The 57,671-nt window shown below is 33.4% G+C and carries 47 protein-coding genes (2 of these 47 cut by a window edge); 28 read left to right on the top strand and 19 right to left on the bottom strand.

The window, feature by feature from the left end:
• Nucleotides 1-2,028, top strand: partial view of a phosphoribosylformylglycinamidine synthase gene (gene purL, locus FUA26_RS11200; protein ID WP_147135891.1) — the 3' portion only. It extends 1,635 nt beyond the left edge of the window; 2,028 of the gene's 3,663 nt are visible here — the last part of the coding sequence; the start codon falls outside the window, past its left edge; it ends in the stop codon at nucleotides 2,026-2,028.
• A 133-nt stretch (nucleotides 2,029-2,161) separates the two neighbouring features.
• On the opposite strand, the gene FUA26_RS11195 is transcribed toward purL, so the two are convergent.
• The 3 genes from FUA26_RS11195 to pflB all read right to left on the bottom strand — a co-directional run bounded on the left by FUA26_RS11195 (nucleotide 2,162) and on the right by pflB (nucleotide 6,727).
• A complete protein-coding gene (locus FUA26_RS11195) occupies nucleotides 2,162-3,664 on the bottom strand; it encodes a DUF3360 family protein (RefSeq protein ID WP_147135888.1) in 1,503 nt (500 codons plus the stop codon).
• Between the two features lie 12 nt (nucleotides 3,665-3,676).
• Entirely contained in the window at nucleotides 3,677-4,399 is a 723-nt protein-coding gene (pflA, locus tag FUA26_RS11190; RefSeq protein WP_246109127.1) for a pyruvate formate-lyase-activating protein, read from the bottom strand.
• A gap of 102 nt (nucleotides 4,400-4,501) precedes the next feature.
• Nucleotides 4,502-6,727 carry a formate C-acetyltransferase gene (pflB, locus tag FUA26_RS11185; protein WP_147135883.1) on the bottom strand — a complete coding sequence of 742 codons (2,226 nt, stop codon included), beginning with the start codon at nucleotides 6,725-6,727 and terminating at the stop codon, nucleotides 4,502-4,504.
• Nucleotides 6,728-6,992: 265 nt separating this feature from the next.
• Between pflB and FUA26_RS11180 the strand changes: the two genes are divergently transcribed.
• The 5 genes from FUA26_RS11180 (at nucleotide 6,993) to FUA26_RS11160 (ending at nucleotide 14,990) form a co-directional block, all read left to right on the top strand.
• Nucleotides 6,993-8,753, top strand: coding sequence for an AMP-dependent synthetase/ligase (locus FUA26_RS11180; protein WP_147135880.1), 1,761 nt, complete (start codon nucleotides 6,993-6,995; stop codon nucleotides 8,751-8,753).
• A gap of 157 nt (nucleotides 8,754-8,910) precedes the next feature.
• Nucleotides 8,911-9,351 carry a MarR family winged helix-turn-helix transcriptional regulator gene (locus FUA26_RS11175; RefSeq protein ID WP_147135877.1) on the top strand — a complete coding sequence of 147 codons (441 nt, stop codon included), beginning with the start codon at nucleotides 8,911-8,913 and terminating at the stop codon, nucleotides 9,349-9,351.
• 15 nt (nucleotides 9,352-9,366) lie between these two features.
• Nucleotides 9,367-11,775, top strand: a complete 2,409-nt coding sequence (locus FUA26_RS11170; protein WP_147135875.1) for a 3-hydroxyacyl-CoA dehydrogenase/enoyl-CoA hydratase family protein — start codon at nucleotides 9,367-9,369, stop codon at nucleotides 11,773-11,775.
• Nucleotides 11,776-11,855: 80 nt separating this feature from the next.
• The gene (locus tag FUA26_RS11165; protein WP_147135872.1) at nucleotides 11,856-13,046 is read left to right on the top strand and encodes an acetyl-CoA C-acyltransferase; all 1,191 of its coding nucleotides are present in this window, start codon (nucleotides 11,856-11,858) and stop codon (nucleotides 13,044-13,046) included.
• 138 nt (nucleotides 13,047-13,184) lie between these two features.
• The gene (locus FUA26_RS11160) at nucleotides 13,185-14,990 is read left to right on the top strand and encodes an acyl-CoA dehydrogenase family protein (protein WP_147135869.1); all 1,806 of its coding nucleotides are present in this window, start codon (nucleotides 13,185-13,187) and stop codon (nucleotides 14,988-14,990) included.
• A gap of 88 nt (nucleotides 14,991-15,078) precedes the next feature.
• Here FUA26_RS11160 and FUA26_RS11155 read toward each other — a convergent pair whose 3' ends face one another.
• A complete protein-coding gene (locus FUA26_RS11155; protein WP_147135866.1) occupies nucleotides 15,079-15,927 on the bottom strand; it encodes a GIN domain-containing protein in 849 nt (282 codons plus the stop codon).
• 124 nt (nucleotides 15,928-16,051) lie between these two features.
• Between FUA26_RS11155 and FUA26_RS11150 the strand changes: the two genes are divergently transcribed.
• The 3 genes from FUA26_RS11150 (at nucleotide 16,052) to FUA26_RS11140 (ending at nucleotide 19,659) form a co-directional block, all read left to right on the top strand.
• On the top strand, nucleotides 16,052-17,386 hold the full coding sequence (locus FUA26_RS11150; protein WP_147135865.1) for a M28 family peptidase: 1,335 nt from the start codon (nucleotides 16,052-16,054) through the stop codon (nucleotides 17,384-17,386).
• A gap of 61 nt (nucleotides 17,387-17,447) precedes the next feature.
• Nucleotides 17,448-19,088, top strand: a complete 1,641-nt coding sequence (locus tag FUA26_RS11145) for a M1 family metallopeptidase (RefSeq protein WP_147135862.1) — start codon at nucleotides 17,448-17,450, stop codon at nucleotides 19,086-19,088.
• A 4-nt stretch (nucleotides 19,089-19,092) separates the two neighbouring features.
• Nucleotides 19,093-19,659 (top strand): YdeI/OmpD-associated family protein, encoded by a 567-nt coding sequence (locus tag FUA26_RS11140; protein ID WP_147135859.1) that lies wholly within the window; start codon nucleotides 19,093-19,095, stop codon nucleotides 19,657-19,659.
• Nucleotides 19,660-19,664: 5 nt separating this feature from the next.
• Here the strand turns inward: FUA26_RS11140 and FUA26_RS11135 are convergent, their stop codons facing one another.
• The 9 genes from FUA26_RS11135 to FUA26_RS11095 form a co-directional block, all read right to left on the bottom strand.
• Nucleotides 19,665-20,546, bottom strand: coding sequence for a carbohydrate kinase family protein (locus tag FUA26_RS11135; protein ID WP_147135856.1), 882 nt, complete (start codon nucleotides 20,544-20,546; stop codon nucleotides 19,665-19,667).
• A gap of 9 nt (nucleotides 20,547-20,555) precedes the next feature.
• Entirely contained in the window at nucleotides 20,556-21,830 is a 1,275-nt protein-coding gene (locus FUA26_RS11130; protein WP_147135853.1) for a glycosyltransferase, read from the bottom strand.
• Nucleotides 21,831-21,842: 12 nt separating this feature from the next.
• Nucleotides 21,843-23,927, bottom strand: a complete 2,085-nt coding sequence (locus FUA26_RS11125; RefSeq protein ID WP_147135850.1) for an HAD-IIB family hydrolase — start codon at nucleotides 23,925-23,927, stop codon at nucleotides 21,843-21,845.
• A gap of 177 nt (nucleotides 23,928-24,104) precedes the next feature.
• On the bottom strand, nucleotides 24,105-25,565 hold the full coding sequence (locus FUA26_RS11120) for a MoxR family ATPase (protein ID WP_147135847.1): 1,461 nt from the start codon (nucleotides 25,563-25,565) through the stop codon (nucleotides 24,105-24,107).
• Between the two features lie 33 nt (nucleotides 25,566-25,598).
• A complete protein-coding gene (locus tag FUA26_RS11115; protein WP_147135844.1) occupies nucleotides 25,599-26,726 on the bottom strand; it encodes a vWA domain-containing protein in 1,128 nt (375 codons plus the stop codon).
• An 89-nt stretch (nucleotides 26,727-26,815) separates the two neighbouring features.
• Complete coding sequence (locus FUA26_RS11110) at nucleotides 26,816-27,493, bottom strand: Crp/Fnr family transcriptional regulator (RefSeq protein WP_147135841.1); 678 nt, start codon at nucleotides 27,491-27,493, stop codon at nucleotides 26,816-26,818.
• A 32-nt stretch (nucleotides 27,494-27,525) separates the two neighbouring features.
• On the bottom strand, nucleotides 27,526-28,329 hold the full coding sequence (locus FUA26_RS11105) for a universal stress protein (protein ID WP_147135838.1): 804 nt from the start codon (nucleotides 28,327-28,329) through the stop codon (nucleotides 27,526-27,528).
• A 93-nt stretch (nucleotides 28,330-28,422) separates the two neighbouring features.
• The gene (locus FUA26_RS11100) at nucleotides 28,423-29,472 is read right to left on the bottom strand and encodes a response regulator (RefSeq protein ID WP_147135834.1); all 1,050 of its coding nucleotides are present in this window, start codon (nucleotides 29,470-29,472) and stop codon (nucleotides 28,423-28,425) included.
• Nucleotides 29,472-30,716, bottom strand: a complete 1,245-nt coding sequence (locus FUA26_RS11095) for a PAS domain-containing sensor histidine kinase (protein WP_186826905.1) — start codon at nucleotides 30,714-30,716, stop codon at nucleotides 29,472-29,474. Before FUA26_RS11095 ends, FUA26_RS11100 begins: the two co-directional genes overlap by 1 nt.
• 119 nt (nucleotides 30,717-30,835) lie before the next feature.
• Between FUA26_RS11095 and FUA26_RS11090 the strand changes: the two genes are divergently transcribed.
• The 14 genes from FUA26_RS11090 (at nucleotide 30,836) to FUA26_RS11025 (ending at nucleotide 46,461) form a co-directional block, all read left to right on the top strand.
• A complete protein-coding gene (locus FUA26_RS11090; protein WP_147135831.1) occupies nucleotides 30,836-33,211 on the top strand; it encodes a heavy metal translocating P-type ATPase in 2,376 nt (791 codons plus the stop codon).
• Nucleotides 33,212-33,498: 287 nt separating this feature from the next.
• The gene (gene ccoS, locus FUA26_RS11085) at nucleotides 33,499-33,687 is read left to right on the top strand and encodes a cbb3-type cytochrome oxidase assembly protein CcoS (RefSeq protein ID WP_147135828.1); all 189 of its coding nucleotides are present in this window, start codon (nucleotides 33,499-33,501) and stop codon (nucleotides 33,685-33,687) included.
• Nucleotides 33,688-33,696: 9 nt separating this feature from the next.
• Nucleotides 33,697-35,895 (top strand): cytochrome-c oxidase, cbb3-type subunit I, encoded by a 2,199-nt coding sequence (ccoN, locus tag FUA26_RS11080; protein WP_147135825.1) that lies wholly within the window; start codon nucleotides 33,697-33,699, stop codon nucleotides 35,893-35,895.
• 6 nt (nucleotides 35,896-35,901) lie between these two features.
• The gene (locus tag FUA26_RS11075) at nucleotides 35,902-36,090 is read left to right on the top strand and encodes a CcoQ/FixQ family Cbb3-type cytochrome c oxidase assembly chaperone (protein ID WP_147135823.1); all 189 of its coding nucleotides are present in this window, start codon (nucleotides 35,902-35,904) and stop codon (nucleotides 36,088-36,090) included.
• Complete coding sequence (locus tag FUA26_RS11070) at nucleotides 36,087-36,980, top strand: cbb3-type cytochrome c oxidase N-terminal domain-containing protein (RefSeq protein WP_147135820.1); 894 nt, start codon at nucleotides 36,087-36,089, stop codon at nucleotides 36,978-36,980. The genes FUA26_RS11075 and FUA26_RS11070 overlap by 4 nt, the downstream gene beginning before the upstream one ends.
• 74 nt (nucleotides 36,981-37,054) lie before the next feature.
• The gene (gene ccoG / locus FUA26_RS11065; protein WP_147135817.1) at nucleotides 37,055-38,479 is read left to right on the top strand and encodes a cytochrome c oxidase accessory protein CcoG; all 1,425 of its coding nucleotides are present in this window, start codon (nucleotides 37,055-37,057) and stop codon (nucleotides 38,477-38,479) included.
• 194 nt (nucleotides 38,480-38,673) lie between these two features.
• A complete protein-coding gene (locus FUA26_RS11060; RefSeq protein ID WP_147135814.1) occupies nucleotides 38,674-39,120 on the top strand; it encodes a FixH family protein in 447 nt (148 codons plus the stop codon).
• A gap of 1 nt (nucleotide 39,121) precedes the next feature.
• Complete coding sequence (locus FUA26_RS11055; RefSeq protein ID WP_147135811.1) at nucleotides 39,122-39,823, top strand: sulfite exporter TauE/SafE family protein; 702 nt, start codon at nucleotides 39,122-39,124, stop codon at nucleotides 39,821-39,823.
• Between the two features lie 62 nt (nucleotides 39,824-39,885).
• The gene (locus tag FUA26_RS11050; RefSeq protein ID WP_222611760.1) at nucleotides 39,886-40,272 is read left to right on the top strand and encodes a hypothetical protein; all 387 of its coding nucleotides are present in this window, start codon (nucleotides 39,886-39,888) and stop codon (nucleotides 40,270-40,272) included.
• Between the two features lie 70 nt (nucleotides 40,273-40,342).
• Nucleotides 40,343-41,194: an HAEPLYID family protein gene (locus FUA26_RS11045; RefSeq protein WP_147135808.1), complete on the top strand. Its 852-nt coding sequence runs from the start codon at nucleotides 40,343-40,345 to the stop codon at nucleotides 41,192-41,194.
• 184 nt (nucleotides 41,195-41,378) lie between these two features.
• Nucleotides 41,379-42,059 (top strand): TetR/AcrR family transcriptional regulator, encoded by a 681-nt coding sequence (locus FUA26_RS11040; RefSeq protein ID WP_147135805.1) that lies wholly within the window; start codon nucleotides 41,379-41,381, stop codon nucleotides 42,057-42,059.
• Complete coding sequence (locus FUA26_RS11035) at nucleotides 42,056-43,711, top strand: peptidase domain-containing ABC transporter (protein WP_147135802.1); 1,656 nt, start codon at nucleotides 42,056-42,058, stop codon at nucleotides 43,709-43,711. The genes FUA26_RS11040 and FUA26_RS11035 overlap by 4 nt, the downstream gene beginning before the upstream one ends.
• A 4-nt stretch (nucleotides 43,712-43,715) precedes the next feature.
• Nucleotides 43,716-45,062, top strand: a complete 1,347-nt coding sequence (locus FUA26_RS11030) for an HlyD family secretion protein (RefSeq protein ID WP_147135800.1) — start codon at nucleotides 43,716-43,718, stop codon at nucleotides 45,060-45,062.
• Between the two features lie 4 nt (nucleotides 45,063-45,066).
• The gene (locus tag FUA26_RS11025) at nucleotides 45,067-46,461 is read left to right on the top strand and encodes a TolC family protein (RefSeq protein WP_147135797.1); all 1,395 of its coding nucleotides are present in this window, start codon (nucleotides 45,067-45,069) and stop codon (nucleotides 46,459-46,461) included.
• 79 nt (nucleotides 46,462-46,540) lie between these two features.
• On the opposite strand, the gene FUA26_RS11020 is transcribed toward FUA26_RS11025, so the two are convergent.
• Both FUA26_RS11020 and hemN read right to left on the bottom strand, forming a co-directional pair.
• The gene (locus tag FUA26_RS11020; RefSeq protein WP_147135794.1) at nucleotides 46,541-47,371 is read right to left on the bottom strand and encodes a universal stress protein; all 831 of its coding nucleotides are present in this window, start codon (nucleotides 47,369-47,371) and stop codon (nucleotides 46,541-46,543) included.
• A gap of 23 nt (nucleotides 47,372-47,394) precedes the next feature.
• On the bottom strand, nucleotides 47,395-48,759 hold the full coding sequence (gene hemN, locus FUA26_RS11015) for an oxygen-independent coproporphyrinogen III oxidase (protein ID WP_147135792.1): 1,365 nt from the start codon (nucleotides 48,757-48,759) through the stop codon (nucleotides 47,395-47,397).
• Between the two features lie 137 nt (nucleotides 48,760-48,896).
• Here hemN and FUA26_RS11010 point away from each other — a divergent pair, with 137 nt between their 5' ends.
• The 4 genes from FUA26_RS11010 (at nucleotide 48,897) to FUA26_RS10995 (ending at nucleotide 52,148) form a co-directional block, all read left to right on the top strand.
• Complete coding sequence (locus FUA26_RS11010; RefSeq protein WP_147135789.1) at nucleotides 48,897-49,526, top strand: YceI family protein; 630 nt, start codon at nucleotides 48,897-48,899, stop codon at nucleotides 49,524-49,526.
• A gap of 50 nt (nucleotides 49,527-49,576) precedes the next feature.
• A complete protein-coding gene (gene argE / locus FUA26_RS11005) occupies nucleotides 49,577-50,734 on the top strand; it encodes an acetylornithine deacetylase (RefSeq protein WP_147135786.1) in 1,158 nt (385 codons plus the stop codon).
• Nucleotides 50,735-50,816: 82 nt separating this feature from the next.
• Nucleotides 50,817-51,347, top strand: a complete 531-nt coding sequence (locus tag FUA26_RS11000) for an RNA polymerase sigma factor (RefSeq protein ID WP_147135784.1) — start codon at nucleotides 50,817-50,819, stop codon at nucleotides 51,345-51,347.
• 3 nt (nucleotides 51,348-51,350) lie between these two features.
• Nucleotides 51,351-52,148: an anti-sigma factor gene (locus FUA26_RS10995; protein WP_147135781.1), complete on the top strand. Its 798-nt coding sequence runs from the start codon at nucleotides 51,351-51,353 to the stop codon at nucleotides 52,146-52,148.
• Between the two features lie 275 nt (nucleotides 52,149-52,423).
• On the opposite strand, the gene FUA26_RS10990 is transcribed toward FUA26_RS10995, so the two are convergent.
• The 4 genes from FUA26_RS10990 to FUA26_RS15855 form a co-directional block, all read right to left on the bottom strand.
• Nucleotides 52,424-54,658 (bottom strand): TonB-dependent receptor, encoded by a 2,235-nt coding sequence (locus tag FUA26_RS10990; RefSeq protein ID WP_147135778.1) that lies wholly within the window; start codon nucleotides 54,656-54,658, stop codon nucleotides 52,424-52,426.
• Nucleotides 54,659-54,667: 9 nt separating this feature from the next.
• Nucleotides 54,668-55,960, bottom strand: coding sequence for a tetratricopeptide repeat protein (locus FUA26_RS10985; RefSeq protein WP_147135775.1), 1,293 nt, complete (start codon nucleotides 55,958-55,960; stop codon nucleotides 54,668-54,670).
• 76 nt (nucleotides 55,961-56,036) lie between these two features.
• Nucleotides 56,037-56,588: a DUF4331 family protein gene (locus FUA26_RS15860; RefSeq protein ID WP_147135773.1), complete on the bottom strand. Its 552-nt coding sequence runs from the start codon at nucleotides 56,586-56,588 to the stop codon at nucleotides 56,037-56,039.
• Nucleotides 56,589-56,611: 23 nt separating this feature from the next.
• On the bottom strand, nucleotides 56,612-57,262 hold the full coding sequence (locus FUA26_RS15855) for a DUF4331 family protein (protein ID WP_147135770.1): 651 nt from the start codon (nucleotides 57,260-57,262) through the stop codon (nucleotides 56,612-56,614).
• 148 nt (nucleotides 57,263-57,410) lie between these two features.
• Here FUA26_RS15855 and FUA26_RS10970 point away from each other — a divergent pair, with 148 nt between their 5' ends.
• Nucleotides 57,411-57,671 carry the 5' portion of an LETM1-related biofilm-associated protein gene (locus FUA26_RS10970; RefSeq protein WP_147135767.1) on the top strand. Its footprint extends 912 nt past the window's final position, so 261 of the gene's 1,173 nt are visible here — the first part of the coding sequence; the start codon lies at nucleotides 57,411-57,413; its stop codon lies beyond the right edge, outside the window.

Raw genomic sequence — 57,671 nt, 5'->3', positions numbered from 1 at the left:
TTAGCTATGGAAGATATGTTTGGTAGCTCTCCAAAAACAATAATGACAGATAATACGGTTACACGAAACTATACCAATGTAGCTTACAATAAAAATAAATTTTACGATTATTTAGACCAATTGTTACAATTGGAAGCCGTAGCTTGTAAAGATTGGTTAACAAACAAAGTAGACCGATGCGTTGGTGGAAAAGTAGCTAAACAACAATGTGTTGGCCCATTACAAATACCATTAAACAACGTAGGCGTCATGGCTTTAGATTTTAAAGGAAAAGAAGGTATTGCTACATCTATTGGGCACTCGCCTATTTCTGGATTAATAGATCCGGTTGCTGGCAGTAGAAATTCTATCACCGAAGCCTTAACCAACATTATTTGGGCTCCTTTAAAAGACGGTTTAAAAAATGTATCACTTTCTGCAAACTGGATGTGGCCTTGTAAAAACGAAGGTGAAGATGCGCGTTTGTATGAAGCTGTTCAAGCAGTGTCAGAATTTGCTATTGGTTTAGGTGTGAATGTTCCAACAGGGAAAGATTCCCTATCCATGAAGCAAAAATATGCTAATGAAGAAGTTATTTCTCCTGGAACAGTTATCATTTCTGCTGGTGCAAACTGTACAGATATTACCAAAATAGTTGAACCTGTGTTACAAAAAAATGCTGGTGCTATTTATTACATCAACTTATCGCAAGACAACTTTAAATTAGGTGGTAGCTCATTTGCGCAAGTAGTAAACAAAATTGGTAACGAAGCGCCAACGGTTAAAAGTGCCGATTATGTAAAAACTGTTTTTAACACTATTCAGCAATTAATTTTAGATGAAAAAATTGTTGCAGGCCATGATGTAGCCTCAGGAGGATTAATAACAACACTTCTTGAATTATGTTTTGCTGATAATAATTTAGGTGCCGAATTAGATTTATCTGCTTTAGCTGAAAATGATTCGTTTAAATTATTATTTGCTGAAAATGCAGGACTAGTTATTCAAGCTGCTGATGCGTCTATTGAAACAGTTTTAGCTGAAGCTAATATTGAGTTTTTCAATATAGGAAACGTAACGGATGCTGATGTTTTAAGCGTTATTAATGGTACTGATGTATTTACTATGACTATTTCGCGTTTGCGCGATATGTGGTATAAAACGTCATTTTTACTAGATAAAAAACAAACAGCAAACGGTTTAGCAAAAGACCGTTTTGATAATTACAAAAACCAACCATTACAGTTTGAATTTCCAATGCATTTTACAGGAAAACTTCCTGAAATAAACAACCTCAACCCTAGACCAAAAGCAGCCATACTTCGTGAAAAAGGAAGTAACTCTGAACGCGAAATGGCGAATGCTATGTATTTAGCTGGTTTTGATGTAAAAGATGTGCACATGACCGATTTAATTTCGGGGCGTGAAACTTTAGAAGATATTCAATTTTTAGGTGCTGTTGGTGGTTTCTCAAACTCTGATGTTTTGGGTTCTGCAAAAGGTTGGGCAGGTGCCATTAAATACAACAAAAAAGCAAATGAAGTAATAAAAAACTTCTTTGACAGAGAAGATACGCTTTCTGTTGGTATTTGTAATGGTTGTCAACTTTGGATGGAATTAGATTTAATAAACCCAGACCATGAGCAACATGGTAAAATGACACATAATAATTCTCATAAACACGAAAGTTCATTTACTTCAGTAAAAATACAAGAGAATAATTCTGTAATGCTATCTACTTTAGCAGGTAGTACTTTAGGTGTTTGGATTTCGCATGGAGAAGGCAAATTTAGTTTACCATACACTGAAGATAAATACCATATTGTTGCCAAATATGGTTACGAAGGATACCCTCATAACCCAAATGGCTCCGATTTTAACACCGCTATGATGACTGATAAAACAGGCCGTCATTTAGTAACTATGCCGCATATTGAGCGTTCAACATTTCAATGGAACTGGGCCAATTACCCAAATGGACGTAAAGACGAGGTTTCACCTTGGTTAGAAGCTTTTGTAAATGCTAGACTTTGGATTGAAAAACAATAATAATTTCATTTCAAAATAAAGAATAAAAACAAAAACCCCGGAGCTTTAAACTTATAGCTTCGGGGTTTTCAATAAAAAAAGAAAAAATGGAAGTTTTAGAAGTTTGAATTAAGCAAACTTCAGTTATTTATTTTTATAATAGAGCCTGTATACCATAGGTACCTTTTAACATACCTACCGTTAAAATTGCTGAAATACAAACAATTAAAATACTTAAAGGTATTACTAACTTATCTACAATTGATAAACTTTTAGCTCTATCCTTATCGCCTATTAAACCGTTATTATCTAAAAACATAGCTAATGCCCAAGCTAAAACAGGGTTTGTTACCATAGCTGTAAACACACAAATACCTGCTGCTTGCGCACAGGCACTACGCTTTACCATTTGCACACCAGCTTCTATCATAGGTAAAAATACACCTACTAACAAAGCTATGCATCTTACTGGTGGCCATACAGCTACATCCATTGGGCTACCTAATACAGCCACAGCCATAACCATTAACCCTAATAGAATGGCTCCACCAGGAATTGGTCTTTTAGCTATAGCAGCAGGTATCATATAGGTACCCCATGATGATGTTATGTTACCACCACCAACAGCAGTACCTACCATTTGGCGTATAGAACACATGGTCATGGTATCATCTACATCCATTAAAACCTTTTCGGTTTTTTTTGGGTAATTCATTTCCTGAAAAATTCTATGTCCTAAAAAATCTGGAGACCACATAGCCACTGCCAAAATTGCAAATGGTAAAGACGCTATAAAATGTTGTGCATTAGGTAAACCAAGCATCCAACCTTCTTCTGTGCTACCCCACCAATGTACCGGATTAAGATTAGGCAAGCCCATTTGTGTGGTAAACTGCAAATCAAAACTAGCACCACCAATTAACGCAATTATTAATGCTGTAATGGCACAAGCAGGTATAGCTAACCAACGTTTATCAATTCTTGCTAAATAGCTGTAGAGTATTACCGTAACCGCTAAAATTACCAACCCTAAAAAGCCCATAGAACCCGCTTGTACAGTTGAAGATTCTAGCCCCATACCCCATGTTTGCATGGTTTGTATTTGACTTAAAGCTCCTGTAAATCCTAAAAATATTAGTAACCCACCAGCAACTCCTTTACTTGTTAAATTAACAAGACGTGAACCTCCTTTAAAAATACTTAGCAATAACCCTAATATCCCTATTAAAATGGCTAATGCTAAAGGGTGTGCTCCTGCCAAAGCAATACTTGCTATTAGAGGAATCATGGGCCCATGGTTACCAGCTAAATTAGCTCTTGGATTTATAAAACCTGATGCTAATACAACAAATAACAGAGCTGGAATAAGCATTTCTACTCTTGAAACTTCAATAGCAAATTCTTTACCTAAAGTTACGTGGTCCCAAGCTTCGGTTAAACCTTTAGCCCACGCCATCATAACAGATGAGTACATGGCAATTATACCTAAAGTTCCAGCTAATGCGGGTACTAAATCTTCAAACTCAAATCTAAAATCTCTACCTGGCAGATTTAACCTATAACGTTTAGGTTTCATAATTTGCAGCTCATGGTCTAAATAATCTGACCTAGTTTCAAATTCTGATGCGGGTTTATGTTGTTCTTTGTATGATTTCATTTTACATACTTTTTAATTCACTTTTACTTCTTTAAAATAAAGTTGTAAAATATTAACAGCACTTTCAATTTCGGCTTCTGTATTCTCTCTAGCATCATGCAATTGATATTGCCACTCTAGTTTTTCCCATTTATGTACACCTAATTTATGGTATGGCTGTAGCTCTATTTTCTCTATTGTTTTATAGTTTTTAAAGTACTTTCCCATGGCATGCAATAACTCTGGTGTATTTGTTAACTCTGGAATTAATACATAACGTAACCACATAGGCTTGCCTGAAGCCTCTCTATACTTAGCAAAATTGAAAGTTGTTGTGTTATTTTTTTGCCCTGTAATCATTTGGTAACCATCTTCATGCATGTGCTTAATATCTAACATTACCAAATCTGCGTAATCATCTAATAACTGTTCTGTAAAATGGTTTAACACCCTACCGTTAGTATCAATATTAGTATGAATTCCTTCTGCTTTTAAGCACTGGAAAAAATGAATTAACTCTTTTGATTGTAACAAAGGCTCACCACCTGAAACGGTAACACCACCTTCTTTACCAAAATAAGGCTTCATATTTATGGCTCGTTTTACCAAATTTTCAATAGGTATTTCTGTGCCACCATGCGTATCAATAGTATCTGGGTTGTGGCAATACAAACATTTAAGTTTACAGCCTTGTAAAAACACCACCATACGTATACCAGGACCATCATGGGTGCCAAAAGACTCAACAGAGTGCACTCTTAATGTGTTTTCTAAAGTTTTGATAACATGTACTTTTATGAGAACTTCCGATGGGTGTTTTTGCCTTCGGAAGTTCTTGTTTTTGACTAATTCTAAAAACTACATAGACTCGTGGAACGATCTTGTAATAACTTCTAATTGCTGCTCTCTAGTTAATCTTATAAAATTTACAGCATAGCCTGAAACACGTATTGTTAATTGCGGATACGCTTCAGGGTTTTCCATAGCATCCATTAGTGTTTCTTTATTAAGCACGTTAACATTTAAGTGTTGCGCATTTTTTTCAAAATAACCATCTAACATAGCGGTTAAGTTGTCTATTCTATCTTCTTGTGAAGCACCTAATGATTTTGGTACTATTGAGAAGGTATTTGAAATACCATCTTGAGAATCTTCATAATCAATTTTAGCTACGGAATTTAAAGATGCCACCGCACCATGAGAGTCGCGCCCATGCATTGGGTTAGCGCCAGGAGCAAAAGGTACACCTTTAGCTCTACCATCGGGTGTAGCGCCTGTTTTTTTACCATATACTACGTTTGATGTTATGGTTAGCACAGATAATGTTGGTGCTGCATTTTTATAAACAGGCAATTGTTTTAGCTCATTATTAAAATCTCTAACAGCATCATGAGCAAACACATCTACTCTATCATCATCATTTCCGTATTTAGGAAAATCGCCTTCGATTTCAAAATCTACTGTTAAACCCTCTTCATTTCTAATAGGTTTTACTTTTGCATATTTAATTGCAGAAAGAGAATCTGCTACAATAGATAAACCTGCAATACCATAAGCAATATTAATATCTGGGTTGGTATCAATTAAAGCCATTTGTGCTTTTTCGTAGTAGTATTTATCGTGCATGTAGTGAATAATATTCATAGAATCATTGTATACACGTGCTACTTCTTTCATAGCTATTTTAAAATTAGCCATTACTTTATTAAAATCTAAATACTCACAGTTACAAGGCTCTATACCCTTAACCATTTGCGTACCTGTATTTTCACAGCGTCCGCCATTAATAGCTAATAATAATGTTTTAGCTAAGTTAGTACGTGCACCAAAAAACTGAATTTGTTTTCCTAAGGCTTGGTATGATACGCAGCAAGCAATACCGTAATCATCAGATCCTCTTAAAGTGCGCATCATATCATCATTTTCAAATTGAATTGACGATGTGTCAATAGCTACTTTAGCACAGAATTTTTTAAAGTTTTCTGGTAAATTACTAGACCAAAGAATGGTAATATTTGGCTCTGGCGAAGGCCCTAAATTATAAAGTGTATTTAAAAAACGGAATGATGTTTTTGTAACCTTGGTTCTGCCATCTTCAAACATACCTCCAATAGCTTCGGTAACCCAAGTAGGATCTCCGGCAAAAATTTCATCGTAGGCTGCCATACGTAAGTGGCGCACCATACGTAATTTCATAACAAACTGATCTATATATTCTTGTGCTTCGTTTTCAGTAATTACACCTTCTTGTAAATCATTTTCTATATAAATATCTAAAAATGTAGACACATTACCTAAAGACATAGCTGCACCATCTTGCTCTTTAACTGCAGCTAAATAGCCCATGTAGGTCCATTGCACAGCTTCACGAGCGTTTTCAGCCGGACGTGATAAATCAAGGTTGTACTTTTTACCCATTTCTATCATGTCTTTTAAAGCCTTCATTTGGTCTGATACTTCTTCGCGCAAGCGTATTACGGCATCAGTCATTGGGCCTGTTATAGCTTTTAAATCGGCTTTTTTTGCTTCAATTAAAGCATTAATACCATAAAGCGCTACACGGCGGTAATCGCCAATAATTCTACCACGTGCATAGTTATCAGGCAGCCCCGTTAAAAGTCCGTTTGAACGAAATTTTCTAATTTCGGCATTATATGCAGCAAAAACACCATCATTATGTGATTTTACATATTTGCTAAACAATTCTGAAACCGTATCACTAGCTACTAAACCATGCTCACTTAAAGCTTTTTGCACTACTTTAAAACCTCCAAAAGGTTTCATGGCACGTTTTAAAAGCATATCGGTTTGCAAACCAACAATTACTTCATTTTCTTTATCAATATAACCTGCATCAAAATTATTTACTCCAGAAATAGTTTCTGTATCAACAGCTCTTACACCATTATTTTGTCGTTCTTCTTTGGCCGCTTCTAAACAAATGTCCCAAAGTTTTTTTGTGCGCTGTGTAGGCCCCACTAAAAAAGTGGCATCTCCGTAATATGATGTAATATTGTTTATTACAAAATTTCTAACATCAATTTTTTCATTCCAAACACCCGCTCTAAATGCTTTAACTTCCATAATATTTCTTTTTAAAATGAGTAACTAGTATTTAACAAGTTCAAATTTATAACTGAATATTAAGCATTTAGATGACATTTGTCATGTATGCATTAATTAATGTAATGCATAAAAAACACATTATTAAATTATCATTTTACTAAAAAAACAACTAATTTGTTTGTATTTTAACAAAACAAAATCGCATACTTTAACACATTATTATTAACAGAGCTATTGTAATTTTTATTTATTTTTATATTTTGGTGCTCCACATTGAAAAAAGATGACAGAGATTAATAGAATTTTTGATTTTCCTCATTACCAACTTGAGAAATTCAATTTAGAAAAAGCATTCACTTCAAAATACAACGGTAAATGGGAAAGTATATCTACCCAAGAATACATAAACCAATACAATAAATTAAGTAGAGGTTTGCTTAGGTTAGGTGTACAACCCAATGAAAAAATTGCCGTTATATCAACCACCAATAGAACCGAGTGGAATATTTTAGATATGGCTGTATTACAAATTGGCGCCCAAAATGTACCTATTTACCCTACCATTTCTAAAGAAGATTATCAGTACGTACTATCGCACTCTGAAGCTACTTACTGTTTTGTATCAGATGAAACTGTATTAGAAAAGCTTAATCCTATAAAAGGAAATACTAAACTTAAGGCCGTTTATACCTTTGATGATATTGCTGGAGAAAAAAGCTGGAAAGATGTATTAAATTTAGGTGAAGATGATAGCAACCAAAACGAAATTGAGACCAGAAAAAGCAATGTTAAAAGTGATGATTTAGCTACTTTAATTTACACATCGGGTACTACCGGCACACCAAAAGGTGTTATGCTATCTCACAAAAACTTAGTTTCAAATGTTATTGATAGTTCACCACGTGTGCCCATGGAAAACGGTAAAGCCAAAGCACTAAGCTTTTTACCAGTGTGCCATGTTTTTGAGCGTATGATACTTTATTTATATCAATTTTGCGGTATTGAAATTTACTTTGCCGAAAGTATTGAAACCATTAGTGATAATTTAAAAGAAATTAAACCTAATGTAATGACCGCCGTTCCTAGACTTTATGAAAAAGTATACGATAAAATTATTGCAAAAGGCACAGAACTAACTGGCATAAAAAAAGCCCTGTTTTTTTGGGCTGTAAATTTAGGCTTAAAATTTGAACCCTACGGCGCCAACGGGTGGTGGTACGAATTTAAACTAAAAATTGCCAGAAAACTTATTTTTAGCAAATGGAAAGAAGGCTTAGGTGGCAACCTTGGTACATTAGTATCAGGTAGTGCCGCATTACAACCAAGATTAATTAGAATTTTTTCGGCTGCTGAAATGCCTATTCTTGAGGGTTACGGGCTTACCGAAACATCACCTGTAATATCTGTAAACTGCCCTTTTAATAAAGGAATAAAAATTGGCACCGTTGGAAGAGTTATTGATAATGTTGAAGTTAAAATTGCCGATGATGGTGAAATTCTTGTAAAAGGCAACAACGTTATGATGGGCTACTACAAAGACCCAGAACGTACAGCTCAAGTTATTTCAAACGGTTATTTCCATACCGGAGACATTGGAGAGTTAAGTAACGACAACTTCTTAAAAATAACAGACCGTAAAAAAGATATGTTTAAAACCTCTGGCGGTAAATATGTAATACCTGCCCTATTAGAAAATGAGTTTAAACAATCACGTTTCATAGAACAAATAATGGTTATTGGCGAAGGCGAAAAAATGCCTGCTGCACTTATTCAAATAAATTTTGAATTTGTTGAAGAATGGGCACGCCGCCACAACATTTCAAACCAAAACTTAATTGAAAACCCGCAACTAAAAGAACGTATTCAAGAAGAAATTAACGAAGCCAACAAAAACTTTGGCAAATGGGAACAAATAAAAAAGTTTGAAATTACACCTGATGTTTGGACTATTGATGATGGCTTACTTACCCCAACCATGAAAATGAAACGTAAAGCCATTAAGGAAAAATACTCCAATTTAATTGAACAAATTTACAGAAGCTAACACATACTTACTGTTAATTAATACTAAATCAAACAATTAAAACACACAACTAAATGCTTTACAAAACTGTAAGGCATTTTTCATTTTATAAATTAATTTAAAAAAATACTATGCATGCATAGTATTTTTTTATATATTTGAAATATAAGAACTAACCATGAGGGATAAAACAATTGATTATGTACTAAGAACAACATGGCTAACTGTTCAAAAAATGTACAATGAAGAAGCCGCAAAGTTTGATAGCACAATGGCAACAGGATTTACATTGTTAAGTATAGACCCAGAAAATGGCACACCATCAACCGCTTTAGGACCTAAAATGGGAATGGAAGCCACAAGCCTCTCAAGAATACTTAAAACAATGGAAAAAAAAGGGTTAATTGAAAGACATCCAAACCCTGATGACGGCAGAGGTGTTTTAATTCACCTAACAGACTTTGGCAAAGAAAAAAGAACGTATTCAAAAGACCGCGTTTTAACTTTTAACAATACTATAAAAGAAAGTATTGCTGAAGATAAACTAAACAACTTTTATGAAGTTGCAGAGTTAATTTTAGATATGGTTTCAAACAAAAAAATTTACACTAAAAAGTAATTAGACTAAACAAGAATGAGCAAACGAATTATTAAAAAAATTGCAGTAATTGGTTCTGGTATTATGGGTAGTGGTATTGCATGCCATTTTGCCAATATTGGTGTTGAAGTGCTACTTCTAGACATTGTACCACGCGAACTAAATGATGCTGAAAAAGCTAAAGGATTAACTTTAGAGCATAAAATAGTTAGAAACAGGCTTGTAAATGATGCATTAACAAAAGCCTTAAAATCTAAACCATCACCTATTTATCATCAAAAATTTGCCAACAGAATTACTACTGGTAATTTAGAAGATGATATTGCTAAAGTAAAAGATGTAGATTGGATTATTGAAGTAGTTGTTGAACGTTTAGACATTAAGAAAAAGGTATTTGAAAATCTTGAAAAGCACCGTACACCAGGCACTTTAATTACATCAAACACATCGGGCATTCCTATAAAATTTATGAGCGAAGGCCGTAGCGAAGATTTTCAAAAACACTTCTGTGGTACACACTTTTTTAACCCAGCAAGATATTTAAAACTGTTTGAAATCATTCCTGGCCCTAAAACCAATCAGTCTGTACTAGATTTCTTAAATAATTACGGTGAACAATACTTAGGTAAAACATCAGTAGTTGCTAAAGATACACCGGCTTTTATAGGAAACCGTATTGGTATTTTTGGTATTCAATCGTTATTTCACCAAGTAAAAGCTTTAGATTTAACAATTGAAGAAGTTGATAAACTTACAGGCCCAGTAATAGGCAGGCCAAAATCTGCAACCTTCAGAACGGTTGATGTTGTTGGTTTAGATACCCTTGTACATGTTGCAAATGGTATTTATGAAAATTGCCCTAATGACGAAGCTCATGAGCTTTTCAAACTACCCAATTTTATTACAACCATGATGGATAACAAATGGTTAGGTAGTAAAACAGGACAAGGCTTTTACAAAAAAGTAAAAAATGATGATGGTAAAAGTGAAATTTTATCACTAGACCTCAACACACTAGAATACAGAAGTAAAAAGCGCGCCCAATTTCCTACGTTAGAATTAACAAAATCTATTGAAAAAGTAATTGATAGGTTCAAAATATTAGTGTCTGGTAAAGACAAAGCGGGTGAGTTTTACAGAAAAAACTTTGCAGCTATGTTTGCTTATGTATCAAACAGAGTGCCCGAAATTACTGATGAATTTTATAAAATAGATGATGCCATGAAAGCTGGCTTTGGCTGGGAACATGGCCCTTTTCAAATTTGGGATGCTATTGGCGTTGAAAAAGGTATAGAAATAATGAAAGCTGAAGGTGTAGCTCCTGCTGCTTGGGTAAATGACATGCTAGCTTCGGGTAGTAAATCATTTTACACCGTACAAAACGGCGCTACTTACTTTTATGATATCCCTTCAAAAAAACAGGTAAAAAAACCTGGGCAAGATGCTTTCATCATTTTAGATAACATCCGAAAATCAAACGAAGTATTTAAAAACTCTGGAGTTGTTATTGAAGATTTGGGTGATGGAATTTTAAATTGTGAATTCCAAAGTAAAATGAATACCATAGGAGGCGATGTTTTAACAGGATTAAATAAAGCCATTGATTTGGCCGAAAAAGATTTTGAAGGATTAGTTATAGGAAACCAAGGCGCTAATTTTTCAGTAGGTGCCAATATTGGTATGATTTTCATGATGGCTGTAGAGCAAGAATATGATGAATTAAACGGAGCTATTAAATATTTCCAAGATACCATGATGCGTATGCGTTACTCATCTATTCCTACAGTTGCAGCACCACATGGCATGACACTTGGTGGTGGTTGTGAGTTATCACTTCATGCCGATAAAGTAGTAGCTGCAGCTGAAACTTATATTGGCTTAGTTGAATTTGGTGTGGGCGTTATACCTGGCGGTGCTGGATCTAAGGAAATGGCGCTTCGTGCCTCAGATTCATTTAGTAAAGGTGATGTTCAACTTAATGTACTACAAGAGTATTTCTTAACCATTGGTATGGCAAAAGTATCAACATCTGCATATGAAGCCTTTGATTTGGGTATTCTCCAAAAAGGAAAAGATGTAGTTATTGTTAATAAAGACCGCCAAATTGCTACAGCAAAGGCACACGCTAAATTAATGGCAAATGCAGGCTATACACAACCTATTAAGCGTAAAGATGTAAAAGTACTTGGTAAACAAGCTTTAGGTATGTTTTTAGTAGGAACAGACTCTATGGAGGCTAGCAACTACATTAGTGAGCACGACCAAAAAATAGCTAACAAATTAGCCTATGTAATGGCCGGTGGTGATTTATCTGAACCAACGCTAGTAACTGAACAATACTTACTAGATTTAGAAAGAGAAGCCTTTTTAAGCTTGTGTACAGAACGTAAAACCTTAGAACGCATACAGCACATGTTAAAAACTGGTAAACCATTACGCAATTAAAAATACCAGTTATTAGTTGATAAGTTTTAAATGATGAGATTTTCACTAAAAACTAATACTAAAAACTAAAACTTTAAAAAATGAAAACAGCATATATAGTAAAAGCATACAGAACAGCCGTAGGTAAAGCACCAAAAGGACTGTTTAGGTTCAAAAGAACCGATGAACTTGCTGCCGAAACCATTCAATATATGATGAATGAACTTCCGCAGTTAGACAAATCAAGAATTGATGATGTTATTGTTGGTAACGCAATGCCCGAAGGTTCACAAGGTTTAAACATGGCACGTTTAATTTCTTTAATGGGATTAAACAGTGTTGATGTTCCGGGTGTAACCGTAAACAGGTTTTGCTCCTCTGGAGTTGAAACTATTGCCATTGCAACAGCTAAAATACAATCTGGAATGGCCGATTGTATTATTGCTGGTGGCGCTGAAAGCATGAGTGCCGTACCCATGACAGGTTTTAAACCAGAACTTAATTATGACGTTGTTAAGGCAGGCCATGAAGATTATTATTGGGGCATGGGCAACACTGCTGAGGCTGTTGCAAACCAGTTTAAAGTATCAAGACAAGATCAAGATGAGTTTGCTTACAACTCACACATGAAAGCTTTAAGAGCCCAAGCCGAAAACAGATTTCAAGATCAAATTGTACCTATTGAAGTTGAACAAACGTTTATTGATGAAAACGGTAAAAAAGCTACCAAAAAATACACCGTAAATAAAGATGAAGGCCCAAGAAAAGGTACAAGTATTGAAGTTTTAGGAAAACTACGTCCTGTATTTGCGCAAGGAGGCAGTGTTACTGCTGGTAACTCATCACAAATGAGTGATGGTGCTGCATTTGTAATGGTTATGAGCGAAGCTATGGTAAAAGAATTAAACCTTGAGCCTATTGCTAGAATGGTAAACTATGCCGCTGCTGGTGTAGAGCCTCGCATTATGGGAATTGGCCCTGTAAAAGCCATTCCTAAAGCGCTTAAATTAGCAGGATTACAACAAAAAGATTTAGAATTAATTGAGCTAAACGAAGCTTTTGCTTCACAATCTTTGGCTGTTATAAGAGAGTTAAACTTAAATCCTGACATAATAAATGTTAATGGAGGCGCTATTGCCCTTGGGCATCCTTTGGGTTGTACAGGTGCAAAACTTTCAGTACAACTTTTTGATGAAATGAGTAAACGTAACATGAAAGGCAAGTATGGTGCTGTAACCATGTGCGTTGGAACGGGTCAAGGTGCTTGTGGTATATTTGAGTTTCTTTCATAAAAATACCATAAACTAAAAAAGACACTATTATTTGAATCAAATAATAATACCGAATAAAAAATTATTAATGTTTAATTAAAAATAATCCCAACTATTTTTCTCACCTTTTAAGGAAAGAAAAAGGGGAGTATGTAAAAAATGGAAGAAAAAGATATATTAAGAGGCGGACAATTTCTTGTAAAAGAATCAAACTGTGAAGATGTTTTCACTCCTGAAGATTTTAATGAAGACCAACTAATGATGAAAGAGGCTGTAACCGAATTTGTTGATAGAGAAATTTGGGCAAAAAAAGCACAATTTGAAAAGAAAGATTATGCATTAACAGAATCTTGTATGCGTAAAGCTGGTGAACTTGGTTTTTTAAGTGTAGCTGTTCCTGCTGAATATGGAGGCATGGGCATGGGCTTTGTAGATACCATGTTAGTATGTGATTATATTTCGGGTGCAACTGGGTCTTTCAGTACTGCATTTGGCGCACATACAGGTATTGGTACAATGCCAATTACACTTTATGGTTCTGAAGAACAAAAACAAAAATACGTACCTAAATTAGCTAGTGGAGAATGGTTTGGTTCTTACTGTTTAACAGAACCAAGTGCTGGTAGTGATGCCAACTCGGGTAAAACAAAAGCTGTACTTTCTGAAGATGGAAAAAGCTATAAAATTACAGGACAAAAAATGTGGATATCAAACGCAGGTTTCTGTAATTTAATGATTGTTTTTGCAAGAATTGAAGATGATAAATACATTACCGGATTTATAGTTGAGTATGACCCTGAAAACCCTAACGGAATTACTATGGGTGAAGAAGAACATAAACTTGGTATCCGTGCTTCTTCAACGCGTCAGGTATTTTTCAATGACACGGTTGTACCTGCAGAAAATATGCTTTCTACCAGAGGTAATGGTTTCAAAATTGCTATGAATGCATTAAATGTTGGTAGAATTAAGCTAGCTGCAGCTTGTTTAGATGCACAAAGAAGAACCATAACAGAATCAGTTAAATATGCTAATGAACGTATTCAATTTAAAACACCAATTTCTAGTTTTGGAGCCATTCGCCAAAAAATAGCTGAAATGGCAACTAATTGTTGGGTTGGTGAAGCTGCAAGTTACCGTGCTGCTAAAAAAATTGAAGACCGCATTGAACTTAGAAGAAACAACGGTAAAGATACACACCAAGAAGCTGAATTAAAAGGTGTTGAAGAATATGCTATTGAATGTTCTATTTTAAAAGTATCTGTTTCTGAGTTTGTACAAAAATGTACTGATGAAGGTATTCAAATTTTAGGCGGTATGGGCTTTTCTGAAGAAACACCTATGGAATCTGCTTGGAGAGATGCACGTATTGCTAGAATATATGAAGGTACCAATGAAATTAACCGTATGTTAAGTGTTGGTATGCTAATTAAAAAAGCTATGAAAGGGCATGTAGATGTATTAACACCTGCAATGGCTGTTAAAGATGAATTAATGGGTATTCCTTCTTTTGATACACCCGATTTTTCAGAATTATTTTCAGAAGAAAAAAGCATCATCAGAAACTTAAAAAAGTTATTTTTAATGGTAGCTGGTGCAGCTCTAGAAAAGTATGGTGAAAAAATTGAAGAGCAACAACAATTAATGCTTGCTTCGTCTGATATTTTAATTCAAATTTACTTGGCCGAATCAGCTATTTTACGCGCTGAGAAAATGGCTAAAAAAGAAGGCGAAGATAATGTTAAAGAACAAATTGCCATGGCTAAATTAAATCTTTTCCATGCTATTGATGTTATTGAAACTGCTGGAAAACACTCAATAATTTCATTCTCTTCGGGTGATGAGCAACGCATGATGCTTATGGGGCTAAAACGCTACATTAAATACGTTAACATGCCTAATATTATTAAATTAAGAAATATAATTGCTAATAAAGTAATTCAAGAAAATAAATACTGCTTTTAATTGTTAAAAGCATTTCTGACTAACTCAAAACAAAAAAGTCTTTACCAATGTGTAAAGACTTTTTTAATTAACAGCAAACTTGTTTATTCTATTCCTCTTGTTGTTTATTTTCTTTTTTTCTTAACACCGCATTGTTTTCAAATGCAATCAAATCTATAGCTGGTTTACCATAAATAACAGTTTCGGTATTGCCATAAGCTTCAATTGATAGTGTTTTAGCAACATTTATGGTTGTATTACATTTATCTTTTGTTAGTATTTCGGCATCATCTAAAAGTAAATTCTCAGCATTTAGTTTACTTGTTTCACTTAAATTAGCTGTTAATTTAGCACATCCTCCATCAATTAAAACATTGGCATGTTGCTTCAAATTAGTGGTTATTTCAGAACCCGTAACACGCCCAGTTAATTTAGCATTATCTTTAAGCAATAATGCTATTGTATTAGATGTAATACCTAAATTTGCTTTAGATTTTCCTTTACTTACATATTCAAATTTTTTTGATATTACATTAAAATTACTTTTTGTAAAATCACCTGCAACTACTTTTAAAGTATCTAATTTTAACGTAGTTAATGCTGTTAATTCTGCATTTCCTGTTAACTCAATTGTATTAAGCGCTTCAGTGTAAATAACTCTTACATCTAACATTTTACTAGATGTTATTTTATGGGTTGTTTGAAACTTTAGGCGGCCTTCAAATACATTAAATGCTATAACATCATGTAAATTACTATCTGTAATAATTTCAACTGACGGATCACATCCTTGTACTAAAGTTACCTTAAAATTATCACCAAAAGTTAATTTGGTAAAATACTGTACCTCACTCAATTGGTTAGTTACAACTCTATTTCCTTTTATTTTATCTTTATTTTGAGAATTGCATATAAAACAAAAAATTAAAAAAGCAGTTGACAAAATTTTTTTGGTCATTATTTTTGAGGGATCTTATTAAAAACTCAAATATATAAAACTGTTTAATGTATTAAAAGGCTACAACAGTTATGTTTTTGATACATTTTTTTATTTTCAGTATTTTTGATGTAAAACACGTATAATGAAACTCAAAACTCTTCTGCTTTTTCTATTATCAATAAGCGCATCATACAGCCAACAAAACCCTGAATTGTATAAAATTACAGAAGCTATTTCTGCTAAAAACATACAAAATGACATCCAAACACTTGTAAATTTTGGTACGCGCAATACTTTTAGCGATACACTTTCAAACACCCGTGGTATTGGTGCTGCCAGACGATGGATTAAACAAGAATTTGAAACTATTTCAAACAAATGCAATAACTGCTTAGAAGTCTTTTATCAAAAAGATTTTGTTACCAAAAAAGGGAATAACCGCGTACCACATGATGCATGGGTTGTTAACGTTGTAGCCATCCAAAAAGGTACTAAATACCCAAACAGATATGTAATTATGAGTGGAGATATAGACTCTCGTGCTAGTAATACTATGGATTTTACTACTGATGCTCCTGGAGCCAATGACAATGCTTCTGGTATGGCAGGAACTATAGAAGCTGCTAGAGTATTAAGTAAATACAGCTTTGAAAGCAGTATTGTTTACGTAGGCTTATCGGGTGAAGAACAAGGCTTATTTGGTGGTGCTGGTTTAGCAAAATATGCTAAAGACAATAACTGGGATATTATTGGGGTTTTAAACAATGATATGATTGGAAACATAAAGGGTGTTGATGGCGTTATTGACAACCGAACCTTTAGAATTTTTTCTGAACCTGTTCCGCCAACCGAAACAGAACGCCAACGTAAACTACGCCGTTTTTATGGTGGCGAAGTTGATGGTATTTCACGCCAGTTGGCTCGTTACATTCATAAAAACACAAAAACATACATGCCTGAAATGAACCCAATGATGGTTTACAGATTAGACAGGTTTGGTCGTGGCGGGCACCACCGTCCGTTTAACGATTTAGGTTTTGCAGGCATTCGCATTATGGAAGCTCATGAAAACTACACACAGCAACACCAAGATATTCGTGAAGAAAACGGCATTAAATACGGCGATGTTATTGAACACGTAAATTTTGATTACGCAAAAAAACTAACCGCTGTAAACGCAATTAACTTAGCAAGTTTAGCATGGGCACCACCTCAACCTAAAAATGTAGCTATTGGTGGTATAGTTGAAGCTTCAGCCAAATTTAAATGGACTAAAGTTGAAGGTGCAAAAGGTTATAAAATTTATTGGCGCGATACTACATCGCCAACATGGGATTATAGCAGGTATGTAGGCAATGTAACAGAATTTACACTAAATGGTATTGTTATTGATAATTTTTTCTTCGGAATTTCATCTGTTAATGAAAATGGTTTCGAAAGTACCGTAGCATTCCCTAATGCTGTATTTCAAAATTAAATTATATAATTTTTAACAAAGAACCCTTTGAGAAATAAATATTTTTGAGAAAATTCAAAATATGAAACATTTATACTTAGTCTTCATTTTATTATGTATTTCAGTAAATTCCATACAAGCGCAATTACTATCTGAAAGACATAATTTTACCAGACAAGATACGCTTCGCGGTAGCATAACACCAGAACGCGCTTGGTGGGATCTAACCTATTATCATTTAGATATTAAGGTAAACCCAGAGCAAAAATTCATATCTGGAAAAAACACCATAACATACAAAGTTTTAAAACCTCATATGGTAATGCAAATAGATTTGCAAACACCAATGAAACTCTTAAAAGCCACTCAAAATGGTAAAGAGCTTACTATAAAACATGAAGGGAATGCCCATTTTATTACTCTTAAAGACACACAAGAAATTAATGCTATTAATACAATTGATGTATTTTATGAAGGCCACCCACGTGAAGCGGTAAATGCCCCATGGGATGGTGGTATTTCATGGGATAAAGATGCCAACGGCAATCATTTTATAGCCTCTTCTTGTCAAGGTTTGGGCGCTAGTGTTTGGTGGCCCTGTAAAGACCACATGTATGATGAAGTTGAAGGCATGAAAATTAGCGTTAATGTTCCTGATAATTTAATGAATGTATCAAACGGCGTACTTATTAGCGAAGAACAATATGGTGATACAAAAACATACCGCTGGCTTGTAAAAAACCCTATAAATAACTACGGTGTTAATATAAATATTGCCGATTATGTTAGCTTTTCTGAAGTTTATGATGGTAAAGGTGGAAACCTAAAAATGAGTTACTACGTACTTAGAGATAATTTAGAAAAAGCTAAAGAACAATTTAAACAAGCACCAAAAACTATTGAAGCTTTTGAGCATTGGTTTGGGCAATATCCCTTTTATGCCGATGGTTATAAACTTGTTGAAGTACCCTATTTAGGCATGGAACACCAAAGCAGTGTTACGTATGGCAATAAATATAAAAACGGTTATTTAGGTAATGATTTATCAGGCTCTGGTTGGGGCTTAAAATTCGATTTTATTATTGTTCACGAAACCGGGCATGAATGGTTTGCAAATAATATTACCAATAAAGACATTGCTGATATGTGGATACACGAAAGTTTCACGGCATATTCTGAAAGCCTATATGTTGAGTACTATTTTGGTAAACAAGCTGGTGCTGAATATGTTGTTGGCACAAAACGTTCTGTAATAAATGACAGGCCCATGATAGGTAACTATAATGTAAACCATGAAGGCTCTGGTGATATTTATTACAAAGGCGCTAACATGCTGCACACCTTACGTCAATTAATTGAAGATGATGAAAAATGGCGCCAAATTTTAATTGGTTTAAATACCACGTTTTACCATCAAACAGTTACAACAAAACAAATTGAAGATTATTTAAGCCAGCAAACTAACATTGATTTAACTGCTTTTTTTAATCAGTATTTAAGAACAACTAAAATTCCTGATTTAGAATATACTATTGATGGAAAAAACCTTAAATACCGCTATAACAACATAGTTGACGGTTTTGATATGCCTATTAAAGTAATATTAAATGACACCAAACAATGGTTATACCCAAAAGCAGATTGGACTACTTTAAAAACTGAAAAAAAAATAACCAATTTTGAAGTAGATACTAACTTTTATATTGAAGCCAAAAAAAAATAACTTTTTGAAAGATTTACCTGAGCTTTATTTTGAACGTGATACTGATTGGTATGATTGGTTATTAAAACATCACAAAAAAGAAGAAGCCGTCTATTTAATTTTCTACAAATTAGAAACAAATATACCTACAATGCGATGGGAAGAAGCTGTAAAAGCAGCCCTTTGTTTTGGTTGGATAGATTCTACTGTAAAAAGTTTAGGCAATGGTAAGCGCAAACAATATTTTAGTAAACGTAAACCTAAAAGTTCTTGGAGTGCTTTAAACAAAAAATATATTAAAGAATTAGAAACATTGGGGTTAATTACAGAAGCTGGCTACAACGCTATAAATACAGCCAAAAACAATGGTGCATGGAGTGCAATGGGTACTGTTGAAAACGGCATTATTCCACATGAACTTCAAAAAGCATTTAATAAAAACCCCGAAGCCTTAAAAAACTATAAAAACTTTGCAAAAGGCTACCAAAAGCAATATTTATCATGGTTAAATAGCGCCAAACGCACAGAAACAAAACAAAAACGTATTACAGAAATCATTAAACTTTGTGAAGCTAACATTAAAACTCGTTAGTTAGTTTAACCCATAAACTTTTCAATTTCACTCAAAGTTATTTTTGGGTTAGCTCCTTCTTTACTTGCAACTAATGCACCTACGGCACTTGCAAAATTAATAGCTTGTTGCTTATCATTACCCTGTAATAATTGACTAATTAATGATGCTAAAAATGAATCACCTGCGCCAACAGTATCTTTAACCCTTACTTTATATGTTTTACTGTAAAATATTTCGCTATTATAAAATAGCATAGCTCCTTTTGCTCCTAATGTTACGCAAATATGTTTTGTATTTGTTTCATTTGAAATAAATTTTACGGCATTCTCAACATTACTAAATTTACTACCATAAAGCTCACATATTTCAAAAAGTTCATCGTCATTAAACTTAATAAAGTTAGCTTTTTCCATTAAGGTTATTAAGGTACGCTTAGTATAATGAGGTGCACGTAAATTAACATCAAAAACATTATATGGAGACACGTCTAAAAGTTCAAATAAGGTTTTTCTAGATACACCATCTCTTGTAATTAAGCTGCCGTAAATAAAAGCGTTGGCATAATTTACAGCATCTGCCATAGCACTTAGTTTAACAATTTTATCCCATGCTTTTGGGTAAGTAATAGTATAACTAGCAGCGCCATCTTCATTTAAAGCAACAGCAACCTCTCCGGTGCCGTAATCTTTTTTTTGCTGAATTAAATCTGTGCTTATTTTATGCTTTTTCAAATATTTTAAAAGGTCTTTACCTAAATCATCTTTTCCAATGGCGCTAACCATTTTTACATCATGATTAAAAGATGATAACCTTAAAGCTACGTTTAGCGGTGCACCGCCTATTTTTTTGGTGTTATTTGGAAACACGTCCCAAAGTACTTCACCAAAACAAACAATTTTATGCATATTATAAAGTTAATAAATGTTTGTTTCCATGGTTTGCTGATTTATTGAATTTCTGAATACTTGTAGCATACGTTTGGCAATACCTGTCCATCCAAAATTTCTTCTTGCAAAACGTGCACCTTCAACTGATAGTTCGTTTCTTAAATTAGGGTAAAGCAAAGGCATTGAAAGCATAGCTCCAAATTCAACCGGTCTGTGCGGATCAGCAAAAAGTGCTTGGTTACCAAAATCTATTAAATCATACAACCCGCCATGAACCGTTATAACACTTGGCGTACCACAAGCCATGGCTTCAATGGCAACCATACCAAATGGTTCATACCGTGATGGCATTGCAAATATATTTGCAGAACGATATACGTTTGCTAAATCTTCATCAGCTATATAATTTTTCCATTTAATTTTATCTGCTACACCCAACTCTGCAGCTAGTGTTTTCAACTTTTTTATTCCTAATTTATCTTGTGCTGAGTCGCCCCCAACAGCCGCTACCAAACGTGCTTCAGGACATAACTCAAAAACTGTAGGTAGCGCTTTAATTAGCAAATCGTACCCTTTGTTATGGGCCATTCTACCCAAAGCTAAAATATCGGTTGGATGAATATCATATTTCACCCTTATTTTATCATTTTCTTTTGTTGGCACCGGAAAAAACCTGTTTTCATCAATTCCAGGAGGAATCATGGTGCAGTTTCGTGGTAACACATCATATTGTTGTGTTAATAAATCTACTTGTGGTAACGTTGTTGCCACAATATGGTTACACATTTGGTACACAAAATATTCTTTTCTAATACGCTCTTTAAAACGGTAGGTTTTTTCCATTTCTTTTTCATCCATATCACTACCCATGGTGTGTTGTTTCCACCAACCTAAAGAGTGCGGTGTATGTACATGTGATATACCCAATTCTTCAGCTATTTTTTGTCCTGCCCAACCTGCATCCCAGTAATGTGAATATACTATATCATACTTTTTACGTTCCTTTTTTATAGCTGCTAAAGTGTTAGTTACAAACTTTTTTAAATGGTCGTGCATGTCTTCTTTCCTAATGAATTCTTTACCTCCAAAAGGAATGCGCCAAACACTAAAATTTTCATCTACATGATCATATTCAGGTTGGTCTTCAAACTGGCGTGTAACTAAATCTACGTTTCTTCCTAGTCGGCTAAATCTATCAGCTAATTCAAGTACATAAACTACTTGTCCGCCAGTATCTGGTTTTCCTAGTTCTGGTGTTGCCGATACGTATCCGTGTAAAGAGATCATTAAAATTGATTTCATAATTATGTAGTTTTATTTTTTAATTAATTTTAAATCATGGCAAGCTGAAATGTATTGCGCTGCAGACCATGCTTGGTAGGCTTTACCCATTGGTTTTCCGGTAGTACCGTGTGCCCATTCAGTAAATTCCCATTCATTATTAATACCTTCTTTATTTATTAAAGCTAATTTGTATAACTCTGATATTGCTACATCTTTTAAACCTAATTTATTTACAAACTTTACCCAAAAACCACCCACAAATGGCCAAATGCCACCATTGTGATAATGATTTGGAAGGTTTAACAAGTTAACGGTGTAATAGGGCCTCCAATCTGGATCTCCGGGGCTTACAACAGGGTATACATTGGCCACCGGGTATGGATCATTAACTCCTACACCCAACATAAATTTGAAAGTTTGGTGAGCTTTTTCAGCATCAATAGTACCGTGTAAAAAAGCCAAAATATTACCAAGTGTATCACAACGCCAACTAAAATCAAATGGTGTAGTTTGAGCTATTAAATAAGAGGTGTCTCCTAGCGTAAATTGCTTTTCAGCAAAAGATACCGACTGAAATAATTGCTGTTGTGTTGATGGCCAAAAGTTTTGCAAAATTTCTTTTTTAATAACTTGAGACCAACGAATGTATTCACCTGCTTGCTCATGCTCACCTAACATTTCGAGCATACGCCCGTAACATACATTGGCTCTGTACCATAAAATTTCATCATATAAAATATTGTAGCTTCTACCAAAAAGATCTGTCCAGTCACCGGCTTCTGGTATTTCTAAAAGCGCATCATTATTACTGTCATGCGCACTTAACCAGCGCATGGTTTCTTTTATACCATCAATGTGTTCACGTAAAAAAACAATATCCTTGGTTACATTTACATACTCATAAAAGGCTATAATTACCCAAATACCACTGTCTATTGAACAGATACCGCCAACTCCAGAGTAATCTGGCACATTGTCTTTTATGCGAACATTTGAAGGTATTTGCCCGTTTCTTGAAATATGTTCAAATAGGGTTAACAGTGTTTGCCTTTGGCATTTATGAATTTCTTCATCATGAATTAAAGGCAGTGAACCAATTACAGTAATTGCTCCGTCTCTGGCCCAAACGCTATAGTAATTTTCATCTGTACCATGCGCAACGTTATCTTTTATTGAACAGGCTGAAAATCCTAAAGGTGTAATATTCTTTTTTAAAGCTTCAACTGCTTTTAGATAGCCTTCTTTAATTAGTGCTACTTTTTCATCTTCGTCTTCTAAAGCAATACTATCTAACTCTTTTTTTATAAAAAAATCATCACTATGATCAATTGCTGTAGCTACTTTTGCTTCATCAGGCAACACAGCAAAATGTATTAATCCTTCAATAACACCGTTTCCTTTTTCTTGTTCTGTGTGGTATACTTGCTTATGTTTTGTGTATTTATAAAGCTCTTCATGAGCGTTTGAAACCACAATACCTTTAACATTTTTTAAATCGAACATAGCCGAATCATTTCCACTATCGCCCGCCACAACAGTTTCATGTGTACTAATACTTAACTTTTTAAGCAACCACTGTAATGCATTGCCTTTATTAGCAAACTTTGGAAGAATATCTAAATATTTTTCTTGAGAATACACAACATTTACATGCATATCGGCATTGTAGAATTGCGCCTCTATATTTTCAATTAAATTAGCTGTAGCATTATGAAAAAAATAACTGCGTTTATATGCATGCTGAAACCTTGATGGTTGCTCACTTATTGGATGATTTACATTGTTTATTATAGTTTCAACAGATTGTAAATCCCATCCATCATCTAAAACATCATTAAATTCTTTTAATACACAATTGTTATTAAAATCGAAAATATGAGTACCTACTCCAGAAATTATATAGTCTGGTGGTGGTAAAACACCGCTTTCTATTAAATTTAAAACATCATCAATTAAACGCCCCGTATTGTATGTTAAAAGAATATTTTTTGGTTTATGTTTTAGCCAAACATTTTTAAAGTTGCTTTTATAGGTATGAAAATCTATTAAAGTATTATCAATATCAAAGGATAACAGCTTTATGTCATCTTGATTTTTAATGCCCTTTTCGCTCATAGAAAAATTTTATTTTTTATGCGTTTTTAAGTGATTTTTGATTAAAATAAGGCTAAAAACGAATAAAAACAAGCAAAAAAGGGCTATTTTAAGCTATTTTCAGAATGTAGCAAACCGATAGTTTTATGTTTGCTGATATGTGAAACTTTGTTGTTTTTTATTGCCAATTTAACAATACTAAATACCGCTAATAAAACTTCCGTAAGGATCTTTAAATTGTAAACCTTTTGAAAAACGTTTTTTACTAAGTTGCTTGTTTTCGGCAAGCGCCCAAAGCACAAATTCTTTCATAAAATACGTATCTTCTGGTTTTAAATTGGGCGTGTATTTAGCTAATAAATCATTTAAAGGAGATACGGCATCTAGTATATTTTGGTATTCCTTATTTCTTAAATCGTCTAATAACTCAAAACCTTCTGTTTGATTAAAAAACCAAGATACAATATCATCATAAGGTGTTTCTTCATTTTGCTTTTTTAGCTTCTCAATAGGCGGAAACATAGATTCAAACAAAGTTTTTACAGCAGCACCTATTAAACTATAAGCCACTACAGCAGCGCCTTCTTGCTCACCCTCATATACCAACTCAACTTTACCTGTTATAGATGGAATAACGCCTAAAAAATCAGTTAAACGCAGCATAGTATGCTCATCATTTGCTAATAAAGCGCGCCTTTCGGCAGTGCTTAATAAGTTTTCAAAAGCTGTAATACTTAAACGTGCACTTACACCAGATTTTGCATCAATATACTCGCTATTACGGGCTTCAAACACTATTTGCTCTAATAAATCTTTAGCTAATTCGGGTACATACACATTGTTTTTTTGACTTTCAACTAAGTTAGCTTCTTGTGCTGTAATGGTGCGTGCTGTTTCAATATCTTGCGGGTAGTGGGTTAAAATTTGCGACCCAATTCTATCTTTTAAAGGTGTTACAATACTACCTCTGTTTGTGTAATCTTCAGGGTTTGCTGTAAATAAAAATTGGATATCTAAAGGCAAACGTACTTTAAAACCTCTAATTTGAATATCGCCTTCTTGTAAAATATTAAAAAGTGCTACTTGAATTCTAGCTTGTAAATCGGGCAATTCATTAATTACAAATATGCAACGATTGGCTCTTGGAATCATGCCATAATGAATAACGCGATCATCAGCATAACTTAGTTTTAAGTTAGCGGCTTTAATTGGGTCTACATCTCCAATAATATCAGCTACAGTTACATCGGGTGTCGCTAATTTTTCGGCAAAACGTGCGCTTCTGTGTAACCAAGTAATTGGTGTGTTATTGCCTTTTTCTTTAATTAATTCAATGGCATATCTTGAAATTGGGTTTAAAGGGTCATCATTAATTTCAGAACCTTCAACCACAGGAATATATTCATCTAAAAGATTAAGCATTAAACGTGCTAAACGTGTTTTTGCTTGCCCACGCAACCCTAAAAGATTGATATTATGACGTGATAAAATGGCGCGTTCTAACTCTGGTATTACGGTGTTTTCATACCCGTGAACCCCAGTAAATGTGGTTTCTTTATTTTTTATTTTATGTATTAGGTTATCTCTTAACTCGTCTTTTATAGACTTAGACTGATATCCTGATTCTTTAAGTGCTTGTAATGTTTTAATATTTTCCATTTCTTTAGCTTTTGGTTATTAACGTTTTGTTAATTAGCCTTTTATTCTTTTTTTTCTGTTAGTTTCATAATCTTCAAAAATCATTTCACCTAAACCTTTAAGGCCTGTGTAAAATGCTTTCCCTTGGTTTGCATGTGTAAACTCACGTACAAATTGCATGAGGTAATTATCTTGAGCTATCATAAATGTTGTAATGGGAATGTGAAGTTTTCTGGCTTGTTGTGCCATCATGTAGCATTTATTAACAATATGCTCATCTAAACCCATACTATTTTTATAATATTGACCATCGGGTAAACGCAAGCAACTTGGTTTGCCATCGGTAATCATAAAAATTTGTTTGTTGGTGTTTCTTTTTCTTCTTAACAAATCCATTGCTAACTCTAAACCTGCAACAGTATTGGTGTGATATGGGCCAACTTTTAAATAAGGTAAATCTTTAATTTCAATTTGCCACGCATCATTACCAAACACTAAAATATCTAGAGTATCTTTAGGGTATCTGGTAGTTATTAATTCTGCTAAGGCCATGGCTACTTTTTTGGCAGGTGTTATGCGGTCTTCGCCATATAAAATCATGCTGTGGCTAATATCAATCATGAGCACAGTGCTCATTTGCGATTTGTGCAAGGTATCTTCAACCACCAAATCGTTTTCAGAAAGTGTAAAATCTGAAATACCATGATTTATTTGGGCGTTTTTTAAACTTTCAGTTATAGAAACTTTATCTAAAGCATCGCCAAATTGATAGCCTCTAAAATCGCCTGTGTGCTCATCGCCCATACCGGGTGCTTTACTTTTATGATTGCCTTGACCACTACGTTTTATTTTTCCAAAAATTTGATTTAGTGCTTGTTGCCTAATGGCGCGTTCAGTTTTTGCAGTTATGGCTAAACTACCATTACCGTTAGGATCTATTTCTTCTTTTAAATATCCTTTTTTCTTGAGGTCTTCAATAAAATCATCAACGGTATAATCTGGCGTAGTAAGCTTGTATTCTTTATCAAGCTCTCTCAACCAATCTATGGCTTCATCAAAATCGCCTGAAGTATGTGTTATTAACTCTTTAAATATTTCAAAAAGTTTATCAAACGGCGATTGATATGGCGCTTCATATGTTTTAAATATGAAGCCCTTTTTTATGGTTTTAGTGTGTTTCATAGCCCTATAAAATTACTACAATTTCATGTAACCTTTTATAAGGGCATATTATATTTATCTATAGTTTAACACAATTTTATTATTGTGAACTATTCAACGCGCTTTAAATCTTCAATATTTTCTATTTTTATGTATTTACCTGTTGTTGATATTAAGCCTTCTTTTTTAAATTGAGATAATACACGTATGGCAGACTCTGTTGCTGTACCAACAATATTAGCATAATCTTCACGCGATAAAAGTATGCTTAAAGTACCGTCATGATTTTGGCCAAAACTATCATGAATATAAATTAATGTTTCGGCTAAACGTTGTTTAACCGATTTTTGTGCCATGTTTACAATTACATCATCAGCCTCTTTTAAATCATTGGCCATATCTTTTAAAACATCTAGTGTAAATTTTGGGTTTTTCTGTAAATCGGCTAAAATTTCGCTTTTAGGTATAAAGCAAAGTTGCATATCATTTAATGCAATGGCTTTTAGGTTTGAGCGCTCTTCACTTACTACCGAGCGCTGCCCAAGTAAATCACCCTGCACCACCATTTTTACAATTTGATCTTTACCGTTTTCACTTAATTTGGTTAGTTTACAAATACCATCGCGTATGCAATACACACCGTTTAGCATATCGCCTTCTTCAAAAATAACATCGCCTTTTTTTACTGTTTTTGAAGTTTTACATGCCGAAATTCTAATTAATTCACTTTTTGTTAAAGATTTAAGCGAATTAAATTGCTTAATGATACATTGTTCACATTTGCCCATAATTTGTTATTTAAGTAAACTACCTGACGTTTTTAATGTAATACCAAAAAAGGAATATCTGTATAATACTTTATTTTTGGCATTTTTGGGTGAAACAAGATTTTTTCAAAATAACTTAGGTTTTTAGCCAACATGGTTATTAAATTAATTTGCCGTTTTTCAACAAAATCTTGCACCTGGTTTTCTATATGGTTGTTAGATAAGAAGTGAAAACTATGCTCATTAGTTCCTAAATACGCATCTAACAATTCTTTATTACGTTTTTGGTCTTCGTTTAAAACTGTAGTATCGTTTTTTATATGTAAAACCCTTGCTGAAGCTTTATTAGATTCAATAATTGCTGTAATGGCCTCTAAAGTTTTTGGAGAATACACCGAGAGAAAATCTGTTGGAAACGCTATTTCTGTTAACTGCGCGTATTTAGCATTTTCTGGCACTACAATAGTGGCACACCTAACTTTAGTTATTACATTTGATGCATTACTACCAATGGGTGTGTTTTTTGCTCCAGAATTTCCTCTGGTACCCATTACAATAAAATCTATTTGGTTTTGTTCTACTTGCTTGCGTACCGAACTTACTAAGTAACCTGCATCAATAACACTAAAAAATTTATGTTTTTTGTTGTTAGGTAACTGTTTGTATATTCTGTTTATAAGTAATTCTATTTGCTTTTTGCATGTTTCATGCTCATTAAAAGACGCCTTTGTATTTGGTCCATGGCAAACATGTAATACATAAAAATTGCAGGTTGATTTTTTAAAAAAATTAACCGCATATTCAACTGCATTCCAAGCATTATCAGAAAAATCTGTTGGTATTAAAATATTAGCCATTGCTTCTTTTTCCTTAATTTACAGGCACAAAGGTAGCGCTAAGGCTAAAATTGAAATATGACCAATATCAGAATTTGAGCTAACTAAAGGCTGCTATTCTATATTTTTTAACTCTTGAAGGTTTAATACTTTAATATTACGGCCTTCAATTTCAATAATTCCGGCATCTTTAAAACGTGATAACGTTCTAATTAAACTCTCGGTTGCAACACCTGCTACACTTGCCAAATCATTTCTTGAAATTCTAATAAAATCGGTTGGTTTACTACCTAATTTATCTGCAAACTTTAAGATGGTAGTAGCAGTTCTCTTTTTTACCGAACTGTATGCCATTTCTAGTAATTGATCTTTTACGTTTACCAAATCGTCATTTAAAAGTTGAATTAAATCTAAAGTAACATTATGGTTGCTACTTATAATTTCCATAAATTCATGTTTTGAAATACCTAGTAAAACCGACTCTTGTATGGCTGCTGCAGTTTCTTTGTAAGTAGTATTATCAGTAAATGATGTGTAACCAAACAAATCATCTTCTTTGTGTAATGCGGTGGTTAAATCTTTACCTTGGTCATCTAACTTATGGCATTTTACCAAACCTTTTTCTATTAAATAAATGTAGTTTGAATGCTGCCCTTCTTCATAAATAATTTCACCTTGCTTAAAGGTGAATGTTTTACCATTATCATCAAAAAAGTTTTTTAAATCGTTTAAATTTCTGATGTTTTGGTCATCATCATTGTCATTAAAATCATTTTCTCTGTTATCTTTTAAAATGGCAGCTTTAGCCAATCTACTTTCAATGGCACTAATTAACTCATCTTCATCAAAGGGTTTTGTTATGTAGTCATCGGCACCTAAATCCATACCCTTTCGCACATCTTTTCGCTCTGTTTTAGCCGATAAAAATATAAACGGAATGTGTTTAGTTTCTTCTGTTTTTGCCAACCCTTGTAATACACCATAACCATCTAATTCGGGCATCATAATATCACATACAATAATATCTGGCTGTATATTTAACGCAGTATTTAAGCCTATTTTACCGTTTGGTGCTGTGGTTACGTTATAGTTTGATAGCTCTAATAATTCGGCTGTATTTTCTCTTAAAATAACATCGTCTTCTATTAAAAGTATGTGTTTCATTAATTAGCTTTATTTGGTAGTTTTATAGTAAATGTGCTTCCTTTGTTTTCGGCGCTTTTAAAATGTATTGTGCCTCCTAAATTGTTTAAATGGCTTTTTACAATATTTAAGCCTATGCCGGTGCCTTGAATTAACAATGCGTTTTCAGACCTAAAATAACGATTAAAAATTTGTTTTTGGTCTTTTTCTGGTATGCCAATACCCTTGTCTGTAACCTTAAAAGTTGTTGTACTATTATCTTGACTAATATCAATTATAATTTCTGAATGCTCAGGAGAATATTTTATAGCATTATGCACCAAATTACTTAGTGCTAATTCTACTATTTTTTCATCTTGATGAAGTGCCAAACCATCAATATTTTCGGGGTATTTAATTGTTTGCCCTTCTTTTAAAAGCATATTGGCATTGTAAACAACCTCATCAACCACTTTAGTAAGCATAAAGTTTGCGTATTTGTATGATACTTTGCCAGTTTCTAGTTTTTCTATTGATAAAAAATCATTTAAAATATTATTTAAATAATGTACTTTATCTGTAATAGTTTTTATGTGTTTATCTCGCCTTTCTTGCTGTTCGGTTAATTTATATTTACTTAACAACATAGCCGAAGTTAAAATACCACTTAACGGTGTTTTAAACTCATGCGAAACCAACGATAAAAACTTAGTTTTCAATTCATTAAGTTCTTTTTCTTTTTTAAGCGCATCACTTATTTTATTTTGAGCCTCAATACGTTTTTGTATTTCAACATCACGCTTTTGATTGGCAATTTTAAGCTCTGTAACTGTGGCACTTAACTGTGCTGTTCTATCGGCTACTTTTTGCTCTAATTCATTATTTAACGCTTGTAATTCTTGTTCTTGTTTTTTTCTAACAGAAATATCAATAACCAGCGCCATTATGTAATCTTCGCCATTAATGTGTAGCGGGTTTAAACCAGCTTCAACCGGAAATGTACTACCGTTTTTACAAGCACCATACAAATCGCGCCCCTGCCCCATTTGACGCTTTTTTTGGCGTTTCATAAAACCTTCAACGTGTGCACCATGACCTGCCTTGTATTGCTTGGGTATTAACGTATCCAAATGTTTATTAATTAATTCGTTGTGGTTATAACCAAACATACTTTCGGCCGATTTGTTTGCAGCCACAATATGCTGTGTTTTATCAACTACAATTACGCCTTCTGAAACAGCTTCAAAAAGCACATTAAAAACATCTTTATCGTTTTGAAAAATCATTAAAAAAAATCAGTTAGTTACTTAGTAATGCGTTGTAAAAGTATGTAATTCATGACTAAAATCATATTTTAATTTAGCTTATCTGCCCAATTTTGCACTAGGTAAAATGAGCAAATATTATGGAACATAAAACGTGTTTCCACTGTGGATTAGATGCTACCAAGGCAAACATAACCTTTGATAACAAACCCTTTTGTTGCAATGGTTGTAAAACCGTTTATGAAATTTTTACGGTAAACAACTTAACGTGTTATTACGATTTACAAACGGCACCTGGCGCTACACCAAAAGAAGTTGCAGGCAAATACAACTTTTTAGAAAATACAAAAATTACTGAAAAGCTTTTAGAGTTTAATAGTGATAATGTGCATATTGTAAACCTATACATACCGCACATACATTGTAGCTCCTGTATTTGGATTTTAGAAAACCTAAATAAACTTAACAAAGCCATAAGCGCATCTACAGTAAATTTTGGTAAAAAAACAGTACGCATTTCATTTAACCCTAAAAAAACCACCCTTAAAGAACTTGTAATTTTACTAAGTAGCATTGGCTATGAACCTTACATAAGTTTAGAAGATTACAGTGTTGGAAAAAAGAAAACCAACCGTTCTTTAATTTACAAATTAGGTGTTGCTGGTTTTGCTTTTGGCAACGTAATGTTTTTATCGTTTCCAGAGTATTTTGAAGTTGGCGAATACTGGTTAGAACAGTACAAACATCTTTTCCGTTGGCTAATGTTTAGCTATAGTTTACCCGTTGTTTTTTATTCTGCACAAGATTATTTTATATCGGCATACAAAGGCTTACGCTCAAAAATTTTAAATATAGATGTGCCCATTGCACTAGGTGCCGCAGTGTTATTTATTAGAAGTACTACCGAAATTATTTTAGATATTGGCTCAGGCTTTTTTGATAGCTTAACCGGACTCATTTTCTTTTTGCTAGTTGGCAAGTTTTTTCAGGAAAAAACCTATACATTTTTATCATTTGAACGTGATTATAAATCGTATTTCCCTATAGGAATTACAAAAATTACTGCTGAAGGTAATGAAACATCTATTCAGGTTTATGATATAAAAAAAGGCGACCGATTACTTATAAGAAATGAAGAACTAATACCTGTAGATTGCATTTTAATTAAAGGAAACGCACGTATTGATTATAGTTTTGTAACTGGCGAATCTAAAGCTGTAAACAAAGCATCGGGCGATAAATTATTTGCGGGCGGCAAACAACTAAACGGCACTATTGAAGTTGATGTTTTAAAATCTGTTGAACAAAGTTATTTAACCCAATTATGGAGTAATGATGTGTTTAAAAAAGATAAAGCATCTGCATTTACAAGCTTAACCAATAGTATTAGTAAAAACTTTACCATTGCCATTTTACTTATTGCCATGGTAGCTACTAGTTATTGGCTTTTTGTTGATGCTAGTAAAGCTATAAATGTATTTACTGCCGTTTTAATAATTGCGTGTCCTTGCGCAATTGCATTATCGGCTCCGTTTACATTTGGCAATGTACTACGCATTTTAGGTAAAAAGAAATTCTACCTAAAAAATGCTAGTGTTATTGAACAACTTGCTAAAATTAACACCATTATTTTTGATAAAACAGGTACAATAACCTCAAACAAAAACACTGCTATTACTTATGAAGGCGCTACACTTAGTAAAGACGAAGAAAGCTTACTTAAAAGCACTTTACGTGGTTCTAACCACCCATTAAGCCGATCTTTATATGATATTTTAGACAATGAAAATATTATAACTCTAGATGATTTTAAAGAACACACCGGCAAAGGTATTGAGGCGCATTACAAAGCACAATCTATAAAAGTTGGTGCTGCTACATTTGTTGGGTTACAACCCTCTAAAAATAGTTTAAACACCGCTGTACACATAAGCACTAACAATAATTATAAAGGCAAATACACCTTTTATAATGCGTACAGAAAAGGAATGTCTAAACTTTTTAACCGACTTAAAAAAACATATGATTTAGCTATTTTATCGGGTGATAATGAAGGCGAAAAAAACAATCTAAAAAAGTTATTGCCTTCAAAAACCAAGTTACTATTTAACCAAAAACCCGAAGACAAACTAGAATACATAAAATACCACCAAAGTGAAGGTGCCAACGTATTAATGATTGGTGATGGTTTAAATGATGCTGGTGCATTAGCCCAAAGCAATGTTGGCATAGCTATTTCAGAAAATGTGAATATTTTCTCGCCAGCGTGCGATGCTATTTTAGATGCTTCAAAATTTAATCAGTTAGCAAATTATTTAAAGGTTGCAAAATTAGCCTTTAGTATTATTAAATGGAGTTTTGTGTTATCATTTATTTACAATTTTATTGGGTTATACTTTGCGGTTACAGGGCAATTAGCACCAGTAGTTGCCGCCATTTTAATGCCTTTAAGCTCTATTAGCATTGTGGTTTTTACCACTATTTGCACAAATATTATTGGTAGAAAACTGAAGTAAGAATAAAACTGTTTTAGCAAACAAGTGCGTTAGGGATTGTAATGGCATCCTTTTTTGTTTTTACAAATAAGCCGGCATTACGAGGAGGTACAACGAAGTAATATCATTGATTTAAAAGATTGCCACAGCACACAAAAACATGATAAGTAATAACACACAAAAAAGATATAATGGAAAGCCCGACCCAATTGGGGAACGCCCAAAAAAAGATACGGTAAGAAACATGACAAATGTCATTTTATAAAATAAAGGTTGAAGGTACTTTTGACCCATAACTTCAAATAGGTATGAGTGTTATATATGTTTTATTAGCTATAAGCGTAATTGTAGCTGTTGGTTTTTTTATAGCTTTCATTTTAGCCGTTAAAAGCGGACAATATGATGATAGCTACACACCTTCTGTTCGTATGCTTTTTGAAGATGAACTTATTAAAGATAAAATTGAAAAAACTGTACTAACCAAAAAAAAAGATTAAGAATTAAATATGGAAATGCAACAATTTCATTACGATAACAAAATCGTTACAAAGTTTATTTATGCCACAATAGTTTTTGGGGTTGTAGGTATGCTAGTTGGTTTACTGCTGGCATTTATGTTTTTGTTTCCAAACCTAACCGATGGTATTGCATGGCTTAGTTTTGGGCGCTTAAGGCCACTACACACCAATGCTGTTATTTTTGCGTTTGTGGGTAACGCCATGTTTGCGGGTATTTACTACTCATTACAACGCTTGCTTAAAACCCGTATGGCTAGTGATTTGTTAAGCAATATTAACTTTTGGGGTTGGCAACTTATTATAGTAGCTGCTGCCATATCATTGCCTTTAGGTTACAGCACATCAAAAGAATATGCCGAGTTAGAGTGGCCAATAGATATTGCCATTGCACTTATTTGGGTAGTTTTTGGTGTTAACATGATTTGGACAATTTTAAAACGTAGACAACGCCATTTATACGTAGCTATTTGGTTTTACATTGCCACATTTGTTACGGTTGCTGTTTTACATATTTTTAATAGTTTAGAGCTTCCTGTTGCATTTTCAAGTATGAAAAGCTACTCTGTGTATGCTGGTGTTCAAGATGCCTTAGTACAATGGTGGTACGGGCATAATGCTGTGGCTTTCTTTTTAACTACACCATTTTTAGGCTTAATGTATTACTTTGTACCTAAGGCCGCAAACAGACCTGTTTACTCATATAGGCTATCTATTGTACACTTTTGGTCGTTAATATTCATTTACATTTGGGCAGGACCACATCACTTATTATATACCGCTTTACCAGAATGGGCACAAAATTTAGGCGTAACATTTTCTGTAATGCTTTTAATGCCATCTTGGGGTGGTATGATAAATGGTTTATTAACCTTACGTGGCGCTTGGGATAAAGTTAGAACAGATCCTGTTTTAAAGTTTATGGTAGTAGCTATTACTGGCTATGGTATGGCAACGTTTGAAGGCCCTACATTATCACTTAAAAACGTAAACGCTATTGCCCACTTTACAGACTGGATTATTGCCCATGTACACGTTGGTGCTTTAGCCTGGAACGGCTTTATGGCTTTTGGTATAATTTACTATTTAATACCACGCTTATTTAAAACAAAACTACACTCTTTACCTTTAGCAAACTTACATTTTTGGCTAGGTACTTTAGGTATTATTATGTACGCATTACCTATGTATGTTGCTGGCTTTACCCAAGCTAGTATGTGGAAACAATTTAACCCTGATGGCACCTTAGTTTATGGTAACTTTTTAGAAACAGTTACCGAAATTATACCAATGTACTGGATGCGTGCCATTGGTGGCAGTATGTATGTTATTGGCTTACTAATTTTGGTTTACAATATTGCTGTTACAATTAAAAAAGGAAGTAAAGTTGAAGATGAGTTAGCCGAGGCTCCTGCGCTTGAACGCGTTACCAAAAAACGTACCGCTGGCGAAGGTTTCCATACGTGGTTAGAACGCAGACCAATACAATTAACAATTTTAGCAACAGTTGCTATTTTAATTGGTGGTATTATTCAAATTGTGCCAACTATTATGGTAAAATCTAACATACCAACTATTGCAAGTGTAAAACCATATACTCCTTTAGAATTAGAGGGAAGAGATATCTATATACGTGAAGGCTGTGTGGGTTGCCACTCACAAATGATTCGTCCGTTTAGAAGTGAAGTTGAACGCTATGGCGAATACAGTAAAGCAGGAGAATTTGTGTATGACCATCCGTTTTTATGGGGAAGCAAACGCACCGGACCAGATTTACATCGTATAGGCGGAAAATACTCTGACAACTGGCACTTTAACCACATGTATGATCCGCAAAGCACCTCATCTGGTTCTATTATGCCACGTTACCCTTGGTTAATTTCGGGGTCATCAAGTACGCTTGATAAATCGCAAACCGAAGCAAAAATGCAAACCATGGTGTCTTTAGGTGTACCTTACACAGATGAAGATATTGCCAATGCACAACAAAGCATGCTAGAACAAGGCAAGCAAATTGAAGAAAACCTATATGCTGATCCTGATTTTGCTAAAAATTACGAAGCAAACAAAAAGTATGCTGCTGAAAACGGCGAAGCTTTTGTTGAAATGCGTAATAGAGAAATTGTTGCTTTAATTGCCTACTTACAACGCTTAGGTACAGATATTAATGTTGAAACAGCTCAAAAATAATATATCATGTTAAAATTTGTAAAAAACCACATGGAGAGCATTACAGGTATAGAAATATACCCAATCATCTCTTTACTTATATTTTTCATCTTTTTTGTAGCGCTGTTTTGGTGGGTTGTAACTGCTAAAAAAGACTACATAAAAACTGTTAGTAATATGCCTTTAGACAACCAAAATAACAACAATATATCATGAGAAAATTAATGCCATCTTGGGTAAGAGTACCCATTGTATTCTTCATCATCTTTGGTGTTGTAGAATTTTTTATTGACTCTGGCAATAAACCTGCATTTATAGAATATCCGGTAGTACTACTATTTCTATTTCTAGTGCTTTTAATTTTAATTGCTATTGAAGCTATTGTTGGCGCTCTAGAAAATGTAATGCTTCAAAAAATGGATGAAGCTGCCAAAGCACGCTTTCTAGCCGATAAAGAAAAAACAGTTCAGTTTACTTGGTTTAAGAAACTATACAACAAATTATTAGACCAAAAACCTATTGAACAAGAAGGCGAAATAGTTTTAGATCATAATTATGACGGTATTAGAGAATTAGACAACAATTTACCGCCTTGGTGGTTGTATGGGTTTTACATTTCTATAGTGTTTGCAGCTATATACTTAGTAAGGTTTCACATGTTTGATGGCCCAGGGCAAATTGATGAATTACAAACCGAATTAGCCCAAGCTAAAATAGCTATTGATGAATATAAAAAAACAGCCAAAAATTTAGTTGATATTAACACTGTAACACTTTTAACAGATGTGGCCGATTTAAACGCTGGTAAAGCTATTTTTAACACCAACTGTGTTGCATGCCATATGGCCGATGGCGGAGGTGGTATTGGCCCTAACTTAACCGATGCACACTGGATTCTTGGTGGCGGCATTAAAAATGTTTTTAAAACAGTTTCTGAAGGTGGGCGCTCTGGTAAAGGTATGATTGCTTGGAAAACACAATTAAAACCTTTGCAAATTGCACAAGTTGCTAGCTACGTTTTAAGCTTACAAGGCACAACACCAGCAAACCCAAAACCTGCTGAAGGCGATGTATGGGTTGAAGAGAATATAAATATTGAAAACTAACATTATTACATAAACTAACTAATGTTAACTAAAACCTGCAAGTACTAGTACTTGCAGGTTTAAATAAAATTAAATTGGAAACACCCGAAAACGAAATATTTAGAGATTCTATTAGCACAATTACCAACGAAGGTAAACGCGCTTGGGTGTACCCTAAAAAACCAAGCGGTAAGTACTATGATAAAAGAAAACTTGTAAGCTACGGCCTATTAGCTTTTTTATTTTCTGCGCCTTTTATTAAAATAAACGGTAATCAATTTTTACTTTTTAATGTTTTAGAACGTAGGTTTAACATTTTTGGGTTTCCGTTTTGGCCACAAGATTTTCACTTATTTGTAATTTCAATGATAATTGGCGTGGTATTTATTACGCTATTTACGGTGGCTTTTGGTAGAATTTTTTGCGGGTGGATTTGCCCACAAACCATTTTTATGGAAATGGTTTTTAGACGTATTGAATACTGGATTGAAGGTGATAGAGGCAAACAAATACGCTTAAATAAACAACCTTGGAATGCCGAAAAAATAAGAAAAAAAGGTCTTAAACTTATTATATTTTTAATCATTTCATTTTTAATTGCTAACATTTTTTTAGCCTATTTAATTGGAAGCGATAAACTTTTACAATACATAAGTGATGGCCCTTTTAGCCACATAGGCACCCTTATTCCCTTAGCTATTTTCACGGCTGTTTTTTACTTTATTTTTGCTTGGTTTAGAGAACAAGTTTGTGTAATTGCTTGCCCTTACGGAAGGCTACAAGGTGTACTTTTAGACACAAAATCTGTGGTGGTTGCTTATGATTATAAACGTGGTGAAGGCACTAACGGTAGAAAAAAATTTAGAAAAAATGAAGATAGAAATACTTTAGGCCATGGTGATTGTATTGACTGTTTTCAGTGTGTAAACGTTTGCCCTACAGGTATTGATATTAGAAATGGCACACAACTAGAGTGCGTAAATTGTACTGCTTGCATTGATGAATGCGACCATATTATGGAAAGCATTAATTTACCAAAAGGATTGATACGATACGCCAGCGAAGAAAACATTAAAACCAACAAACCTTTTAAGCTAACTGCCAGAATGAAAGGCTATGTTGCTGTACTAACCATTTTAATTGGTATTTTAACGGGTATGTTGTTTTTAAGAAACGAGGTTGAAGCCAATGTTTTAAGGCTACCAGGGCAACTTTATGAACATAAAGACAATAACATTATTAGTAATGTATTTACCTATAAATTGGTAAATAAAACCACCAAAACTATAGATAATGTGTCGCTTAAACTATTATCACACAAAGGTGATTTAAAATTAGTATCAACAACTAATGTGTTTACAGTACCAAAACAAGGTATTGCTGAAGGCACTCTATTTATTGAAATTAATAATGCTGCTTTAAGCGGCGATAGAAATAAAATTAAAATTGGTGTTTTTGCCAATGATACACTTATTGAAACTTGTACGGCTAATTTTTTAGGCCCTAGAAGTTATAAGTAGGTTACCAATGACAGGTGACATATGGCAGAAATTATAAAAACAGAAGTTAGCAAATTAGCGCATTAGGGATTGAGGCATTTGTTGGAGCTCTCTTGAAAAGAAGCGACTGCCGAAAGCCCGACCCTTTAGGGGAATGCCCTAAAAATTAAAAACTAAATCTTGAAATAACTTCAAGATTATAAAATACAAATATTATGAAACTAAATTGGGGAACCGGTATTGTAATTGCTTTTATTGGCTTTATTGCCTTTATTATGTACTTTATTATTACCATGAGTGTGAATGCTAATTATGATCATGATTTGGTGGTTGAAAATTATTATGCCGAAGAATTAGCATACCAAACGGATATTAACAAGCTTAAAAATGCTAAAAAATTAAACACCAATATTACTGTTACTCGCACCAATGAAGGGTTAAAAATTGTGTTTCCTAATGATTTAGATTTTAAAAAAATTACTGGAAAAGTGTTCCTATACAGGCCATCTAACAAACAACTAGATTATGAAAGTACCATTTCATTATCTAATACACATTTGCTCATACCTGACTCACGTTTGATAGATGGCCGTTGGAACATTAAAATTGATTGGCAATATAACGGAATGTCTTATTTGTTTAAAGAGTCTATAATTTATTAACATGTTAGCCGCTGCATTTGTTTTGGGTATTTTGGGTAGTTTTCACTGTATTGGTATGTGCGGGCCAATTGCCTTTATGCTTCCTGTTGATAGAACAAGTGCTTTAAAAAAAACACTACAAATTACAGCTTACCATTTTGGCAGATTACTGGCTTACAGCCTTATTGGCTTACTTTTTGGGCTTGTAGGCAAAAGCTTTTATCTGTTTGGTTTTCAGCAACAAATTTCAATAATTATTGGTATTGTAATGATTGTTATTGTTTTAATACCGCAGCAAAAACTAAATAATTTTGGCATTACCAAACCTATTTACAAAGTTATTGCAAAACTTAAAGGCGCTTTAGGTGCTTCGCTTAAAAAAAAATCGGCCGATACGTTTTTAACTATTGGTTTTTTAAATGGCTTTTTACCTTGTGGTTTGGTTTACATGGCAGTTTTTGGCGCTATTTCTGGCGGCAATGCACTAAATGGCAGTTTATACATGCTTGTTTTTGGTGTTGGCACCATACCATTAATGACCACTGTTATTTATGCAAGTAATTTTTTTAAAGGCAACATTAGGCAAAAAATACAAAAAGCTATTCCGGTTTTTGTTGTAATAATTGGCGCGTTATTTATTTTAAGAGGCTTAGGCCTTGGTATTCCTTACCTATCGCCTGCACCGGTTTATGATGTTGTAAACAGCAGTATTGATTGCCATTAGCTGCACTCTTAAATTAATCTTAAAATTATAAATAACTTTAAAAAGTGTTTTATTTTTGAAATATGCTTTCAAAATTAAAAAATAGCACTTTAACAAAGTATATTTGGGGTTTTATGGGCTTGTATTTATTAAACATTTGTGTTGATACTGCAGACCCAAATCCGCAATATATTGCTGAAGACCTTACTTTTAATGACCAAGAAAGTATTATTGAAATTATTGTTGAAAAAGTTTTAGGTTTTGAAGATGCTATTGATGAATATGATGATTGTGATACCGAAGATTACAACAATAAAAAACAGGTGAAAATTAATATTTTAATTAATAATTTATCCTCTAAAAACACCACTACCCTTTTTTCTTTAAAAAAAGAAAAACTGTTTATAAACCACAAAGGTTCAGTTTTAATTGGTTTTAAAGAAATTGATAGTCCGCCACCACAAGTTTAATTGTTAACCTAAAAATATTACCAAGAAAAAATCACTTGGTTCTTTTATTAACAATTAAATTTATAATTAAATGAATATAAAAACTTCATTGATGATTGGCTTTATATCACTGTCATCACTACATATATTTTCACAAAACCAAAATGCTATAAAAGATAGCTTATATATTAAAGAAATAGAAAACACTAAAAAACCAGATAAAGTTTTACATGCAGAGCCTTTATACATTGACCTGATAAGAGATTTGGGGGCAAGAAAAGGTGAAAGAGAATGGAATTTAGGCTTTGGTATTACTGATAACTTAAATTTTGATGCTTACGAAGCTTTGGTTGAATATGAATGGGCACCCGCAGATAGGTTAGGCTTAGAAGTAGAATTACCATTTACATTTTACACACCTGTAAATGGCAATGGAGCAAAACCTTCAAACCAATTAAATAGTATAAAAATTGCAACACAATGGTCTTTTTTTGTAAATAAAAAAATAGCAACGTCAATGGCTATTGGCTACATAAATGAATTTGAGTTATCTGATTTTAAAAACTTTGGAGCCCCTTTCATTAAAGGCAATGTTTACAATCCGTTTTTTGTTGTAGCAAAACGTTGGGGAAGCAATTTTCACTCATTAATTTACACCGGACCAATGATTGAACAAAATTTTAAAACTCATAAGTTTCATACAACTTATGATATTAATACTAGTTTTCATTACATGATTCCGGGCACTAGAAATTTAATTGGTGTAGAATTTAACAAAACCTTTAACAATAAAGATTTTGACATGACCATGCGCCCTCAAATGCGTGTTGGTGTAGCTGAAAATTTGTTAGTTGGCATTATTGCAGGTATACCTGTTAACCGTGAAAACCAAAGATTCAGTTCTTTTTTAAGACTAATTTGGGAACCCAAACATAAAAGTTAAAGAAATTAATATAAGCGTAATGTAAATAAAGCTTGCATTACGCTTTATACATGTTTTATTTACAAAATACAGTAAACATAAAACACACTATAAGGTTTTACTATTCAACAAATAAGCAAAATTGATAGTTTTAATTTCAAAAATAAAAGTATTACTATTATATTTGAATGTAAATATATTAATAATGGACAGACTGCTTTCAAATTTAAAAATAACAGTTCCTGAGAAAATTTATATTAAAGATCCTGAATCTTCAAGTTTAGGCAAACGTATTGTTGAGCATAGTATTTTATTAATTAATAATATTGGTTTTGAAGCTTTTAACTTTAAAAAGCTTGGTACTGCAATAGAATCTAACGAAAGCTCTATTTACCGATATTTTGAAAGTAAACACAAACTTCTGCTGTATTTATCATCATGGTATTGGTCTTGGATAGAGTACCAATTAGTACTTGAAACTCATAATTTAACTGGTAATGAAAAACTTAACAAAGCCATTGAAATTGTTTCAAGGCCAACCCAACAAGACTCTAACTTTATGCACATAAATGAAGTTATTTTAAACAAGATTATTATTAACGAAAATTCAAAATCTTACTTAACTAAAGAAGTTGACCAAGAGAATAAAGAAGGCTATTTTGTTATTTACAAACGTATTGTTTACAGGTTAAGAGACATGATTACTGCACTTAACCCAAATTACCAATATGCATCAAGTCTTGCTAGCACCATTATTGAGAGTAGTTTACACCAACACTATTTAAAAGACCACTTTAAATCTATAACTGATTGTGATGAAAATGTATCGCCAACGGCGTTCGTAAAAAATTTAGTTTTCAACACTATTAACAATCAAATTGCATGAAAAAACAAAAAACGCCTTGGCTTAGGCTTATTGGCTTACTAGAACTAGAGAAAAAAGATATTTTTCAAATATTTTATTACGCCATTTTTTCTGGTTTAGTAGCGCTTTCATTACCGTTGGGTATACAAGCTATTATTAATTTAATTCAAGGTGCTCAAATATCTACATCGTGGGTTATTTTGGTAATTTTAGTTACTATTGGCGTAGCTTTTTCAGGAGCGTTACAACTTATGCAATTGCGTATTATTGAAACCATACAGCAGCGTATTTTTACAAAATCATCTTTTGAGTTGGCGTATAGATTTCCAAAAATTAAAATGGCCGAATTGCGTAATTATTACCCACCAGAATTAGCCAACAGGTTTTTTGATACCATTACTATTCAAAAAAGTTTATCAAAAATTTTAATTGATGTTCCAACCGCCGTTTTACAAATTATTTTTGCGCTCATACTACTTTCATTTTACCATCCGTTTTTTATCATTTTTGGTTTATTGTTACTAGTATTGGTATTAGTTGTTATAAAATTTACAGCAAAAAAGGGATTAGAAACCAGCTTAAAAGAATCTAAAAGCAAATACAAGGTTGCTCATTGGATTCAAGAAATAGCACGTTCTATTCACAGTTTCAAACTATCTGGTAGCACAAATTTAGGTTTAAGTAAAAATGATGTTTTGGTAGGTAATTATTTAAAAGCCCGTGAAAGTCATTTTAAAATATTAATGCTTCAGTTTATTCAACTTATAAGTTTTAAGGTAATTGTAACCGCTAGTTTACTGCTTATAGGTGGCGCTTTAGTTTTAAACCAAGAAATGAATATTGGTCAATTTGTTGCCGCCGAAATTATTATTATTTTAATTATAGCATCGGTTGAAAAACTAATTTTAGGTTTAGAACCATTTTATGATACCTTAACTTCTTTAGAAAAAATAGGACAAATTGTAGACAAAGAACTTGAAAGTCAAGAAGGAGACACACCAGAATACACCAAAAACATCAATATTGAACTAGAAAACATAACATACAGTGTTGCAGACCGAAGTAAACCTATTTTAAAAAACATTTCATTAAACATAACCCCTTCAAGTAGAATATTGATTAAAGGTGAAAGTGGCTCAGGTAAATCTACATTACTTAGGTTAATTTCGGGTGTAATTACAGCCACAGCCGGCAGTGTTTACGTAAACAACATGTCTATAAACAGCTTAAAACTGAATCATTATAGATCACAATTAGGATTATCACTTTCTGATGAATCTCCGTTTGAAGGCACTATAAAAGAAAACCTAACCTTTGGCAATGAAAACATTACTACCGAGGCTATTTACAATGTTTTAGAAATAGTTGGTTTAAAATCATTTTTAAGAGAACAACCCGATGGCTTAAACACCATACTTTATCCAGACGGGAAACGACTATCTTATACCATTTCAAAAAAAATAGTATTAGCTAGAGCCATTTTAAAAGCGCCAAAAGTTTTAATTCTAGAAGATGCTCTTGATAGATTTAACAAACAAGAAACACAAGCCATTATAGAATATTTAACTCACAAAGATAGGCCATGGGGCTTGGTTGTGGTAAGTAGTAGTAGCGCATGGATAAACAAATGCACGCAAATAATAACCCTAGAACAAGGTAAAATTAAAAACTAATAGCATGCTAAACATATCTAACAATACACTAAAAAAAGTAGATATTACAGAGTATAAATCTGCTAACTACATTATAAACAAAAGCTATTTTAAATACTTCAATAAGTTTTTATTAGCAGCTGCTATAATTTTATTAATTGTGCTGTTTTTACCTTGGACTCAAAACATTAGTGGTCAAGGTATTGTAACTACATTAAAACCCAACCAGCGTCCGCAAACCATACAATCGCCCATTCCAGGAAGAATTGAAGAGTGGTTTATACAAGAAGGTGCATATGTTAAAAAAGGCGATACCATTTTAAGAATTTCTGAAATTAAAACAGATTACTTTGATGATAAACTTGTAGAAAGAACTAACAATCAATTAAAAGCAAAAGCCTCATCTGTAACAGCTTATTCCAGCAAAGTACAAGCTTTAAAAAATCAAATAGGCGCTTTACAAAATGAGCAAGTTTTAAAACTTCAACAAGCAAAAAACAAATTAATGCAAGCGCAATTAAAAGTTAAAAGTGATAGTATAGATTTACAAGCTGCACAAACTAATTTAAACATTGCACAAACCCAATTTAACCGTACACAAACACTTCAAAACGAAGGTTTAAAAGCCGTTAAAGATGTTGAAGAAAAACAACTTAAATTGCAAGAAAATCAGGCCAAGTACATTTCACAACAAAACAAATTTTTAGCTGCAAAAAACGAAGTTATTAATGCCAACTTGGAGTTATCTAGACTTAAAAGTTACTACATTGATAAAATATCAAAAGCACAAAGCGATATGTATACAGCAGAGTCTAGTAAATTTGATACCGAAGCACAAGTAAACAAGCTTGAAAACGCCTTTTCAAACTACAAAAAACGTAATAGTTTACTTTACGTTACCGCACCACAAAATGGCTATATAAACAAAGCTTTAACAGGTGGTATTGGCGTTACGTTTAAAGAAGGACAAGCGTTGGTTAACATAATGCCGTCAGAGTATGATTTAGCCGTTGAAACATATGTAAGACCTATAGATTTACCTTTGGTACACATTAACGAAAAGGTGCGTATTCAGTTTGATGGTTGGCCTGCCATAGTTTTTAACGGATGGCCCAACGTATCATACGGTACTTACGGCGCTAAAATTGTAGCCATAGAAACTTATATTAGTGCTAATGGCAAATACCGCGTATTATTAGCACCCGATGAAACTGACCATCAGTGGCCCGAAGCGTTAAGAGTGGGCTCTGGCGCCCAAACCATTGCCTTACTAGATGATGTACCAATTTGGTTTGAATTATGGAGACAATTAAACAGTTTCCCACCAAACTATTATCAGCCACAAAGTAGCGACAAAAAACAAAAAAAGTAACACAATGAAATACTTATTTTTAAGCATTTTACTAACCATTACTAGCTACTTAAACGCACAAGATAGCACATCTGTAATATCGCTCTCGGAGTATTTAGGCTATGTAAAATCGTTTCACCCCATTGTAAAACAAGCTAATTTAGCTTTAAATGAAAGTGAAGCTAAACTTATGAAAGCCCGTGGTGCTTTTGACCCCAAACTTGAGGTAGATTACAACCGAAAAAAGTTTAAAAACACCGAGTATTACGATAAATTAAACACAACTTTTAAAATACCTACATGGTTTGGCATTGAACTAAAAGGTAATCTTGAAGAAAATACTGGCGAGTATTTAAATCCTGAAAACAATGTACCACTAGATGGTTTGTACAGTGTTGGCGTATCTGTACCCGTTGCTCGAGGTTTATTAACCAATGAACGTATGGCTACTTTAAAACAAGCCAAACTATACGTAAAACAAGCTCAAGCAAAAAGGCAATTAGCCATTAACAACATTTTATACAAAGCCACCGAAACATATTTTAATTGGCTTAAGCATTACAATGAAAAAACGGTTTATGAAACCTTTTTGGCTAACGCCGAAATTCGTTTTAAAAATACCAAAACTAGCTTTGATGCTGGCGACAAACCTGCAATTGATACGCTTGAAGCACATATAACATTAACTGACAGAAAGCTTAACTTAGAAAAAGCTCGTATAAATTTTATTAAATCATCATTAGAAATCTCAAACTATCTGTGGCTTGACAACAACACACCTATTGAGCTTGAAACTGGTGTTATACCTGATATTAACACTAAAAATACTGTTGATTTAACACTAAATACTTTAAACTTTAATGTTGAAAATTTTGAAATAGATAACCACCCTAAATTACAGGCTTTAGATTTAAAATATCAAAGCTTAAATATTGAAAAACGCCTAAAACTTAATGAACTGCTACCAAGGATAGATTTGCAATACAATTTTTTATCTGAAACACCTGATGTTGTACGTTCCTTTAGTACATCGGCTTACAAAAGCGGATTAAACATTAGTTTTCCTCTATTTTTAAGAAAAGAACGCAGCAGCCTAAAACTTGCTAAATTAAAATTACAAGACACTAAATTAGAAATTTTAAACACCCAAGTAGCTTTAAAAAATAAAGTAAATGCTTTAAGCAATCAACTAGACTCATACACACAACAAACACGCTATACAACTACAATTGTTGATGATTATGAAACCTTACTATCTGCCGAAGAACGTAAATTCTTTTTAGGTGAAAGTTCGTTGTTTTTGGTTAATTACAGAGAAGCCAAACTAATAGAATCAAAACTAAAAGCTATTGATATTGAAAATTTATTTTTGAAAACCAAAGCTAGCTTATTTAACATTTTGGTTTTACCTAATAATTAAACATGAAAAAAGCGCCGAAAATCACACACAATTTCGGCGCTTTTTAACAAAAACTAATTATCTAAAAAATCACACTATTCTATAACTTAAAGGTCATAACAGGCAATGTTGAGTGGTTTGCAACATCTTCACTAATACTACCTTGAAAAAAGTGCGCCAACCCTTTTCTGCCATGTGTTGGCATTATAATTAAATCGGCTCCTAATTTATTGGCGCTGTTAATTATACCATCTTCAACAGTATAATCATTCACGTAATGCACATCTTCCATTTTATCTAAACTTCTTTCTGCTTTGGTGAAAAAGTTTACCACTTGCTTTTCAATTTCAACAGAACTATTAAATCCGTCATTTGGCAAGTTTACATGCACCAAATACAATTTAGCATTCATTTCAGCACATATTTTTGATGCTTTTATGTATGAAGCCACACACTCTTCAGAGAAATTACAAGCTAACACAACTACATCAAAATTAACATCGGCTATATCATTTTTTATTACCAAAACAGGCACATCGGCATTTCGTACAACACGCTCGGTGTTTGAGCCTACAAAAAACTCTTTAGCACCACTTACACCATGAGACCCCATTACAATTAAATCTGCACCGTGTTCTTTGGCTACTTCATTAACCTCGCTAAATACTTTAAAATGTTTAACTATGGGTGTAACTTTTACTTTTTGTAAGTAGTTTTTATTTAAAAACGTTTCAAATTTTTGTTCAGCCAACTTTAAAAAGTAAATAACTCTTTGAGGCTCTTCGCCACTACTTGTAAGCATTATTTCAGGCATTTCAAGCATGTGTAATGCTAAAATTTCGGCATTATTTTTTTCTGCTAATTTTGCAGCAGCTTTTAATGCATATTCAGAATACTCTGAAAAATCTACGGGTACAATTATTTTTTCCATTTTCTTTCTTTTTTTAGTTTAAACTAAACAGTCATTGAAAACAACTGTGTGTTGGGTTGTTTACGTTGCAACAACAAATCAAACGCCATACACACGTTTCTTACAAATGGCTGTCCTTTTTTAGTCACCTCAATACTTTTTGAATTTATATTGATTAATCCGTCTGTTTCCATTTCCTTCAATCGTATTAACGTTTCAGGTAGTTCATTAAAATACAAGTTTTTTTTACTCCAAGAGGTTTTAAACCTGCACATTAAGTTAAGAATATGTTTTCTTATAACAAGGTCTTCTTCGTTTAAAATATGCCCTCGGTATACAGGAATTACATCTTTTTCTAAAAGTTGATAGTAGGTTTCAATACCTTTTACATTTTGCGAAAAACCATACCAACTATCACTTATTGATGATACACCCAAACCAATCATAGCCTGTGTTTTAGAGGCTGTATACCCCATAAAGTTACGATGTAAATTACCGCTTTGCATTGATGTGTATAAGCTATCGGTAGTAAGCGCAAAGTGGTCCATACCTATTTCATGGTAGCCAACTTGTGCTAACAATTCTTTTCCTAGTTCATATTGGCTTCGTTTTAATGCTGCCGAGGGTAAATTTTCATCACTAAACCCTCGTTGTCCGTTTCCTTTTACCCAAGGCACATGTGCATAACTGTAAAAGGCCAACCTATCTGGTAATAGTTCTTTGGTTTTTAAAATGGTTTCTTTTACATGCTGTAATGTTTGAAATGGCAGGCCAAAAATAATATCATGCCCTACTGATGTGTAACCAATGTTTCTTGCAGCTTCAGTAACACGTTTAACATTTTCAAAAGGTTGTATTCTATGTATAGCTTTTTGTACTGTTTCATTATAATCTTGCACACCAAAGCTAACACGCCTAAACCCTAAATTAAATAAGGTTTGTAAATGTTTTGGGGTTGTATTGTTTGGGTGTCCTTCAAAACTAAACTCGTAATTATCTGCTAAAACGGCATCATTTAAAATACCTTTTATAAGCAATTCTAAATTTTCTGCACTAAAAAATGTGGGTGTTCCACCACCTAAATGCAACTCTTTAATTACTGGTTTTTCATTAAACAACTTTAAATACAAACGCCATTCTTTTAATACAGCGTTTATATATGGATGTTCTACGCTGTGTTGTTTTGTAATACGCTTATTACAACCACAAAACGTACATAAGCTTTCGCAAAAAGGCAAATGAATATATAAGCTTACACCTTCACTCAAATTACTTTCATTTAAAGACTTAGCCATTGTAGCTTGCCATTTTTTTAATGAAAACGTATTAGCATTCCAATAGGGCACTGTTGGATAACTTGTATAACGCGGCCCCGCAATATTGTATTTATTTATTAACGCTTTTAACATACCTAACTGTTATGGTACAAAACTACAGGCAATAGCGCTATTAAAATATGACATATATCATGTCTTTAATTTGATGTTAGCCTAATAATGATTACCTTCACACTATTAAATTTCATACTTAAAAACCTAAAATCCACATGAAAAAGATTAGTTTTTTATTATTAGCTTTTACACTAAGTATTGTTGCTTGTAAAAACGAAAAAAAAGACACTAAAACTACTGAAACAGAAGCCACTGAAAAAACAGCGCAATTTGTTGTAAAACCCGAGGCTACATCGGTTAAATGGACAGCATATAAAACTACCGAAAAAAAAGGTGTTGGTGGAGAGTTTACAGTGTTAAACTTTGATGAAAAATCGGGTGCAACGCCTCAAGAAGCATTAAACAACCTTACCTTTTCAATTCCAATTAGCAGTGTATTTACAAACGATGCTACAAACACACGCGATGCTAAAATTAAAGAATCGTTTTTTGGCGCCATGTTAGATACTGAATTTATTAAAGGCACAATTAAAGTAGAAAATAACAAATACATTGCAGCATTAACAATGAATGGCTCCACTAACAATTTGCCTTTAGATGTTAAAATTACTGATGAAAGACGCGTTACTTTAAGCGGCGTTATGAATTTAAAAGATTGGAATGCACTTGATGCTCTTGCCTCATTAAACAAAGTATGTTTTGATTTACACAAAGGTCCTGACGGTGTTAGTAAAACTTGGGAAGATGTAGCTATTGAAGTAAGTACATATCTTAGAGAAAACTAATAACACTCATTTAAACATAACATAAAACCCCTACAAACACCCCTTATTTAATGACAAGCCAACAAATTCTTGAAAAATTAGTAACCTTTCCTGTTTTAGGAGGCGATTCTAATTTAGAAATTATTAATTGGATTAAAGATTATATTGAAAGCTTTGGTGTAACTACTTTTTTAGTTCCTAATGAAGATTACACCAAGGCTTCATTACATTGCCGTATTGGGCCTGCTGTTGATGGCGGTGTTATACTTTCTGGCCATACCGATGTTGTTCCTGTAAATGGCCAACCATGGAACACCAATCCGTTTGAACTTATTGAAAAACCAGACGGCAATTTATACGCCCGTGGTAGTTGTGATATGAAAGGTTTTTTAGCGTGCTGCCTATCGGTTTTACCAAAAATGGTTAAAGCACCACTACAAAAACCAATTTATTTTGCTTTTACTTATGATGAAGAAATTGGCTGTTTAGCTGCCCAATCACTTATAAATCATTTAAAAAAAAGCTACATTGAAACACCAAAATTTGCCATAATTGGCGAAGCCTCCATGTTACAACCCATTATTGGACAAAAAAGCATTCATATTTTAGATATTACTATTAACGGCTCTCAAGGCCATAGTAGCCGCATTAAACAAGAGGTAAGTGCCGTACACGAAGCTGCAAAAATTGTACTTTGGGCTGAAGAAAAAATGAACAGCCTTATACAAATTAGTAAAGATGAGCGTTTTAATCCGCCTCATTCTTCATTACATGTTGGCACCATAAACGGTGGTATTGCTGCCAATATAATTGCTAATAAAGCCACCCTTTCATTAGATATTCGTTGTTTACCAAAAGATAACGCAAACCAACTTCATTTAGATTTATTAAACTTTTGTGCTGGCAGAGAAAAACTACAGCAAGCATTGTTTCCTGGTTTTAAAATTGATGTTGTTGAAAACCACCCAATTGTACCTGCATTAAATACCCACGAAACATCAAGCGCCGTAAATTTAATTGGTAAAATAACAGGCAATTACAAATGGAGTACCGTATCATACGCTTCAGAAGCAGGACATTTTGCCAATGCTGGTTTTGAAAGTATTATTTGTGGCCCGGGCTCTATAAAACAAGCACACAGAGCCAATGAGTTTATTTCAAAAGAGCAATTACAAAAAGGCACAAATATGATTGAAAACTTAGTAAACGTACTAGAAAATGCTATTTAATACATTTGTTTTTGTTTTCAATTAAATTAAAGCCTAACTTCACCCAAAATTCTTTTTAAAAGAAACCAACACGCATTATTGCATGCAATTAGAAACTCTTGTAAAAAATTTTCAGAATAAAGATGAACAAGCTTTTGAAGCTTTGTACAACATGTATAGCCAAAGCATTCACGGTGTTGTTTTTAATATTTTGAAAAACGACGATTTAGCCGATGAAATAACACAAGATGTTTTTATTAAAGCTTGGGATAAAGCCCACACATACAACAGTAGTAAAGGCCGATTTTTTACATGGATTTTAAATATTGCTAGAAACGCAGCCATTGATAAAACGCGCTCTAAAAATTTTAAGAAGAATAAACAAAACCTTAATGCCGATTTTTTCGTAAACATTATAGAAGCCTCTGATAATTTAGATAATAAAACCGATGCTATTGGTATAAAAACGTTTGTTAGTAAACTAGCCGATAACTGTAAAAAACTAATTAACCTACTATATTTCAAAGGTTATACACAAAACGAAGCTTCAGAAACATTAAACATGCCAATTGGCACTATAAAAACAAGAAACCGAAATTGTATTAAAGCATTACGAGAGTTAGTGCTTAATTAAAAAATGGATATAAAAGCATACATAGAATCTGGAATTTTAGAGCTATACGTAGCCGGCACCCTTTCTGAAAAAGAAAACAAAGAGGTGTACGCGCTTATGCAAAAACATCCTGAAATTTTACAAGAGGTTTTAGAAATTGAAAGCGCTGTGGTTAAACTTACCGCAGCTACCTCAGCACATAACCCTAAAAAAACAATTCAACATTTAAAACAAAAATTAGGGTTTAAAAACACCAAAGTAGTTTCTATAAAACCTAAATACAATTGGCTAACTTACACAGGTTGGGCAGCAGCAGTAATTTTGGGTGCTGGTTTATTATGGACGGTTAATAGAAACAACCAATTACAATCTGATATTAAAGTTGCTACTATAAACGAGCAGTTATTAGAATCTGAAATTGAAAAAGCTAATAACAATTTAAAAGATGCCAAACACCTTATTTCAGTTTTAAGAGATAGAAATATTATTGCGGTACCACTTGCAGGACAAACCGTTTACCCCGATGCTTACGCAAAAGTGTATTGGGATAAAAACAGCAATAATATTTATTTAGATGTGCAAGGTTTACCAACGCCACCTGAAGGCAAAGTGTATCAGGTTTGGTCTTTAACCTTAAATCCGTTAAGCCCAACAAGTTTAGGTACATTAGATGATTTTAATACCGATGCCAATAAAATTTTCACAATAGAAAACACTAACCAATCGCAGGCATTTGGAATTACTTTAGAGCCCGCTGGCGGTAGCGCTACTCCTACTTTAGAACAACTATACACTTTAGGTGTAGTTGAAACTAATTCTTAAGAAAAACATATTCTTTAGTTTATTTACTTTTAGGCATATTACTATTTTTTGGGTACGCTAAACTCAATTTAATATGATATTTTTATGAGAACTGTCTTTTTCATAGAATAAAACAACAATGTATAAATACCCTTATGTATGTTCAAGATATATTTGCAAATAAACCTTAAACAAAAAAGAAGGAAAGCACTTAATTATTTCTAATTAAGCAACTTTCCTTGCAAACCAACCAAAAAAATTAGCATCCCTTTACTAATAGTTCTTGAGAGAATGTTTTAAAATTTATAGCTTATAACGCCTTTTATAAAAAATGGAGTCCCTGGTGTAAAATGAATTTCTTCAACAGGTGTTGTTTCATTTTGCAATCTAGATTCTGTGGCAAATTGCGTTTCGTTCCACTCAGTATCAAAAAGGTTTTCTATTACAACACCAAAGGTTATATTTTTAATTGTGTAGTTAGCATTAATATCGGTTACAAAATAGCCATCGGCAACAATACTGTTATCTTCATTGGCTGGCCTATCATCTAAATACCTGTAGTTTATGCTTCCAGAAAATCCTTTATAATCTTGCAGAGACAAGCCACCTGTTACTGTAAAATCTGGTGCTAACGGAATGTAATCATTTCCTTCATCTTCTTCAATACTTCTGGCTTTGGTATAAGTGGCATCGGTATTAAAATACAAATGATCTGAAAACTGATAACGCACACCAAAATCTACACCATAGCGTTCTGTTTTTCCGCTAGGTTCAACAACACCAGCATCACCAACATACACAAACTCTTGTTGTAAATACAAGTACCAAAGTGCTGTATTAATGAATAGTTTTTTTGTGGGTTTCCAAATATTACCAAAATCTACGCCATAGGCTTTTGGCAATATATTTTCTTGGGCATTGGTAACAACAACCCGTGTATCATTGGAATGGAAGCCTATACCCGATTTTAAAAACCATTTTAAATTATTATTAGCGGTATAAAACAGATTTAGTTTTGGGCTGAAAATAGTTTTACTCTCAGATAAGGTTTCACCTGTATTGTTAAGCGCATCTTTATAAATAAACTTGTAATTATCTAACCTAATACCAGGCGCAAAGGTAAATTTACCTTTTGTGAATGCAGCATTAAAAAATGCCGATGTATTGGTTTGATTGATATCTCCTAACTGAACAGCTTCGTTTAATGTGGTTTTATTTATGGTTTTTGATAACTCATTATTATTTGAAATATCATGCCTAAAAGACAACCCATAATTTAAATTCACCTCAACATCATTTAAAAAAGTTTCTGTTGTAAAAGCTGTATTTAAGCCAAAAATATTTCTGCTTTCCTTTTGTTTAATTTGGTCTCCGTTGTCTTCATCCTCTAAAAAGAATGTAAAATTTGAAAACAATTCAAAATTATAATTACTGTAAAAAGCGTTGGTTTTAAACGTAGTATTGTCATTAACTTGTTTTGTAAAACTTACATTAAAATTAGTTCTATCAGTAGTACCGCCCTCGGTATCATCAATAGCTCCAAATCTTGAAATTAATCCGCTATTTACAGCACGTACAGGAATTTGCCCCGAAGCATCCCAAGTACTAGTAAAATGCGAAGCTGTTAATGTTATTTTATCATTTGAAGGTGTAAATAATACATATTTACCAAACATATTAAGTCTGTTGAAATTTTGTGGTGACTCAAAAGGGCCATCACTTTGTAAGTTTTCTACAGCTAGGTATGCATGTTGATTATTTACCTTATCAAGCAAATTAAACATACCTAACACACGTGATGTATTAAATTGCCCTAAACCAAATGAAATTTCGTTATCATTTAAATAATCTTTAGTTGAAAAATCTACATAACCCGCAGTGTTAAAATCGCCTTTATTAGCATAATACGGCCCTTTACCAAAGTCTATTTTATTTACAGTTTCAGGTATTATAAAGTGTAGATCACTGTAACCTTGTCCATGTGCATGCGATACCATATTTACAGGCATACCATCAACTGAAAGTGCTATATCTGTACCATGATCAATATCAAAACCTCGTAAAAATATCTGTTCAGCTTTACCGCCACCAGCATGCTGACCAATAATTAAACCTGGTACTTTACGTAATATTTCTTGTGATGATTTTACGGGGTTTGTATTCAAATCTAAATCGGTAATAGTACTAAGCGCATTTAACTGTTCAGAAATTATCAACTCATCTAAACTATATATTTTTTCAGATAACTGAATGGTAATTGGCATTTGCATACGCTCTACAGCTACTATTTTAGTGTTGTAACCTAAAAGCCCTATTTTAATAGAATCTCCTACCTTAGTATCATTTAAAATAAAAGCACCTGTTTCTAATGAATGTGCATGACTTTTAGAATTTAAATTGTAAATATATGCCGCCTCCAAGGGTTGATTTTTAGTGTTAATGACCTGCCCTTTTAACTGTTGTGCATTTGTGCTTACAAACACAAAACATAACAAAAAAAACAGTATTGGTTTTATTGGTTTACGAATCATAATTTGGTTTTAAATATTTTCAATTTTAGCGGTTGTTATTGGCCCTAGTTCAAAACTACTTTCTAACAACTCTTGCTTAAGCTTTTTAGCTTCACTAAGCATATTATTTGCTTTGTAAATTTCGGCTAAATGGTATAAAGCTTCAGGTTCAAAGGTTTTTCCAACCACATGATTTTGCATTATTGTTAAAGCATTTTCTTTTTGATTATTATTTAAATACACCCATGCTAACAGGCTGTATGTTTGTGGTGTTGCCCTATTTTCAACTTCAGAAAACGCTGTTTTTAAAACTTCATCAAAATGCTCAGGTTCCTCGGCGTGCAAAAGTATATTATGAGCATTATACATTTGGCCATATAGCGGATTTTTAACAGTATTTTTGTAAAATTTCAGCTGCGTTTCTTCAAGTGTATCATCTTCTTTAAATGCTGCTATTTCGGCTTTCAAAAGGTAATAATCTGGAGCATTGTAAGTTGCCGTTACAGTTTCTAAAATACGTAAAGCTTCATCTGGATTTTTTTCATAAGAATATACAATCCAAGCAATACCTTTTTTGGCGTAAGCATCATTGGGGTTTAATTGTAATGCCTTTAAATAATAATTGTATGATGTTTTTATGTTTCCGGCGTGCCCGTAATAATCGGCTAAATTGGTGTACACCCATTGCTTCATACCTTTTAAGTTTGATGACTCTGCAATGTCTTTAGCGCGTTCCATGTAATTTATGGTGGCATCTAAATTTCCTTTGTGGTCTGACCATTTGGCTATTCGAATTAAAAAATCGAAATCTTTAAAATCTTCAATTTTAGCCAAATACGTTTCGGCTACTTTATAATTACCCAATTCTAAATGTACATCAAACAACATACACTGTGTAGCTCTTAAATTTTCGCCAATGGTTTCAGCTTTTTCAACTAATTCTAGTGCTTCTTTAAAACGGTGTTGAGATATGTAGTTTCTTGCCAAACTTCTTAAATAGCCCGCATTATTATAATGTGTGCTTTTATTTGCTTCAACTAAATAAGTTTCAGCATTTTTTAAGTGTTCAATAATACCCGTTTCATTAAATAAAACAGTTTGAGATGCTGCTAATTTTGCTAAATACGGAAATTGATTTGGTTCTTTTTCAAGCTTTTTTTCCCAAAATGTTACATCTTGTTTTGCTAAACGCAACATCTCATTATCTGTAGTATTTAAAAATGCTGAGTACTGTGATTTTTCAGTTACTTTCTGTGGTGTTTCATTACAACTAAACATAGTTACAACAAGTACAAAAAGTGCTATTATGGTTTTGGTTTGCATATTATTTTTATTTGGTTTGAAGTAGTTTTGGGACAATTAAAAACCCCAAGGCTAAATACGCCTTGGGATTATATTTTTACCAAGGCGATGCTAGGTAAGGGAATGAGGCTAAAAAAGGTTTGTCGTTTGCATCAACATGATCATCAGATAATCCTGGGTTTTCAGAAAAATCTTCACCACCAAAAATTAGTAGTAGCTCAACAGTAATAACATCATCGGCCAAGGCTCTTCCTGTTAAAACGTTTGTTCCATCGTAAAAGGTTGTTGTTCCGTCTAATGATACGTTTAAAACATCGGTTGCTAAAAGGCCTGTAAACGTTGCTGCATCTTGCCCAAGTGCGTTAGTATCGCCATCATTTGCAAAAGCAGGACTTAAACCTGTTAAATTAGTTTGAAACATACTTTGAAAAGCGGTGTTTTGAGCAGAGGGCACTGTTACGTTAAACATATCTTTACTATCTGAAGACACAAAAACGGTGTTAACGGCAGGTCTTCCCATTTGATCTTTTTGAGCATACGTTCCTGAAAAATCTACAGGGTCTGGTTGCATGATATCATTATCATCATCTGAACAATTAAAGGCTACAAATGCTACAGCAAGTACTGCTAATATTTTTATATTTTTCATAATTTAAATTTTAATAGTGTTAATTATTTTCTTTTAGCTTCAACCCAAGTATTAATAGTTCCGCTACCGCCAATCATAGATTTTGGTACTTCTACTATAACAGACATGACGTTGGTACCTGCAAATGTATCGGCTCCAGGGTCATTAAAACTTGTAGCATTACCAGCTATAATTTCAGAATACTGTGCAAAATCCATAAAGAAAGGATCATCTCTTGGGCCTGCAAAAAATGTCATACCGCCATTAGTAGCTATAATTTCATTTGCATTATATGGTGTAATATCTACCACGCCACCCGCTGTTGCATTTATTTGTATTGTACTGTTTAAGCCTGTTGATGATGGCGCTACTGGACCAAAGAAATACATTTTACCATCTCTTGGAATGGCTTGAATTACCAGGTCTTCAACATTATCGCCTGTATTATCAATATTAAATTCAATAAGCACATTTTCATCAAAAGCCGCTGCTCCTGTTGCCGAAGGGCTTAACAAACCTTGTACATTGGCTACAAATACCATATTATCGGTATTAGCACCTTGGAAGGCATAAAAATCGGTAATATCACTTGTGCCACCTTGCACATCGGGCGCATCAATATGATCTGCTGCCACCATAAAGAAACCTGCTATTGCTACAATAGCTATTCCTATAACATTTCTAACTTTTTTCATAATTTTTGACATTTAGTTAATTAAAAATTCATTTATGCCCATACCTACGAAAAAAGAGTTTTAGTGGTTTTGTTAAAATTTTGTTAACGAAAAAATTTTTAGTTTATACGCTTTTAATACTACATTTACATTAGCTAAAAAACACTCCATGAACCCATCTGCACAAGGTTGGATTAAAAAATTATTGAAAGAAGTAGAACAAACACCTGCTTTTTTAAACTTAAATGCTACACAATTTTATGATAGCTTAAGAGCTTGCGGGTTTATTTATGGCAGCAATTTAAATGTGGTTGCTAGTGTTATTGAAAATGAAGACTTAACGGAAGAAGAGCGCTCTAAAACCAACTTATTACTTGCGCTATTTTACACCTATAACACTGCTAAAATTAGCACTGGTTTTATTGATAGT

It is taken from the genome of Seonamhaeicola algicola (assembly GCF_007997385.1).
GTDB lineage: Bacteria > Bacteroidota > Bacteroidia > Flavobacteriales > Flavobacteriaceae > Seonamhaeicola > Seonamhaeicola algicola.
Note: the sequence above shows the minus strand (reverse complement) of the source record. Positions and strands in the feature narration are given on the sequence as shown.

What these genes read in the sequence shown, in the direction of transcription:
- FUA26_RS11195 (WP_147135888.1), bottom strand. Translation starts at nt 3,664, where the DNA reads ATGAAATCATACAAAGAACAACATAAACCCGCATCAGAATTTGAAACT.
- pflB (WP_147135883.1), bottom strand. Translation starts at nt 6,727, where the DNA reads ATGGAAGTTAAAGCATTTAGAGCGGGTGTTTGGAATGAAAAAATTGAT.
- FUA26_RS11180 (WP_147135880.1), top strand. Translation starts at nt 6,993, where the DNA reads ATGACAGAGATTAATAGAATTTTTGATTTTCCTCATTACCAACTTGAG.
- FUA26_RS11175 (WP_147135877.1), top strand. Translation starts at nt 8,911, where the DNA reads ATGAGGGATAAAACAATTGATTATGTACTAAGAACAACATGGCTAACT.
- FUA26_RS11170 (WP_147135875.1), top strand. Translation starts at nt 9,367, where the DNA reads ATGAGCAAACGAATTATTAAAAAAATTGCAGTAATTGGTTCTGGTATT.
- FUA26_RS11165 (WP_147135872.1), top strand. Translation starts at nt 11,856, where the DNA reads ATGAAAACAGCATATATAGTAAAAGCATACAGAACAGCCGTAGGTAAA.
- FUA26_RS11160 (WP_147135869.1), top strand. Translation starts at nt 13,185, where the DNA reads ATGGAAGAAAAAGATATATTAAGAGGCGGACAATTTCTTGTAAAAGAA.
- FUA26_RS11155 (WP_147135866.1), bottom strand. Translation starts at nt 15,927, where the DNA reads ATGACCAAAAAAATTTTGTCAACTGCTTTTTTAATTTTTTGTTTTATA.
- FUA26_RS11150 (WP_147135865.1), top strand. Translation starts at nt 16,052, where the DNA reads ATGAAACTCAAAACTCTTCTGCTTTTTCTATTATCAATAAGCGCATCA.
- FUA26_RS11145 (WP_147135862.1), top strand. Translation starts at nt 17,448, where the DNA reads ATGAAACATTTATACTTAGTCTTCATTTTATTATGTATTTCAGTAAAT.
- FUA26_RS11135 (WP_147135856.1), bottom strand. Translation starts at nt 20,546, where the DNA reads ATGCATAAAATTGTTTGTTTTGGTGAAGTACTTTGGGACGTGTTTCCA.
- FUA26_RS11130 (WP_147135853.1), bottom strand. Translation starts at nt 21,830, where the DNA reads ATGAAATCAATTTTAATGATCTCTTTACACGGATACGTATCGGCAACA.
- FUA26_RS11125 (WP_147135850.1), bottom strand. Translation starts at nt 23,927, where the DNA reads ATGAGCGAAAAGGGCATTAAAAATCAAGATGACATAAAGCTGTTATCC.
- FUA26_RS11120 (WP_147135847.1), bottom strand. Translation starts at nt 25,565, where the DNA reads ATGGAAAATATTAAAACATTACAAGCACTTAAAGAATCAGGATATCAG.
- FUA26_RS11115 (WP_147135844.1), bottom strand. Translation starts at nt 26,726, where the DNA reads ATGAAACACACTAAAACCATAAAAAAGGGCTTCATATTTAAAACATAT.
- FUA26_RS11110 (WP_147135841.1), bottom strand. Translation starts at nt 27,493, where the DNA reads ATGGGCAAATGTGAACAATGTATCATTAAGCAATTTAATTCGCTTAAA.
- FUA26_RS11105 (WP_147135838.1), bottom strand. Translation starts at nt 28,329, where the DNA reads ATGGCTAATATTTTAATACCAACAGATTTTTCTGATAATGCTTGGAAT.
- FUA26_RS11100 (WP_147135834.1), bottom strand. Translation starts at nt 29,472, where the DNA reads ATGAAACACATACTTTTAATAGAAGACGATGTTATTTTAAGAGAAAAT.
- FUA26_RS11095 (WP_186826905.1), bottom strand. Translation starts at nt 30,716, where the DNA reads ATGATTTTTCAAAACGATAAAGATGTTTTTAATGTGCTTTTTGAAGCT.
- FUA26_RS11090 (WP_147135831.1), top strand. Translation starts at nt 30,836, where the DNA reads ATGGAACATAAAACGTGTTTCCACTGTGGATTAGATGCTACCAAGGCA.
- ccoS (WP_147135828.1), top strand. Translation starts at nt 33,499, where the DNA reads ATGAGTGTTATATATGTTTTATTAGCTATAAGCGTAATTGTAGCTGTT.
- ccoN (WP_147135825.1), top strand. Translation starts at nt 33,697, where the DNA reads ATGGAAATGCAACAATTTCATTACGATAACAAAATCGTTACAAAGTTT.
- FUA26_RS11075 (WP_147135823.1), top strand. Translation starts at nt 35,902, where the DNA reads ATGTTAAAATTTGTAAAAAACCACATGGAGAGCATTACAGGTATAGAA.
- FUA26_RS11070 (WP_147135820.1), top strand. Translation starts at nt 36,087, where the DNA reads ATGAGAAAATTAATGCCATCTTGGGTAAGAGTACCCATTGTATTCTTC.
- FUA26_RS11060 (WP_147135814.1), top strand. Translation starts at nt 38,674, where the DNA reads ATGAAACTAAATTGGGGAACCGGTATTGTAATTGCTTTTATTGGCTTT.
- FUA26_RS11055 (WP_147135811.1), top strand. Translation starts at nt 39,122, where the DNA reads ATGTTAGCCGCTGCATTTGTTTTGGGTATTTTGGGTAGTTTTCACTGT.
- FUA26_RS11050 (WP_222611760.1), top strand. Translation starts at nt 39,886, where the DNA reads ATGCTTTCAAAATTAAAAAATAGCACTTTAACAAAGTATATTTGGGGT.
- FUA26_RS11045 (WP_147135808.1), top strand. Translation starts at nt 40,343, where the DNA reads ATGAATATAAAAACTTCATTGATGATTGGCTTTATATCACTGTCATCA.
- FUA26_RS11040 (WP_147135805.1), top strand. Translation starts at nt 41,379, where the DNA reads ATGGACAGACTGCTTTCAAATTTAAAAATAACAGTTCCTGAGAAAATT.
- FUA26_RS11035 (WP_147135802.1), top strand. Translation starts at nt 42,056, where the DNA reads ATGAAAAAACAAAAAACGCCTTGGCTTAGGCTTATTGGCTTACTAGAA.
- FUA26_RS11030 (WP_147135800.1), top strand. Translation starts at nt 43,716, where the DNA reads ATGCTAAACATATCTAACAATACACTAAAAAAAGTAGATATTACAGAG.
- FUA26_RS11025 (WP_147135797.1), top strand. Translation starts at nt 45,067, where the DNA reads ATGAAATACTTATTTTTAAGCATTTTACTAACCATTACTAGCTACTTA.
- FUA26_RS11020 (WP_147135794.1), bottom strand. Translation starts at nt 47,371, where the DNA reads ATGGAAAAAATAATTGTACCCGTAGATTTTTCAGAGTATTCTGAATAT.
- hemN (WP_147135792.1), bottom strand. Translation starts at nt 48,759, where the DNA reads ATGTTAAAAGCGTTAATAAATAAATACAATATTGCGGGGCCGCGTTAT.
- FUA26_RS11010 (WP_147135789.1), top strand. Translation starts at nt 48,897, where the DNA reads ATGAAAAAGATTAGTTTTTTATTATTAGCTTTTACACTAAGTATTGTT.
- argE (WP_147135786.1), top strand. Translation starts at nt 49,577, where the DNA reads ATGACAAGCCAACAAATTCTTGAAAAATTAGTAACCTTTCCTGTTTTA.
- FUA26_RS11000 (WP_147135784.1), top strand. Translation starts at nt 50,817, where the DNA reads ATGCAATTAGAAACTCTTGTAAAAAATTTTCAGAATAAAGATGAACAA.
- FUA26_RS10995 (WP_147135781.1), top strand. Translation starts at nt 51,351, where the DNA reads ATGGATATAAAAGCATACATAGAATCTGGAATTTTAGAGCTATACGTA.
- FUA26_RS10990 (WP_147135778.1), bottom strand. Translation starts at nt 54,658, where the DNA reads ATGATTCGTAAACCAATAAAACCAATACTGTTTTTTTTGTTATGTTTT.
- FUA26_RS10985 (WP_147135775.1), bottom strand. Translation starts at nt 55,960, where the DNA reads ATGCAAACCAAAACCATAATAGCACTTTTTGTACTTGTTGTAACTATG.
- FUA26_RS15860 (WP_147135773.1), bottom strand. Translation starts at nt 56,588, where the DNA reads ATGAAAAATATAAAAATATTAGCAGTACTTGCTGTAGCATTTGTAGCC.
- FUA26_RS15855 (WP_147135770.1), bottom strand. Translation starts at nt 57,262, where the DNA reads ATGAAAAAAGTTAGAAATGTTATAGGAATAGCTATTGTAGCAATAGCA.